The organism is uncultured Algoriphagus sp. (assembly GCF_963974835.1).
Taxonomy (GTDB): domain Bacteria; phylum Bacteroidota; class Bacteroidia; order Cytophagales; family Cyclobacteriaceae; genus Algoriphagus.
On record NZ_CAXBET010000004.1, the window covers coordinates 173,014 to 230,684 of the forward strand.

The 57,671-nt window shown below is 36.8% G+C and carries 41 protein-coding genes (2 of these 41 only partly in view); 21 read left to right on the top strand and 20 right to left on the bottom strand.

Features of this window, described 5'->3' with window-relative positions; translation table 11 throughout:
• The 5 genes in view from AACZ73_RS10695 to AACZ73_RS10715 are tightly spaced (each overlapping or abutting the next) and all read left to right on the top strand, a layout consistent with a single transcriptional unit that may run on beyond the window.
• On the top strand, positions 1–549 hold the 3' portion of the coding sequence (locus AACZ73_RS10695; protein WP_339877696.1) for an MBL fold metallo-hydrolase. Its footprint begins 105 nt before the window's first position; 549 of the gene's 654 nt are visible here — the last part of the coding sequence; its start codon lies off the left edge, out of view; it ends in the stop codon at positions 547–549.
• Positions 546–1,238, top strand: coding sequence for a CDP-diacylglycerol--serine O-phosphatidyltransferase (pssA, locus tag AACZ73_RS10700; RefSeq protein ID WP_339877697.1), 693 nt, complete (start codon positions 546–548; stop codon positions 1,236–1,238). Before AACZ73_RS10695 ends, pssA begins: the two co-directional genes overlap by 4 nt.
• Positions 1,235–4,489, top strand: a complete 3,255-nt coding sequence (gene porU / locus AACZ73_RS10705) for a type IX secretion system sortase PorU (RefSeq protein ID WP_339877698.1) — start codon at positions 1,235–1,237, stop codon at positions 4,487–4,489. Before pssA ends, porU begins: the two co-directional genes overlap by 4 nt.
• Positions 4,486–5,706 carry a type IX secretion system outer membrane channel protein PorV gene (gene porV, locus AACZ73_RS10710; RefSeq protein WP_339877699.1) on the top strand — a complete coding sequence of 407 codons (1,221 nt, stop codon included), beginning with the start codon at positions 4,486–4,488 and terminating at the stop codon, positions 5,704–5,706. Before porU ends, porV begins: the two co-directional genes overlap by 4 nt.
• A complete protein-coding gene (locus AACZ73_RS10715) occupies positions 5,706–6,977 on the top strand; it encodes a pitrilysin family protein (protein ID WP_339877701.1) in 1,272 nt (423 codons plus the stop codon). Before porV ends, AACZ73_RS10715 begins: the two co-directional genes overlap by 1 nt.
• Here AACZ73_RS10715 and AACZ73_RS10720 read toward each other — a convergent pair whose 3' ends face one another.
• Genes AACZ73_RS10720 through AACZ73_RS10730 form a run of 3 tightly spaced genes read right to left on the bottom strand, consistent with a single transcriptional unit; the run spans position 6,978 to position 9,256 of the window.
• Positions 6,978–7,928, bottom strand: a complete 951-nt coding sequence (locus tag AACZ73_RS10720) for a glycosyltransferase (protein ID WP_339877702.1) — start codon at positions 7,926–7,928, stop codon at positions 6,978–6,980. It lies immediately after the preceding gene.
• Entirely contained in the window at positions 7,921–8,859 is a 939-nt protein-coding gene (locus AACZ73_RS10725; RefSeq protein ID WP_339877704.1) for a hypothetical protein, read from the bottom strand. The genes AACZ73_RS10720 and AACZ73_RS10725 overlap by 8 nt, the downstream gene beginning before the upstream one ends.
• A complete protein-coding gene (locus AACZ73_RS10730) occupies positions 8,831–9,256 on the bottom strand; it encodes an FdtA/QdtA family cupin domain-containing protein (protein WP_339877705.1) in 426 nt (141 codons plus the stop codon). Before AACZ73_RS10730 ends, AACZ73_RS10725 begins: the two co-directional genes overlap by 29 nt.
• Before the next feature lie 103 nt (positions 9,257–9,359).
• Between AACZ73_RS10730 and AACZ73_RS10735 the strand changes: the two genes are divergently transcribed.
• Positions 9,360–9,986 carry a YigZ family protein gene (locus AACZ73_RS10735; RefSeq protein ID WP_339877706.1) on the top strand — a complete coding sequence of 209 codons (627 nt, stop codon included), beginning with the start codon at positions 9,360–9,362 and terminating at the stop codon, positions 9,984–9,986.
• Here AACZ73_RS10735 and AACZ73_RS10740 read toward each other — a convergent pair.
• From AACZ73_RS10740 to AACZ73_RS10750, 3 genes are read right to left on the bottom strand one after another with little or no spacing between them, the layout of a single operon-like run.
• Positions 9,979–10,578, bottom strand: coding sequence for a 3'-5' exonuclease (locus AACZ73_RS10740; protein ID WP_339877707.1), 600 nt, complete (start codon positions 10,576–10,578; stop codon positions 9,979–9,981). The two genes, AACZ73_RS10735 and AACZ73_RS10740, sit on opposite strands and share 8 nt — an antisense overlap.
• Entirely contained in the window at positions 10,575–12,038 is a 1,464-nt protein-coding gene (gene nhaC, locus AACZ73_RS10745) for a Na+/H+ antiporter NhaC (protein ID WP_339877708.1), read from the bottom strand. Before nhaC ends, AACZ73_RS10740 begins: the two co-directional genes overlap by 4 nt.
• Before the next feature lie 49 nt (positions 12,039–12,087).
• Entirely contained in the window at positions 12,088–13,215 is a 1,128-nt protein-coding gene (locus AACZ73_RS10750) for an FAD-binding oxidoreductase (RefSeq protein WP_339877709.1), read from the bottom strand.
• A gap of 75 nt (positions 13,216–13,290) precedes the next feature.
• Between AACZ73_RS10750 and AACZ73_RS10755 the strand changes: the two genes are divergently transcribed.
• Positions 13,291–13,770 carry an Mpo1-like protein gene (locus AACZ73_RS10755; protein WP_339877711.1) on the top strand — a complete coding sequence of 160 codons (480 nt, stop codon included), beginning with the start codon at positions 13,291–13,293 and terminating at the stop codon, positions 13,768–13,770.
• Here AACZ73_RS10755 and AACZ73_RS10760 read toward each other — a convergent pair.
• Positions 13,764–16,070 (bottom strand): patatin-like phospholipase family protein, encoded by a 2,307-nt coding sequence (locus AACZ73_RS10760; protein ID WP_339877713.1) that lies wholly within the window; start codon positions 16,068–16,070, stop codon positions 13,764–13,766. The genes AACZ73_RS10755 and AACZ73_RS10760 overlap by 7 nt on opposite strands.
• 217 nt (positions 16,071–16,287) lie before the next feature.
• Here AACZ73_RS10760 and AACZ73_RS10765 point away from each other — a divergent pair, with 217 nt between their 5' ends.
• Positions 16,288–16,785 (top strand): DUF4494 domain-containing protein, encoded by a 498-nt coding sequence (locus AACZ73_RS10765; protein WP_339877714.1) that lies wholly within the window; start codon positions 16,288–16,290, stop codon positions 16,783–16,785.
• A 66-nt stretch (positions 16,786–16,851) separates the two neighbouring features.
• Here AACZ73_RS10765 and AACZ73_RS10770 read toward each other — a convergent pair whose 3' ends face one another.
• Complete coding sequence (locus tag AACZ73_RS10770; protein ID WP_339877716.1) at positions 16,852–17,808, bottom strand: DUF6515 family protein; 957 nt, start codon at positions 17,806–17,808, stop codon at positions 16,852–16,854.
• A gap of 18 nt (positions 17,809–17,826) precedes the next feature.
• Positions 17,827–18,558 (bottom strand): DUF2092 domain-containing protein, encoded by a 732-nt coding sequence (locus tag AACZ73_RS10775; protein ID WP_339877718.1) that lies wholly within the window; start codon positions 18,556–18,558, stop codon positions 17,827–17,829.
• A gap of 312 nt (positions 18,559–18,870) precedes the next feature.
• Between AACZ73_RS10775 and AACZ73_RS10780 the strand changes: the two genes are divergently transcribed.
• Entirely contained in the window at positions 18,871–19,938 is a 1,068-nt protein-coding gene (locus AACZ73_RS10780; RefSeq protein WP_339877719.1) for a PAS domain S-box protein, read from the top strand.
• A 74-nt stretch (positions 19,939–20,012) separates the two neighbouring features.
• On the opposite strand, the gene AACZ73_RS10785 is transcribed toward AACZ73_RS10780, so the two are convergent.
• Positions 20,013–20,885, bottom strand: a complete 873-nt coding sequence (locus AACZ73_RS10785) for an SDR family oxidoreductase (RefSeq protein WP_339877721.1) — start codon at positions 20,883–20,885, stop codon at positions 20,013–20,015.
• 98 nt (positions 20,886–20,983) lie between these two features.
• Here AACZ73_RS10785 and AACZ73_RS10790 point away from each other — a divergent pair, with 98 nt between their 5' ends.
• Positions 20,984–21,799 (top strand): hypothetical protein, encoded by an 816-nt coding sequence (locus AACZ73_RS10790; RefSeq protein WP_339877723.1) that lies wholly within the window; start codon positions 20,984–20,986, stop codon positions 21,797–21,799.
• 57 nt (positions 21,800–21,856) lie between these two features.
• Here AACZ73_RS10790 and ahcY read toward each other — a convergent pair whose 3' ends face one another.
• Both ahcY and AACZ73_RS10800 read right to left on the bottom strand, forming a co-directional pair.
• On the bottom strand, positions 21,857–23,176 hold the full coding sequence (gene ahcY, locus AACZ73_RS10795) for an adenosylhomocysteinase (RefSeq protein ID WP_339877725.1): 1,320 nt from the start codon (positions 23,174–23,176) through the stop codon (positions 21,857–21,859).
• 82 nt (positions 23,177–23,258) lie between these two features.
• Positions 23,259–24,017, bottom strand: coding sequence for a biotin--[acetyl-CoA-carboxylase] ligase (locus tag AACZ73_RS10800; protein WP_339877727.1), 759 nt, complete (start codon positions 24,015–24,017; stop codon positions 23,259–23,261).
• Positions 24,018–24,081: 64 nt separating this feature from the next.
• Between AACZ73_RS10800 and rsfS the strand changes: the two genes are divergently transcribed.
• The 4 genes from rsfS (at position 24,082) to AACZ73_RS10820 (ending at position 28,232) form a co-directional block, all read left to right on the top strand.
• Complete coding sequence (rsfS, locus tag AACZ73_RS10805) at positions 24,082–24,429, top strand: ribosome silencing factor (protein WP_339877729.1); 348 nt, start codon at positions 24,082–24,084, stop codon at positions 24,427–24,429.
• A gap of 65 nt (positions 24,430–24,494) precedes the next feature.
• Complete coding sequence (gene ftsH, locus AACZ73_RS10810; protein ID WP_339877730.1) at positions 24,495–26,570, top strand: ATP-dependent zinc metalloprotease FtsH; 2,076 nt, start codon at positions 24,495–24,497, stop codon at positions 26,568–26,570.
• A gap of 61 nt (positions 26,571–26,631) precedes the next feature.
• The gene (locus tag AACZ73_RS10815; RefSeq protein WP_339877731.1) at positions 26,632–27,408 is read left to right on the top strand and encodes a UDP-2,3-diacylglucosamine diphosphatase; all 777 of its coding nucleotides are present in this window, start codon (positions 26,632–26,634) and stop codon (positions 27,406–27,408) included.
• Positions 27,405–28,232 (top strand): hypothetical protein, encoded by an 828-nt coding sequence (locus AACZ73_RS10820; protein WP_339877732.1) that lies wholly within the window; start codon positions 27,405–27,407, stop codon positions 28,230–28,232. The genes AACZ73_RS10815 and AACZ73_RS10820 overlap by 4 nt, the downstream gene beginning before the upstream one ends.
• Before the next feature lie 179 nt (positions 28,233–28,411).
• On the opposite strand, the gene AACZ73_RS10825 is transcribed toward AACZ73_RS10820, so the two are convergent.
• The gene (locus AACZ73_RS10825) at positions 28,412–28,837 is read right to left on the bottom strand and encodes a peptidylprolyl isomerase (protein ID WP_339877733.1); all 426 of its coding nucleotides are present in this window, start codon (positions 28,835–28,837) and stop codon (positions 28,412–28,414) included.
• A gap of 182 nt (positions 28,838–29,019) precedes the next feature.
• Here AACZ73_RS10825 and AACZ73_RS10830 point away from each other — a divergent pair, with 182 nt between their 5' ends.
• Together AACZ73_RS10830 and AACZ73_RS10835 are read left to right on the top strand one after the other, a co-directional pair.
• Entirely contained in the window at positions 29,020–30,402 is a 1,383-nt protein-coding gene (locus AACZ73_RS10830; RefSeq protein WP_339877734.1) for a sigma-54 dependent transcriptional regulator, read from the top strand.
• On the top strand, positions 30,392–31,735 hold the full coding sequence (locus tag AACZ73_RS10835) for an ATP-binding protein (RefSeq protein ID WP_339877735.1): 1,344 nt from the start codon (positions 30,392–30,394) through the stop codon (positions 31,733–31,735). The genes AACZ73_RS10830 and AACZ73_RS10835 overlap by 11 nt, the downstream gene beginning before the upstream one ends.
• Positions 31,736–31,842: 107 nt before the next feature.
• Here AACZ73_RS10835 and AACZ73_RS10840 read toward each other — a convergent pair whose 3' ends face one another.
• The 3 genes from AACZ73_RS10840 to AACZ73_RS10850 form a co-directional block, all read right to left on the bottom strand.
• A complete protein-coding gene (locus AACZ73_RS10840) occupies positions 31,843–32,532 on the bottom strand; it encodes a sugar transferase (protein ID WP_339877736.1) in 690 nt (229 codons plus the stop codon).
• A gap of 459 nt (positions 32,533–32,991) precedes the next feature.
• On the bottom strand, positions 32,992–34,143 hold the full coding sequence (locus tag AACZ73_RS10845; RefSeq protein ID WP_339877737.1) for a glycosyltransferase: 1,152 nt from the start codon (positions 34,141–34,143) through the stop codon (positions 32,992–32,994).
• 508 nt (positions 34,144–34,651) lie between these two features.
• Entirely contained in the window at positions 34,652–35,446 is a 795-nt protein-coding gene (locus AACZ73_RS10850; RefSeq protein ID WP_339877739.1) for a WecB/TagA/CpsF family glycosyltransferase, read from the bottom strand.
• Positions 35,447–36,554: 1,108 nt separating this feature from the next.
• Between AACZ73_RS10850 and AACZ73_RS10855 the strand changes: the two genes are divergently transcribed.
• The 5 genes from AACZ73_RS10855 (at position 36,555) to AACZ73_RS10875 (ending at position 53,249) form a co-directional block, all read left to right on the top strand.
• Entirely contained in the window at positions 36,555–41,132 is a 4,578-nt protein-coding gene (locus AACZ73_RS10855) for an Ig-like domain-containing protein (protein WP_339877741.1), read from the top strand.
• A 1,500-nt stretch (positions 41,133–42,632) separates the two neighbouring features.
• Positions 42,633–48,818 (top strand): Ig-like domain-containing protein, encoded by a 6,186-nt coding sequence (locus tag AACZ73_RS10860; RefSeq protein ID WP_339877742.1) that lies wholly within the window; start codon positions 42,633–42,635, stop codon positions 48,816–48,818.
• A 771-nt stretch (positions 48,819–49,589) separates the two neighbouring features.
• Positions 49,590–50,492, top strand: a complete 903-nt coding sequence (locus AACZ73_RS10865; RefSeq protein WP_339877743.1) for a glycoside hydrolase family 16 protein — start codon at positions 49,590–49,592, stop codon at positions 50,490–50,492.
• A gap of 151 nt (positions 50,493–50,643) precedes the next feature.
• The gene (locus AACZ73_RS10870) at positions 50,644–51,927 is read left to right on the top strand and encodes a hypothetical protein (protein ID WP_339877745.1); all 1,284 of its coding nucleotides are present in this window, start codon (positions 50,644–50,646) and stop codon (positions 51,925–51,927) included.
• Between the two features lie 230 nt (positions 51,928–52,157).
• Positions 52,158–53,249 (top strand): glycosyltransferase, encoded by a 1,092-nt coding sequence (locus AACZ73_RS10875; RefSeq protein ID WP_339877747.1) that lies wholly within the window; start codon positions 52,158–52,160, stop codon positions 53,247–53,249.
• Positions 53,250–53,560: 311 nt separating this feature from the next.
• Here AACZ73_RS10875 and rfbG read toward each other — a convergent pair whose 3' ends face one another.
• From rfbG to AACZ73_RS10895, 4 genes are all read right to left on the bottom strand, one after another.
• Positions 53,561–54,658: a CDP-glucose 4,6-dehydratase gene (rfbG, locus tag AACZ73_RS10880; RefSeq protein WP_339877749.1), complete on the bottom strand. Its 1,098-nt coding sequence runs from the start codon at positions 54,656–54,658 to the stop codon at positions 53,561–53,563.
• Positions 54,659–54,692: 34 nt separating this feature from the next.
• Positions 54,693–55,475: a glucose-1-phosphate cytidylyltransferase gene (gene rfbF / locus AACZ73_RS10885; RefSeq protein ID WP_339877751.1), complete on the bottom strand. Its 783-nt coding sequence runs from the start codon at positions 55,473–55,475 to the stop codon at positions 54,693–54,695.
• Between the two features lie 482 nt (positions 55,476–55,957).
• The gene (locus AACZ73_RS10890) at positions 55,958–56,851 is read right to left on the bottom strand and encodes a glycosyltransferase family 2 protein (protein ID WP_339877752.1); all 894 of its coding nucleotides are present in this window, start codon (positions 56,849–56,851) and stop codon (positions 55,958–55,960) included.
• 38 nt (positions 56,852–56,889) lie between these two features.
• Positions 56,890–57,671 carry the 3' portion of an oligosaccharide flippase family protein gene (locus AACZ73_RS10895; protein ID WP_339877753.1) on the bottom strand. It continues 616 nt past the right edge of the window, so the window shows 782 of its 1,398 coding nt (coding positions 617–1,398); its start codon lies off the right edge, out of view; its stop codon occupies positions 56,890–56,892.

A 57,671-nucleotide genomic window follows, 5' to 3' on the forward strand; every position in this document is an offset into this window, starting at 1 on the left:
CTGGACGAGCGTAAGGAGTTACTTGATTTTGTGACTGAGAAAAATATTAGAGTAACTCAACTAGTCAACACGCATTGTCATATAGATCATGTTTTGGGTAATGCTTGGGCAAAAAAAACATTTGGAATTAAACTCCTTATCCATCAAAAAGAAGTCCCTGTGCTAAAAGCAATTGAAGTCTATGCTCCCAATTATGGTTTTGTAGGATATGAAATCAGCGAAGCGGATGGATTTCTGATAGAAGGTGAGGAAATCAATGTGGGTGATGAGGTATTGAAAATCATCTTTGTTCCTGGACATGCACCTGGACATATGGTATTTTACCATGAGCCTACTCATCAATGCATAGCTGGCGACACGCTTTTCAGGGGAAGTATTGGACGTACTGATTTGCCGGGAGGCGATCATGAATTGCTCTTGAGCAAGATCAAATCAGAACTCTTCACACTTCCTGAGGAAACAGTTATCTATCCAGGCCACGGCCCCGAGACAACTATCGCTTTCGAAAAAATTCATAATCCATTTGTAGGTAAACACGCAAGATCTTGAACTTCAAATCACACATCCCAAATACTATCACGCTCCTCAATTTGCTCTCAGGGGTAATAGGAATTATTTGGGTGCTTAATGGAAACATACTCTCTGGAGCCTACTTCATCATATTAGCAGCAATATTCGACTTCTTCGACGGCTTTGCAGCAAGGCTACTAGGCGTGCAAGGTGAGCTTGGAAAACAGCTGGATTCTCTAGCCGACTTGGTCACTTTCGGAGTATTACCAGGGATGATCCTATTCCAAATGACAAAAGTCGAAGCAGAAATAGAATGGCTGCCTTACTTGACCTTAATCGTCCCTCTCTTGTCTGCCATGCGATTAGCTAAGTTCAACTTGGACACCAGACAAAGTGATAAGTTCATTGGCTTACCTACCCCAGCAAATGCTTTATTTGTCAGCACCTTGCCCTACTTTTTTACTGAGTGGCCTTCAGTAGGCGCTTCGCTTACTTCTCCGTTTTTCTTAATAGGAATAGCTTGGGTATTTGCTATTCTTTTACTCGTGGAACTTCCATTAATCGCCCTGAAATTTAAATCCTACTCCTTAGCCGGAAACAAATTCAGGTATGCTCTGATTGCTATTTCACTTGGACTTATTTTAGCTTTTGGTTTAGCTGGAATACCAATTGTAATTTTGGCGTATTTAGGTTTATCAGTTGTTGAAAATAGTTTCAGTTCGGAATGAGATTCCAAGCCTGCAAGCTTCAATTACTTCTACTTTTCAGCTTATTGTTGATTGCTACCGCTTCTGCTCAAGATTCATTTTATAAATTTAAAATAACCGATGAAGGCATTTATAAAATAAGTGCGAGTCAAGCCAAAAATCTTGGTGTAAATTCCTTGAGTGAAATTGCAGTTTATGGATACCCCGGAATGCTGCCACAGCTTTTGAAAAGTGAAAATCTGGAGTTGCAAGAAATTCCTGGATTGGAAAAAGACGGAAACTTGTATTACTATCTTTCCGCTCCGAGTACTTACGATTTTTCTGTTTCCGGGATAGAATACTTCCCAAATCAATTTTCAGATTCTCTCAGTTTTTTGATTGGCGTTTCTAAGAACCCAAAGCGAATACAAGCTATAAATACACAATCTGGATCAGCAGCCGCCACCATCCTTTATAGTTGGGATTGGTTGAAAGAAAATGAAAACAACATTCTAAACTCCGGAAGATCCTGGTATTCTAAAGCGGTGGCATCTGGAGTAACCCGCGGATATGCCTTTCCCCTTTCGTCAAATTACCTAGCAAAGTGGAAAGTAGCTGCCAAAGTAATGGGTAGGTCAACTTCTAATGCTGAAATCACTTTGGCAGTAGATGAATTAAGCTTTTCAAAAAGTCCGATTCCTGCAACCCCAAACAGTACTTACGGCATAAAAGGTCAAGAGGCAATTATCTCTGCCGATTTCTCACCTGTGAGAAATAAAGTAGAGAGGCTGAGAATATCCTTTCAATCCGCTGATCCAAATGCAAGCGGCTATTTTGAATACATAGGGATAGGCGTGCCCTATTCAAGTGATGCATTGGGGGAAGGAGTTTACAACCTGAACCAAAGCTCAACTTTTAAAATGGCAACGTCAGCGGGTTTGTCCGCTTGGGAAATAAGCGATTTCTATAATCCACAATCCTTAGTCTTAGGTTCTGAGTCTTTAGTAACTGGGAAAAAATTTGTGGTTTTCAATGAAAAAAAAGTCAAGGAATTACCTGCGTTAGATGTTACCAATTTATCCTTGAGAATGCAAACTTCTTGGCCTGAGCTATTAATTATCGCTCCTAGACTTTTGAGCAGCTCTGCTGAAAGGTTGAGTTCTCACAAAATGGGAATGGGAATCTATTCTGAAGTAGCTTATCTGGACGATATCTATGATGCATTTGGCTATGGAAACCCTGATCTCAATGCTATCCGGAATTTTATAGCCTGGCATTTTCACGAAGGTGAAAAGCTTCAGAATGTGCTTATTTTAGGAAAAGGGACTTTTGATTACAAAATGATTTTGGGAGGCAGACCAAACCTTGTCCCAATATATACCAGTCGAACGAGTTTAAATCCACTTACAACTTTTAGTTCGGATGATTATTTCTCCCTACTCCAATTTGGGCAAGGAGAATGGGAAGAAAGTCCCGAAGGTGATGAACAGATGCAAATCGGCGTTGGAAGACTTCCCGTGATCAATGCCCAGGAGGCAAAAATTGTAGTCGACAAAATCATAGCCCATGAAAGCAATCCCAAAGTCGGAGACTGGAAGAAAACAGTTACTTTTTTTGCTGATGATGCTGACAACAACATTCATTTGAGAGATTCTGAAAGCCATTCTGAATTTTTAAGTAAAAACCACAAAGAATTCAAGCAAGTAAAATTATATCTAGACAAGTATCAGCAGGAGAAAAACGGGGATCAACAATCTTCACCGCTGGCCAAAATGGAGCTCGAAGAAACGTTGCAACAAGGAACTTTACTTTTAAACTATATTGGACACGGCAATGAAACTACATTAACTTCAGAAGAAGTGTTCCATATCTCCGACATAGCAAACTGGGCCAATCAAGATCAGCTTGCACTCTGGATGACCGCTACCTGCGAATTTGGAAGGCATGATAGTCCTTTCCTGCGATCAGCTGCAGAAGAACTCCTTATCGCTGCGAATAAAGGTGCAATCGGACTTTTAAGCACAGGTAGACCTGTATTTAGCAGCGTAAACTTCACTTTGAATAAAACCTTTATTGAGGAATTGTTTAGAACCACGAATGGGCAAAGACAGGATCTGGGAAGCATTTTTAAAAACACTAAAAACAAAAGCCAAAATGGTGCATTGAATAGAAACTTTAGCCTTTTGGCAGATCCAAGTATGAAGCTTTCTTCCCCTGAATTTGAGATCAACTTTACGTCGTTTATAAATCCTAAAAATCAAAACTCGCTGGACACTCTTTCAGCTCTACAGGAAGTGGAATTCCAAGCGGAAGTGATCAACCCTAGTTCGGGAGGAATTGCTACAAATTTTAGTGGAAACTATAAAATTGAGCTGTATGACAAACCGGCGACTAGCCAAACAATTGGGGATGAAAGTACTCCTATTGAATTTAAGGAGGAGAAAATCGTTCTATTCAGAGGAACTGGACAAATTGTTTCGGGAATTATCAAAGGAAAGATGATTATTCCAAAGAATATTGATCTGGAATATGGAGAGGGCAAAATCCGGATTGTCGGTGAAGATCAGAATAAATCGTGGGATGCATTTGGTTTTAGCTCACCCATCATTGGCGGCGAATCCGCAGACCCAGCTATTGATACTGAAGGTCCGGAAATAAGTGTGATTTTTGGAAGGAAAGAAAATGAACCATTTACTTCTCCTTCAAAAACTGTAGAAATGCAAGTCTTCTATTCGGATTCAAGTGGCATAAATATTTCCGGTCTACTTCCTTCGGAAAATCTAACAGTTCAAATAAATCAAAATGATCCTATCGCATTAAATGATTATTTCATTTCAGAAAATAACAACTATTCGAAAGGTAAAGTGACTTTTGCGTTAAAGGGATTAAATGAAGGGCTGAACCTAGTAACCTTCCGTGCATGGGATATTTTAGGAAATGGAAGTATTTCCAGTAAAGAAATAATGGTCGAAGGAAGTGAAAAAATTAAAATACTAAATCACAAAACTTACCCAAATCCTGCAATTAGCGAAAGTCACTTTGAACTTGATCACAATCGTCCTGGTGAAAATCTAATTCTTACTATAGCCATTTATAATACAGAAGGCAAGATACTATTTGAGGAAAGTAGGCGTTTAGTCCATGCCAACGCCCATTTAGAGGATGTAATTTGGTTTTTTTTACAAGACCAAACCACATATCCAGTAAAAGGGACTTATATTTACAAATTAATGCTTCAATCAGAATTGGACAATTCTAAGGATTCAGTAAGCGGACAAATCGTTATTCAATGAAAAAATTAGCCATCAAAAATAGGAAAAACATACTTATAGCAGTTTTTACCCTGGCTACTTTATCTGCATATGCGCAGAACAGCACTATTATTTCTGGTCAAGATCCTAATCGGAGAGTTATCACCACAGCAGTTCCATTTTTAAATTTTGCTCCTGACTCCAGACATTCTGCCATGGGCGATGTTGGCGTTGCTCTATCCCCAGATGCAAACTCAGCACATTGGAATGCAGGGCAACTTGCCTTTGTGGAAGATCAAATGGGTTTTTCTCTTTCTTATTCCCCCTGGTTGGGAAAACTTGTCAATGACATGTCTCTAAGTTACTTGACAGGTTATTTCAGAATTGATGAAGTTTCAGCTTTTGGTTTTGACCTGCGATACTTCAACATGGGAGATATCCAATTGACGGATGGTAGAGGCAATCCTTTGGGCGAATTCAACCCACGTGATATCGCTATAGGAGGAACTTATTCTAGAAAACTATCTTCTTACCTTGGCTTAGGTATTTCCGCTAGATTCATCTACTCCAATCTCTCTGGAAATATTTCTTCGGTGGGTGGTAGTGAGGCCAAACCTGGGATTAGTGTAGGAACTGATGTTGGTCTATATTATTCTAAGCCGGTTTTTGCTGGAGCAAAAGATGCCAATTTCTCGTGGGGTGTCAGCTTAACGAATATTGGACCTAAAATCACGTACAACTCCGCAGATGATCTGGACTACATCCCAACAAATCTAAAAGTGGGAGCAGCCTATGCCATCGACTTAGATCCACTAAATACAATTACTTTTGCGTTGGATCTCAATAAATTACTTGTTCCAACACCTCCTATCTATGCAACGACTGAGGATGGTACTTTAGAGACAGACGAAAATGGAGATCTTATAATTGAACCAGGAAATGGTAAAGATCCGAATCGCCCTTTGATTTCCGGAATGTTCGGTTCTTTTACAGATGCCCCTGGAGGATTTTCTGAAGAAATGCAGGAGATTATGATTTCTTTTGGTGTGGAATATAACTATGATGACAAGTTTGCGCTTCGCACAGGATATTTTTATGAGAACCCGAATAAGGGTGGTAGAAAATATTTCACTATGGGTGTAGGATTTGATCTGAAAAGACTCGGATTCGACTTTTCTTACTTAGTCCCACAAAAACAAAACAACCCGCTGGCTGAGACATTAAGATTTACCTTGATGTACGATATCCCGAACCAATAATGATTTTAGACAGGTCGAAAGCTCCGGAATTTAAAGTTCCGGAGGACTTTGAACTATTGCCTCCTGCTGAGTATCAACTTTCCAATGGAGCAAAGTTCTTTTATATACCTACTCCCGGCTTAGACGCCGTAAAAATTGAAGTTGTAGGAAAAGGTCATCGAGCTTCCTTGCCACTTGATCTGACACTAATATCTTCCTTTACACTTCAGATGATACAGGAAGGTACTAAGGATAAAAGCGCAGGGGAAATCGCAGATTTTTTTGATTTCTATGCATCTGAAATCCATCCGATTTCAACCTTCTCACATGAGGGAATGGGGCTTTTAACTACGAAAAAACACCTCTTTGCAGTCACGGAAATATTTATCTCTCTGTTTAACGAAGCTGCTTTTCCGCAGGATATGCTTGAAAAAAGACAGTCTCAGAGAAAACTAAGTATTCGATTAGAAAAGGAAAAAACAGCTTCACGGGCTAATCAGGTTTTTAGAAAATGTCTCTTCGGAGCAATGCACCCTTACGGAGTAGAAATTGAAGAAAGCCACGTAGACAATATCACAAGGGATCTTTTGATTTCTTACTACGAAAAAAATCTTTGGCAGGAAATTGAAGTTTTTGTAACAGGTGACTTTGACTCTAGCGAACTCGAAAGATTATGCTCGCTTTTAGGTCAGCTACCTAACCGAGCTCCTATAGAGGCAGAAATTTTACCAGGTATCAATACACTTTTGGCAGTAACAGAGCCAAAGGAAAAATCTGTCCAAAGCAGTATTCGAATTGGCAACTGGTCAATTCCAAAAACACATCCAGACTTTATTGCTCTATCTGTTTTCAACACCATTCTTGGAGGCTATTTTGGCTCAAGGCTTATCAAAAACATTCGGGAAGATAAGGGACATACTTATGGGATTTATTCTTCCATTACTGAAATTGGAGAGTCAAACTATTGGGTTATATCCGCAGATGTTCAGAAAGCTTTTTATCCGGAAGTAATCAAGGAGATCTATCATGAGATCAAAGTTTTAACTGAAGTAGAAATTGATCCGAATGAATTGGAGGTAGTTCGAAACTACATGATTGGTCAGATGCTGAAGCAATTCAGTACCTCATTTGATTTGATAGACAGGTTTAAAGCTGTGCATCAATCAGGGATGGATTTTGATTATTATGTCCGCAAATTGGCGTATTTGAAAGAATTCACAGCAAAAGACATTATTGCAGTAGGACAAAAGTATTATTCAAATCCACCATTTATTGAAGTGGTAGTGGGTTGATCAGGTTAGCTTGACATAAAGCCAAGAAATATCAATTCGAAATTTTAGCCAAAGCTTAAACAAGCTAAATCTCAACTCTTTTACTTTCAGCTCCTCAGCTAGATTTACAAATCCCCTTGCAACTTGAAAATTAGCTGACCACATCGAATGTTTCAGTTCAAATAACACCCTTTCTCTGAGCGCTTCGTCTTCACTGGAAGTTCTATTCATTTCTTTGATTTTTTGACAAACACGAAGAGTGCTCGGAAGCATATCTGATTGATATCGGCGATATTGATTAGCAGATAGGGATTTGCTATGTTTCCTTTTCAGCACACCAATATGGCCAGAAAAAGCCAATGGATAATCTCTAGCTAATCTCAGATGAATATCAAAATCTTCATAAGTAAGATAAGCGTCATAACCTCCTACTTTTTTGAGAATGAGAGAATCAAAGACCACTGTGGGGGAAGAAATATAGCTTCGGCAGATGAGCGTTTCATACATTTCATTAGACTGAAGTTTCTCTTCTATTTCCTTGTAGTCTTTGCTATTATAGAATGCAATTTGATCACCATTCTCATCTAAAATAGTTGCATCAGAAAATACAAATGCTGCTCCAGGGGTCTGTTCTAATCTAATTACCGATAATGAAAGATGGTTTTCGTATAGAAAGTCATCCCCGGATAAATCTATTACAAAAGGACTTTCCACTTTATCCAAAACCTTATTGAATAATTGGCAATAGGGAATTGATTCTTTTTGGTAAATCGCGGTGATAGGCATTTTTTCGGAGTTGCTTTCCACCCAAGTCCGGATGATGGATGCTGTACCATCTGAACTCCCATTATCTACTACGATTAATTTCTTATCCTCATGATCTTGCAAAAGCACACTAACTAGCGCTTTTTCAATCCATTTTTCATGGTTGAACGCAATACATATCACAGTCACTTCAGCTTTTTTAGCCATTATTGATCTTCTTCATCCAGGTGATTTTGTTGCTGATGTCATTGGAGAATCTAGACTTGAAAAACATCAAACTATGGTTAGCCCCATCTTCTAAGTCCGACGAACCTAAATCTATAAAATTCACCTTTTGCTCTACCGCTAACTGAAAATGCTCATTGAGAATTAATTCGCCGCCGTTTTTTAAAGGAATCTTGGGATTAGTTGCTGAGAGAAAATAATATAGCGAATCACTGGTTAATTTCACTCCAAGTGAATAACCTATCGCCTCACCATTTTTACTGACTGTAATCAAAAAATACCTGTCCGGATATTCCGAGACCTGCTGCACAATCCTATTTTCGTCTATAATTACTTCGTAGCCCTTTTGTGCATTCCAGGAGCGGATTTCTTTCAAAAAACCAAAATTGGAAATAGGACTATGTTTTACATTTACACCTGAATTTGAACCCTTAGAATTAAGCTTTGCTGATTCTTTTTGAGCGTGTTTCTTGATTTTCTTTTTTCCTATAAAAAATTGATGGCTCAATACCTTCTGCTGCTCAAAGCCACTCTTGAATAACAGGTAATTAATCAAATCAAACTGCTCTTCGTAGGGTTTGGGCGCTTGAGTTAGAGAAATGGTATGAATACCTCGGTATTTCAATTCTTCGATAACGGATAAAATAAAAGCTTCCAGAGATGCTGAACTCAGGCCCTCATATATCCAAAATCCTCCAAAGGGAGATTGGGGAAGTGAAATAGCTTCTCCTTTTTTTGAAATGGCGAAAGTGATAGAGCCTTTGGATTTATGATTTTTTTCCCAGATAAAATCTAGTTGTTCCTGAAAGAATTCACTTTGAAAATGGCAAAGAAAATAATCCTTGCGCTCCTTAGAGGCAGAAACTACCCGAAGTTGGTGGGAATCAATAATTTCTCTCTTGAAGCTTTCCAAAATAATCTAGGTCTCTGATGTAGTCATCTTCTGAAAAAGCCCGATCCGACAATCCCAACAAAACTGAGCCAGGAGTGAATCTCGCTATCAACCAATTCAAGGGAGGAATAAAAACCGCCTGCTTGGGTGAATCTAGCATAAAATGAAAAATCTCACCTTTTGCTGAACGGATTTCTAACCGGATGGTACCGGCAACTGCCACGATCACCTGAGCCTCTTCCCAATGAGCATGATTTCCCCTGGTCTCACCTTCCTTCACATTGGAAATCCAGAAACATCTCTGAATTCCTTTTGGAAAAAGCTCTAGATTCTCCCAGAAGTGTAGACTTCCCGTTTCATTTGAAAATCCAGGGAGTGTAAAAGTATAAGGGGCTTGCGAGATATATGGTTCTGGCATTTCTAAGAATTTCCTCTAGCTAAAATTAAGATAATTCGAATGGATAAACGGTTACCCATTTGTTAATTTTCTAAATTCGCTGCTCATCAACCTGAACAAATCCATGTCCGACTTCGGCGACGAGTCAACATTCGAAGATACATTTTTTACTGTTTCCCATACCAGTGAAGGCCTTTATAAAGATAGGAGCAGCAAGTTTTTCTATTTTTCTTTTCCTGTAAAAGATGAAGAGGAGATCAAAAACCATTTGGCCGATCTAAGAAAAAAATATTATGATGCAAGACATCATTGTTTTGCATGGACGCTTGGAAAAGATGGAGATCAATACAGAGCCAATGATGATGGAGAGCCAAATCACTCTGCAGGAGACCCCATATTAGGTCAAATTAGATCTAACAATCTGACAAATATTCTGATTGTAGTGGTTCGTTATTTTGGAGGAACCAAGCTAGGAATGAGCGGCTTGATACAAGCGTATAAAACCTCAGCCGCTCTGGCAATCGAGGAAAATGAAATCAAAGAGGAAAGGGTAAAAGCCTCCGTTTCAATCCAGTTTCCATATCCTGTAATGAACGACGTGATGAAACTCATCAAAACTCACGACCTTCAGATTCTATCTCAGGAAATGACATTGGATTGCCGGATGCAATTAGAATTCCGAAAAGGATTGGAGGAACTTATCGTAAGCTCACTGGAGGAAATTGATGGATTAGAAATCAGCCTTACTTAAATAGCGCATCCAAATACCCTTCAGCATTTAGTTTTTTGAATATCTCCAGGCACCCCCAGGCATCCGTAGCAGCATAGCGTTGCTGCTTAGTTGTAAGAGTTTCTGCTTCCCAATTCGAAACCTGTTCAGACTTAGAAATACGTATTCCCAGCACCATAGCGCATAGATTCCGAACTCCAATATTGATAAAACCTACTCTTTTCAGCTCATCATTCAGATCGAAAAAAGAATTCGGATAGAAAGAGTCTGTAAGCTTTGCCAATCCTTTGATATCATCATGAACAGCTGCTCCTACTTTCACAATACTCTCTTTTTCGAGAATATTCCGAATGGATTCAGGAAACCCAATTGCATTTAATCTAAAAAGAAATGCCTGGGTGGAAGTAGATAACTGAAGCAAGGAAACCTGGTTTACCACTCCCTTTTGAAAGGCAGGTTTGGTCTCAGTATCAAAGCCAATCACCTTTTGCTGAGCAAGAAATTCTGCGACCTCTTCTACATCTTCCTCTTTATCTATCAAAAACATTTCGCCCTCAAACTGTCCCAGCGGAAGAGCGTTTACCTCATCTTTTGTAATCTTAAATGGAATCATACCAACTTTTCTTCTTCTACGTCATCGTAATAGGTGATCCCAATTTTGAAATAGCCATATAGAATGGTCATAAAGGGACTAATAATATTAAAAAAGCAATAAGGTGCGTAAGCCAAAGTAGCCACACCCAGCACCGAAGCTTGAGTAGCTCCGCACGTGTTCCAAGGTACCAAAACAGAAGTAACTGTACCAGAATCCTCCAAAGTTCTACTTAGATTCTCTGGAGCCATACCTCTTTTTTTGTACACATCCGCATACATTCTTCCAGGTACCAAGATTGCTAAATACTGATCTGAAGTTGTGATGTTGAAGAACACGCAGGTAGCCACAGTGGATGCGATCAAAGATCCCACACTATGGACTTTCTGGATTATCGCCTCAGCCAGAACTCTTAGCATTCCGCTTTCTTCCATGATTCCTCCAAATACCATCGCTGAAATTATCAACCAAATAGTGTACATCATTCCAGCCATTCCGCTAGTAACAAGTAATTCGTTCACTACATCATTTTTAGTAGAAATGCTGATTTCTCCATAGAGAGACATCATCACTGCCTTAAAACTTTGGTAAGCATACGAAGCGTTTTCATTGGCAATCAGTTGAATGATTTCCGGCTGGAAAATCACTGCGAAAACTCCCCCCAAAAGTGCACCTGTAAGCAAAGCTGGAATAGCTGGCACCTTTTTCACTATCATCACTATCACCAATACCGGGACTATAAATAGCCAACCAGTTACATTAAATTTCTGTGAAATCACATCTGAAATAGTCTGCACGTCATTCACAGTTCCATTTGCCTCATAGTTCAAACCTATCACTACAAAAATAATTAAGGTGATAGAAATGGAAGGGATTGTAGTTTTCGCCATATATCGGATATGGGTAAATAAATCCGTACCTGCCATCGCAGGAGCTAGGTTAGTTGTATCGGAAAGTGGGGACATTTTATCACCAAAATACGCTCCTGAAATAATCGAACCAGCGATAATCCCTTCTTCAAAACCAAGTGCTTTGCCTATCCCTAAAAGCGCAACACCTACTGTAGCTACTGTAGTCCAACTACTTCCCGTAGCCACGGAAACTATGGAACTTACAATACATGCGGCCACCAAGAATATCGCAGGGCTAAGAATCTGAAGTCCGTAATAAATCATCGCCGGGACAATTCCGCTTAGCAGCCAAGTACCCGCCAGTGCTCCAATTAGAAAAAGAATAAGAATACTGGACATCGCCGCGCTGATGCTTTTAATAACACCGTCCTGAAGCGTTTCCCAATTATATCCTAGACGGAATATCGCTACCAAAGCAGCAACCATGGAAGAAAGAATAAGTACGATTTGATTGGAACCAGAAAGTCCATCCGTTCCGAAAACTTGAATATTTAATACCAAAAGAATGATCAAAAAAACCAGGGGTATTAGAGCGTCAAAAACTTTGGGAGTGCGGGTTAAACCTTGCATTAAATAGGGTTGGGTGAGTTAAGAGTCTGAATCTAAGAAAAAAAATTTATTACATCTTGGAGATAAGTACAGAAAGCTCCTTCCCCGCCTGCCAACCGATGGCCACCCCCATTCCGCCAAGTCTCACTGCAGCTGCAGTTTTGAGCCCAACTTGCTGGATAATTGGAGACTTTATTTTGCCAAAAGCCATAATTCCAGTCCATTCTGTGTCCCATTGAATATTTTTCGCAGGAAAAATCACTTCCGTCGCCAATTTTTCTAAATGCGATTTTATTTTTGGATTCACAGTAAAATCGGTACTGCTCTCACCCTCAAAGTCCTTATTTCTAGCTCCGCCTAGAAGAAGCCTTCCGTCAATTTGCCTAAAATACACATAGCCTTTATCCATATGAAATGTTCCCTTCCAAGGAAGCTTAAAATCCAATGGTTCGGATAGCAGTATCAAACCCCTTCCAGGATTGATGTCAGATTCCGGCCAAAGCTTTTTGGTAAAAGCATTCGTACAAATGGCGATTTTACTTCCTTTGAATTCTAAATTCGTTTTACCAGATCCATCTTCACCTAATACTATCCCTTCATCTTTATTGATTTCGTACACTGAAATACCTGTTAAAATTCGGATTCCTTCCCGTTGGGCTAAATTCCAAAGTGAACTCATATACTTACCTGGATCTAATTCCCCTTCGAATTTATTTTTGACAATTGCTTTGATCTGCCCTGAAAACCCCATTTTACCGGGATTTTTTACTAGAGAAAAAACATCCTCTTTGAAAATTGGCTTGAGCAATTTATTCACCCCAGCCATTTGTTCAATTACTTTCAACTGGCTCTCATCCAAAAGTTCGTAACCATTCACGTGAGAATAGCCTAAATTTTTATCTCCAAATTGTTTCCTTATCGAGTTTAGTCCTTTATACCTTCGCTCCACCAATGCCAGAACTTCGTCCTGACTCATCGACCAAAAATCGTCCAAAATCTCAGTCAAACTACCAAAACAAGCGAAGCCTGCATTTTTTGTACTTGCTCCCGTAGGGAAAATTCCTCTCTCCATCACGAGAACCTTAGCTTTTGGATGCTTCTTTTTAAAATGGATGGCTGTAGAAAGGCCTACAAAGCCGGATCCAATGACTATAAGATCAAATTTAAAAAAGTGTTTATTCTCCCAATAACTGAACATTTCGATTTTTTGAAAAAGGAATTAAAATAGATTTAGTATTTTAATTAAATCTAAGCCATATAATCCCAAAATACCATGAGAAAAATAGATTCGTTATTCCTCGAATACGGGCTAAGTCATCAAAACATGACAAATAAGCTCATACATTGGTTTTGTGTGCCCGCTATTTTCTTCAGTATAGTTGGGCTAATTTTTAGCATACCTACAGGCCCACTTCCGAGTTTACTTCCGTTCTTAGGCCATTTCGCAAATTGGGCCACGGTGGTATTAATCTTAGTTCTGATCTATTACCTTATGCTTTCCATTCCTTTGACTTTAGGTATGTTCCTATTCTCAGCAGTATGTTTGGCGGTGGCAAATTTCATAGATTTAAATTTCCCTGGTAAACTTTGGATGATCAGTATTGGGATTTTTATACTTGCATGGTTCATGCAATTTTATGGGCACAAGATCGAGGGCAAGAAGCCTACATTTCTGAAAGATCTTCAATTCCTACTGATAGGACCCGCATGGCTGATGCACTTTTTATATAAAAAGTGGGGACTTGCTTATTGAGGGCTTGCTGTTCCGATCAAAACGCTATCTTCAACCACAGGTTGATCTTTAGTAAAGAGCTCTTCTAACCGCCGCAAAGAACTTTGATTTTTGAGCGTATACACACTTTCCAGAATTGATTTTTTCTCCCGGGCAGTCAATCGCCAATTCAGAGAAGCACGCTGCATGGTCTCCTGGCTCTCTGTCAATTCCTCAGCTTGCACTTTCTCAGGTGCATATTCAAACTCAATTCTTTCCAAATCAAAAGGCATAGATTCCGCCATATAATTAAATAATACTTCATTTTGGATTGTTTGCACATTATCCCAATTGGCATAGATGTTTTTCAGTGGCGTAAAGACCTTTTGAAAAATCCGGGGAGGATAGCTGGGTGCTATTTCAGTCACTTTTTCAGAATCACGGATTGTGATTAGTACTACACCATCCGTGTTTTCATTGATCCAAGATTGAAAAACATACATAAAACGTAAAGCATCCTGAATTCCAAAATTATCCGACAACCCAGTATCCATGGTTTCCATGACCGGATCAGAAGGAAGTTCGATATTTGGGGTCACAAAGGGAAAAGTAGCACTCATTCTAAGAGCGGAAAGGAATCTAAGATTTTTGGAATCATGAGATTCGAAGAATCTTAGAAAATCTATCGTTTGTTTTTTCTCATCATCTCCAAACTTCCCTAGCATAGAAGTTCCAAAAAATGACATTGAGTTAGGAGAAATCACCAATTTTCTACCATCATTGGTGATCAACGTAGTAACTGGAAGTAGCGGAATGCTTGCCGAAAATTCTGGTTTCTTATATTCAGAAATCGGCTTATCCAAGATTCCTTCAGTGTTTTGGTTAAGCTGATTTTCAAAAGCATAACCTCGATCCTTAAGATACTTACGTCCATTGTAATGGAAATTTTGATTTCTGATCAGCAGATCGTTCACCAGTAATGTGAAAATAATAGGATTGAGATTATCAGCGGAGATTTGATCTAGGTACTTTTTGTCCATAGGATTCACCGAAGTATCAGATAAAGATCTGAGGTAAATCTCTCTAAAAAAGGCTTCACCGAGTACCCCACCTGAAGCTCCAGTGAGGAGTTCCGTGTGCTTCATCACCTCTCCTTTTTCTATCGCATAGATACTTTGAAGAATATTGACAGTCCATAGGGCAGCCCTCTGCCCTCCTCCACTGGCGGTAATCATCACTAGCTTTGGCTTAGACTCATCAGGAAACTTTGCTTTCCAATTGTCCAAAATCTTTAGCACATTGTCCCGGTCCTTTTTGACCAGTTCTGGAGTCAAGAGAGAGTCCATACGAGCCAAACTATAGTTAGCTGGCGGAATCGAATAATCCAAGCCATATGCTTCATGTGGGCGATTCAGAAAATTAAAATTGCTGAAATAATTCGCAAGAATCAGAAATGCAAAGACAGTAAAGGTAGACCATCTTCTCAACCAAAAACTTACAGCTCCTACCAGCATAATTAATATAGCAAACAGTAACGTCGCACTCATCGCTGCTGGCAATTGTAAAAAAGGATTCTCCTTGAAAAATCCCAAAAACAGAATAAATAGGATTAATACTATTTGAATGATAAACAGATTTAAGTGATTCTGATCAAACACTCTAAGCAACTTGGTCCCTTCAAAACGGGAAATATCAGGTCTGACTTTTTGAGGCTTAAGGTTGATATCCAAGTAATAAAGCACCTTGTATTTTTGCGATTTTAGATCTTTGTATTGACTAAGCACATTGGCTCTGGTCAGTCTCACTTTACGCAGCCTTTTATCAACAGTCCCCGCAAAGAGGATAAAAAAATCCTTGTTTGTAAAAGAGAAATAACCAAAAATAACAGAGAAAGTAATTACACTTCCGCCCAAAAATCCCAAAAAATAAAATAACACTAGCCAGTCATTTGGCAAGTCGTTTCCAAGTTGGAAACTTATGAATCTCACAATGTAGGTCAAGTAAAAAATCAATGGAATTACACCATTATTAATACAATAATGGATAAATGGTTTGCTCTCAATCGCCAAAAAAGGAAAATGGCGTCCATCCATAATGTAAGTAGACATGTGGAATGCCATAGTTAGCGTGGCAAAGCCTATACCCATCAAAAAAAAGCTGATCCAGGATACCTGGTGTAAATATTCAGGATCGAGAAAGAGAAAGGGAATACCTAGCATGACACCAAAATATTCTAAAATAACCCCAATGAGAACTATCCAAATGAGAAGAAGCCCTAGGTTTTTTCTCAGATGAAGTAAAAATAATTGTACCGGAAAGCTGTACCAGATTTTGTCCCGCATGTAGTAGGTTTTGCGATAATTTACTGTTTTTCTTTAACTCCCCACAATTCAAGATGCTTTCAAGCAATTTGGAATTTTTACTTTTCACATAATTAAATAAATCAAATTGACGGTCAGTCACTTACTTCAATGCGTGATGGACTATGGATTTCTTACAATAAAAATTGCCTTGTCCTTCTAAGGATATATTTTACCTTCGAAATTCAAATAGAAAGATATGAGAACCTGGTTTTTGTGCAAAGTCAAGTACGCTAAAGAAAATGAACAAGGATTGCTGAAGAATATATCAGAGCAATACCTAGTGGATGCAGTATCCTTCACCGAGTCCGAAGCAATTCTATACGATAGACTAGCTTCCCAGATCAGGGGAGATTTTCAGGTGACTGGGATCAGCAAGAGTAATATTGTGGATGTTTTCTTTTACGAGGATGCAGACATATGGCACAAGTGCAAAATCTCCTACATGGTAGCAGATGGAGAGAGTGGCAAAGAAAAGAAAGTAACTCAATATATGATCGTCACAGCAAATGACGTCAAAGAAGCATATGACAGGATTCAGGAAAGTTTAGGGAATATGCTAGTTAGCTTTAGAGTTCCAGACATTGTAGAAAGTCCAATTGTAGAGGTATTTCCATATGAACGTGACGAAGTAGCGGAACAATTACCTGAAGGCAATTTCAGACCTGTATCTGAAATCAACCAAGATGAAGAGTAATTTCTCTCCGACATTAAAATTAAAAAGGCCGCAATTGCGGCCTTTTTAATTAATCTGAATACATCTTTACTTTGCTTCTTCTACTTGGGCGATTTCGTAGACATCCCTTCCATCTACCTGAACTGGTAAATAGTAAGTGTCCCCATATTTAACATAAGTTTCATCCCCTATCTTCACTTCCTCCGCACCTTCAGGAAGTTGGTCAACAATAGCACCTGCAGGAGGCGGAACTACAGTGTATTCTCCATTTTCCTTTTCATAATAAGTGCCTCCGTAATAATAATTATTAACTGTAGGGCTTACTTCTACGATCTGTGCATCATTTGGAATTACTTTGACTGTTGCGCCCTGAGGAGCTTCCACTACTACATACCCTCCGTCGGATTCCTCATAAAATACCCCTTGATCATAATGATACTTTTGGTTTTCTACTGATACAATAATAGCTGTAGTCGCTAGAGTAGCGATGAAGAAACCCCAAGGATGCCACATAGGACCCCAATAGAACGGAGTGAATGGATGATAATAATATGGTCTAAAACATGAAAACCCAAAACCTCCCCATATGACAGGCGGTCGGGGGTATGGACGGTAAGGTGGACGATACGCCACGTTTCGATTATTTCTTACGTTCACATTGACATTTTTACTATTGTCTATATTGACTCTATTGCCGATGTTGTTTCCGGAGTTATTACCAATTTTATTATCCTTGATATTGGCAACTTTACTATTGTTGTTCACTTTATTAGTAACCCTGCTAGACCCTCCATTAAGTGTAGGTCTAGAGCTGGAATTTGACGCTTTATTGACTGTGGGGCGACTGGCAGTCCTCGTAGTAGCCGGACGGGACGGAGATCTACTAGTCGTACGTGAAGGTGCTTGACGGGTAGTGGTTGGCCTTGCTGCACCGCGGCCAGCTGCAGCTCCTCTCATCCGCTGTGCTTCTGCCATATCTGGCAAAGCCAGCATTGCGAATATCCCAAAGGTTATTGCAACTATTTTTATATTATATGTTTTCATGTCGATCAGTTTTAAATTTTAATCCTTTTTGATCCAGGTAATCTGCTTCGCTTTTGGAGGTGGCAAAAATTCAAACATGGATTCAGGATAAACATTGTTTAGCTCCCAGTCAGAAAAATCAGTCTCATGCTGATGAGATTGAAGCCCATCCAGATAAGTGATTACCGTTTTCAACGGTAAGTAATAGCCATCATCAGAAATCCAAAGCTGAATTGTTGCGTGCTGATTTGAAGCCCCAATATGAAATGCCCGTGAGTCATTGATGTGAGTAACTCCCAAAAATTCGATGTAATCCATTTCATCTGCAAAATCCTTTGAAAAACTAGGATAGAACAGATCAGCTGTGGTCAATTCCACTCCAAAATCATAGTAAAGCCAATCAATGGTCTCAATTAAATTATCCGGAGCATCAGCTACTGTGTAAAGATTATTGGCAAAGGAATAGTAGATCACCTGGGATCCGTTATAAGAATACAAGTCTTCTCTTTTCTCTCCTGTAACACGAGCGTAGAATTTATTCGGACCAGCAAATCTCACTACGCTTGATCCGAATTCCTTGATGAAAAAATCTTCAGAATAAGCTACATCTTTAGAAACTTTGGAGGTGAATCCTACGGAGCTCAAATCGCCGAACATACCACTCATCTTATCTAGAATCATCAAGGCTGTGGTATCCATTTTTTTATCTTGGGCTTGCGCAAAATGACCCATAAGGATCCACAATAGCCCGAAACAAATTTTCTTTATCATAAATCCTGTTTAAAGTTTGATTAAAAAACAACAAATAAATATAACAAAATCCCTCTAAATGATTAACAATCAGAAACTTTGATAAGCTCAAAGAATATCATTTCAGTTATTTAAATGAGTAGTAAACTGATTTTTAAATCATAGACACCGTAGGAAAAAATGGTGTTAATTTAAATCGTGGAAAGCATTTTTAGAGCTCAGAATGAAAAATCGAAGCAACGCCTAATTAAGTTTTAAATATAATTTTATGCTTTTTGAATAAAATTATATGTTCTTTAATTTTTGAACGATCAAATAGCCTAATATTGTAATATGAACGATTGGGAAGCGATTAAACCTTTGAGCAACTTAGCCTTAGTTTCTGAGTATTTTCTTCAGATTACTTTAGACAAGACAGGTAAGGTTATAAAGGCCGGCTCCAAACTTGGAACTACGACCCCTTCCTTCGATCTACATGAAAATCCAAGTTATTTTAAAGATTATTTTTTAGTATCAAATTGGGCTCATTATGATAGCCAAAGACTAAAAGCAAAAAGTAATTTGCACAGATCATTTTTAGTCAATCTGGATAAAATCATTCACTCGGAAAGCAGGACAATCGCTACCAAATGGGAGTTTTTCTTTATTTCAGAAGACTTTGATGTTTGCCTAGGAATTGGGCATCCTGTCCTTGAAAGCAAGGTATCCGATCCTAGTTTGGGAGATTTATTCGATAGTTCAATTTCTGGAAACAAAGAATTGTTTGACAGTTTGCTCGAAGATAAGCTTTTGGGTTTTTGGGAATTTGATCTTCAAAGCAAAACAGACTACATCAGCCAAGGACTTGGACAAATGCTTGGTTATTCTCAGAAAGAACTGGAAAACTCCAACGCAATTTCCTGGCAGCAACATGTACATCCGGAAGATTATTCAAGTCTTGTAAAAGATCTTACTTATCATTTTCAGATCAAAGGAAGTGTTCCATTTAAAAAAGAATTTAGGATCAATTCGAAAACTGGCCAAACAATCTGGGTTTTGGGTTTTGGAAAGACAATACAATGGTCTGGTATAGGCCATCCTATAAAAGTATTGGGTTGCTTAGTTGACATCTCTGAGCGAAAAAAACAGGAAATCTCTTTAAAAGAGCATCACGAATTTTTACAGGAACTGGCATTCGAACAATCTCATTCGTTACGAGCCAGAGTGGCAAATATTTTAGGTATTTTGGAAATCATGGATGCGGAACCACAAAACAGTGAAGCCAAAAGACTTGTACAGATGATTAAAAATGAAGCCAAAATATTGGATCAATCCCTTATGAAAAGTATTAAGGAATCTGTTTCTCAACGCAAAGCTATTGAAGGAGCAATTCCTCAGGAGACATCTTTTCCTAATAAATAAGATACTACCGCAACTGACTCACATATTTCTGATTTTCCATTTTGCTTTCAGATAGCCCCAAATCACTTTAGGGCTCATTGCTTTTTTCCGCGTGAAGCTTCCATTATGTCCCACATTTCTTCTGGAATCTGATCTAAATTATTGAATTCCCCTGCTCCTTTTAGCCATTCACCACCGTCAATTGTCATTACCTCTCCATTAACATAACTGGAATAATCAGACACCAAATAGGCTGCAAGATTAGCTAGCTCCTGATGCTCTCCTACCCTGCCTACTGGTACCTTCTTGGCAGGATCAAATTTCTTCACTAATTCTCCAGGCAATAAGCGACTCCAGGCTCCTTCTGTAGGAAATGGTCCAGGAGCAATCGCATTTGATCGAATGCCATATTTAGCCCATTCCACAGCCAAAGACCTAGTTAAAGCCAGTACACCTGCTTTTGCTGCGGCAGAAGGTACCACGTATCCAGAGCCTGTCCATGCATAGGTAGTGACTATATTTAGAAATGTGCCTGCTTGGTTATTAGCAATCCAGTCTTTCCCAGCAGTCAGCGTGACTTGTGAGGTTCCTTTCAACACAATATCCAATACGGTATTAAAAGCATTTGTAGAAAGTCTCTCTGTAGGACTGATAAAATTCCCAGCCGCATTGTTTAACACAACATGAATTTGGCCCAATTGATTAGTAGCTTCTTTCCACATTTTTTTAACCTGATCAATCTCCCTTACATCACACGCTAATGGGATAACTTTGCCTCCCTTCTCAGCCATCATTTCTTTAGCCGTTTCTAAAAGGACATCCATTTTCCTGGAAGTGATAACTAGATTTGCTCCTAGCTCTAAAAAGTACTCTCCCATAGACCTGCCAAGACCAGTGCCGCCTCCTGTGACAAGTATATTTTTCCCTTTCAGAGCCCCTTCTTTAAGCATACCTTCTGCTAAAATCATAAATTTGTGGTTTATCGTCGATTTCGAAGATAGTTATTTCGGCTTGGTAATTGAAGAAGGAAAAACAAACCAACTCTGATATTTTCAAAATTCACAACATGAGAAAAATACTTTTCGGACTAATTGTCTTATTGCCAATATTGATGAGCTGTAAAGAAGAGGAGGATAAAGTAATTCAGACGGATTTGCCAACTGAGGCAAATGACCTGTTCAGAATATCAAAAGCCTGGAACGAAAGTCTATATTTTGCAATGATTTCTTGGGAGGAGTATCAACAGATAGATTCACTTAAATTACCTAACGACCCAATAGTGCATATTAATCAGCAATCCAAAGAAGTCACTTTGGAATTCATCGCGGATAGCGTCAGCATCAAGGCTAACAAAAATTACCGACTTGGTAAACTGATTATATCATATGACACCACAGTGCTAAGTCCAAATCGAAAATGGAGTATGGAATTCGAAGATTACTTTTTTCGAACAGATGCAATTTATGGCAAAAGAAATTTCTCCAGTGACGACAGCCTAGTTTTTTCAGAAGAATTCACGGATATAATTGTAAAAACTGAAAAAGAACTAAGCACCACTTTTTCAGGTAATTTCGTACATGCGGAAAGTTATGCTGAAGATTCCACACGTAGTATTTCCTCTATAGGAAGGATGACGGGCGTCAATCCAGTAGGCCGGAATTTTGAGATCATTTTAGATAGTCCTACCACTCATTCTGTTTTTTGCTATCAGCAAAACGAAATTATTCCCAAAACAGGAAAAGAAACATGGATTGTATCCCGGGCAGGAAATTCCATAGTAAATTACACCACAACGTATGACCCTTTGCAGGACACTTGTAGAGTAGCTGTCAATACAATTTTACCGGATGGAAGAAAATTGCTTATGAATCCAATTCAATAAAAAAGAGGCTGTCCCTAAGTGTGGAACGGCCTCCTTTTCAATTTAATTAGTTGACTTTTAATATCTGTAATAATCAGGCTTGAACGGGCCCTCTACAGTTACACCTATGTATTCTGCCTGTTCTTGGGAAAGCTCTTCCAGATCAACTCCCAATTTAGCTAAGTGCAAAGCTGCTACTTTTTCATCCAAGTGTTTTGGCAAAACATAAACCCCAGGCTGATATTGGTCTGTGTTATTCCACAACTCAAGTTGAGCTAAAGTTTGATTTGTAAATGAATTCGACATCACGAAAGATGGGTGACCAGTGGCACAACCCAGGTTTACTAAACGACCTTCAGCCAACAAAATGATTTCATTTCCATCTACATTGTATAAATCTACTTGAGGTTTAATTTCAACTTTTGTATTTCCGTAAGTTTTGTTCAACCAAGCCATGTCGATTTCATTATCGAAATGACCAATATTACAAACGATAGTTTTATCTCTCATTAATCTGAAATGCTCTTCAGTAATAATATTTTTATTACCCGTAGCAGTCACAACTATATCTGCTTCCTTCACTGCGTCAACCATTTTCTTAACGGCAAAACCATCCATAGCAGCTTGAAGTGCACATATTGGATCAATTTCTGTGACAATAACTCTAGCACCAGCACCTCTCAAAGAAGCTGCAGAACCTTTCCCAACATCACCGTATCCACCTACCACAGCTACTTTTCCAGCCATCATCACGTCAGTTGCTCTTCTAATTGCATCTACCAATGATTCTTTACAACCATATTTGTTATCAAATTTAGATTTAGTGACGGAATCATTTACGTTGATAGCGGGCATAGGAAGCGTGCCATTCTTCATTCTTTCATAGAGTCTATGAACTCCTGTAGTAGTTTCTTCAGAAAGACCTTTGATACCTGCAACAAGCTCAGGATATTGGTCTAATACCATGTTGGTTAAATCACCACCATCATCCAAAATCATATTTAAAGGCTGACGATCTTCTCCGAAGAATAATGTCTGTTCTATACACCAATCGAAATCCTTCTCATTCAAACCTTTCCATGCATACACCGAGATACCAGCAGCAGCTATTGCAGCAGCAGCGTGATCCTGAGTAGAAAAAATATTGCACGATGACCAAGTAACTTCAGCCCCGAGAGCAACCAATGTCTCAATCAAAACTGCAGTTTGAATGGTCATATGGAGACATCCTGCTATTCTTGCACCTTTCAATGGCTGAGAGGCTCCGTATTCTTCTCTGAGTGACATCAAACCCGGCATTTCAGCTTCTGCCAATTTGATTTCTTTTCTTCCCCACTCTGCCAAGGAGATGTCTTTTACCTTGTATTGAACGTACTTTTCAGATTTAGTTTCTGACATAATATTGATAGTTAACGTATTTTTTTGCTTAAAACTTCCACAAAGGTACCGCATAAAATTTGGAATCTAAAATAGAAACTGACTATGCAAAAGTTATCTCCTTTAGTCCAAAAGCTATCTTTTCTCCGCTTTCCAATTCCATTTCAAGTTTACCTTCTTCACAGATACCAACAATTTTTCCCAGAAAATGTTGTCCATTTGCTATATATTTTGCCCACATTTCTCGCCTATACAAATGAATCAGATACTCATCTTTGATTCTATTCCACTTTCCCTTTTTCAATTGTATATAACTTAGCTCAAGTTGGGTGATTAATAGCCGAAACAGTTCCGTTAATTCTATCTCACTACCAGTGATCGAACGGATAGAAGCTGTATTAGATAAATTAAATTCTTGCTGATTGATGTTTAATCCTATTCCAACAATTGCATATTCCCATTCTTTTCCGGAAAAAATGTTTTCGATCAGTATCCCTCCTAACTTTCCGAATTCTGGCACGATCAGATCATTTGGCCATTTCACTTCCAAACTCGGTAGATAATCCTTGAGCACCTTTCTGATACTATTTGAAATAGCCATATTCAGGTAAAATTGCTCGGTGATGTCCATGAAGTCAGGACGTAGCACGATCGAAAAAGTCAAATTTTTTCCGGCTTGAGTTTGCCAACTATTACCACGTTGTCCTTTTCCCTTGGTCTGATGATCACAAATTACAATGGTTCCCTCTATGGCCTGTCTCTTTTTGACCAAATCCAGAGCAATGTCATTTGTAGAGTGACACTCTGGCAGGAAACAGACATCTTTCCCTAAAAAAATCGTATTGGCAAGAATTTTATACATAAATTTTGAATTGGTCGAAAAAGGAAGTTTTTTATCTTCGACATTGTAAAAATAAATGAATAATATGACAGCAGAAGAGCTGAGCAAAGTAATCATCAAAGGAATGGAGGAGAAAAAAGCCTCAGATATTGTTTTGATGGATCTTAGAAATATAAAAAATACAGTAACAGATTTTTTTGTTATTTGCTCTGGCAATTCTGATTCACAACTCGACGCCATCGCAGACTCTATAGAAGAAGAAGTGATCAAAATCGGTCAAGGCACCCCTTATAAAAGTGAAGGAAAAAGTAGCCGGCAGTGGATTCTGGTTGATTATGTGAACGTTGTAGCACATATTTTCCTTAAAGATAAGAGAGCGTTTTATGGATTGGAGGAGCTTTGGGGAGATGCGAAAGTCACCCGAACAGGATAAAAGCATCAAACTTTCATCTTTCTATTCCGTTTTACCTTAAGTTTATAGAATTACCCTAACAAGAAATGAGCGATACTAAGAATAAAACTAAAAAATTCACCCCAAAGACTCCACAAAAACCCAATTTCCAGCTATGGTTAATCATAGCTGCAGTAGCTGTACTACTTGGTCTAACCTATATACAAAACAGGAATTCTGTAGTAGATATAACTCAAAAAAGGTTTGAAGACATGTATTTGGCTGGGGACTTATCCAAAGTAACCATGGTAAAAAATATGGAACGTGTGGATGTCACATTGAAATCTTCTGCTCTAAGTAATGAAAAATATAAAACTGAGCTGGAATCAAATTCAACTTTTTTCAATCCAGCCGGGCCACACTATTCATTTCAGGTAGCCTCTGTAGAGAAGTTTGCAAATGATTTTGATGCACTCAAAGAAGATGTACCGCAGGAAGATCGCATAGAACTGTCAGTAGCCACGGAGGAAAATTGGGGAAGTTACTTCAGCAGCTTTGGCTTCTTAATTTTATTGTTTGTTCTTTTCTGGTTTATGATGAGAAGAATGGCTGGACCTTCAGGGCCAGGCGGACAGATATTCAATGTAGGTAAATCAAAAGCTCAATTGTTTGATGCTGAAAACAAAGTTAAAATCACTTTTGACAATGTGGCAGGATTAGACGAAGCGAAAGAGGAAGTTCAGGAGATTGTAGAATTTCTTAAAAACCCAGGGAAATTCACTAAGCTCGGGGGTAAAATCCCTAAGGGTGCGTTGCTTGTGGGACCTCCAGGTACGGGTAAAACATTGTTGGCTAAAGCTGTAGCTGGTGAAGCTGGTGTTCCATTCTTTACACTTTCAGGTTCTGATTTCGTAGAGATGTTCGTAGGGGTTGGTGCTGCAAGAGTTCGTGATTTATTTAAGCAAGCCAAAGAAAAAGCTCCCTGCATTATCTTCATAGATGAGATCGATGCTATCGGTAGATCTAGAGGGAAAGGTCAGATGCCAGGTTCCAATGACGAAAGAGAGAATACGCTTAACTCACTTTTGGTGGAAATGGATGGATTTGGTACTGACACAGGGGTAATCGTAGTCGCTGCAACCAACAGACCAGACGTATTGGATAGCGCTTTGCTTAGACCAGGCCGTTTTGACAGACAGATCTCTATAGACAAGCCAGATATCAATGGTAGAGAAGCTATTTTCAAAGTCCACTTAAAGCCTATCAAAACAGCTGATGATGTGGATCCTAAAAAATGTGCCGCTCAAACTCCAGGTTTCGCAGGTGCAGAAATAGCGAACGTATGTAATGAGGCCGCCTTGATTGCAGCAAGAAGAAACAAAACCGCTGTAGACATGCAGGATTTTCAGGATGCAGTGGATAGAGTAATTGGCGGACTGGAAAAGAAAAATAAAATCATTTCTCCGGAAGAAAAGAAAATTGTAGCCTTCCACGAAGCAGGTCACGCAGTAGCTGGTTGGTTCTTAGAGCATGCTGATCCATTGGTGAAAGTAAGTATCGTTCCTCGAGGCGTGGCAGCATTGGGCTATGCGCAGTATCTTCCAAAAGAGCAGTTCTTATATCAGACGGAGCAGCTAATGGATGAGATGTGCATGACTCTAGGTGGTCGCGCTGCTGAAGAAATCATCTTTAAAAAAATCTCTACTGGAGCATTAAGCGATTTGGAACGAGTTACCAAACTTGCTTATTCCATAGTATCAGTTTATGGTATGAATGATAAAATCGGAAATGTTTCATTCTATGATTCCAAAGGAGATGGTTATAAAATGACTAAGCCATACTCTGAGACAACAGCTGAAGTGATAGATGAGGAAGTGCGTAAATTGATTCTGTCAGCCTATGATAGAACTAAAGAATTACTTACACACCGCATAAAGGAATTAGAAATATTAGCTAAAGAGCTTTTGGAAAAAGAAATTTTATTCCAAGCTGATTTAGAACGATTAATCGGCAAAAGGCCTTTCGATAAGGAAACAACATATCAAGCTTTCACAAACAAAAAGAATGATTTGAAAGAACCTGATTTGATTTCAAAAGACGGTGAAGGGGAATCTAACCCAGAATCAGCTGATCCTCTTATTGATCCTATTCCGGAGCCAAATTCAGACAATAGAATTTTATAAATAAGAGCCCCGAATTTTTCGGGGCTTTTTCGATTTTGTAATTGTCCATTTATCTTTAGCCATGCAATCAACCCCGCTGGACTTTCCTCTAAATGGAAAAAACCTTTATTTCGCCTCAGATTTTCATCTTGGAGCACCCAATGAAGTTGAAAGTAAAGTGCGTGAAAAACGCATTATAAGATGGCTGGATGTAGTGGCTGAAGATGCTGCCGCAATCTTTTTAGTAGGAGATATTTTTGATTTTTGGTTTGAATATGGACAAGTAATACCTAAGGGTTTCATTCCGTTTATTTCAAAAATACATCAGCTAAGAGAACGTAAAATACCAATCATTTTCTTCACAGGTAACCATGATCTGTGGATGAAAGACTATTTCACTGTTGAACTAGGTATCCCCGTTTATACACATCCCATCGAACTTAAAGTGGAAGGTAAATCTATTCTCGTAGGCCATGGAGATGGATTAGGCCCTGGGGATTATTCATACAAAAGATTAAAAAAGATATTTACAAATTCTGGTTCAAAGTGGCTTTTTAAATGGCTTCATCCTGACATAGGTGTGAAAATAGCCAAAGGTTGGTCGGGCCACAGTCGAATCACGAATAATAAAAAGGATGAAAGCCGTTTTCTAGGAGATGGTGAATGGCTATGGGCATATTGCAAGGAACTGGAATCAAAAAAACATCACGACTTTTACATTTTCGGACACAGGCACTTACCATTAGAACTAGAGGTAGGGAAAAACTCCACGTATTTCAACCTTGGTGAATGGGTGACCCAGAATACATTTTTGACTTTTGATGGCAAAAAAGCCAAGCTTAGCACCTTTGAAGGATGAGGCTACAACTATTTCTGTGGATTTTTCTTGTACCCTTATTTGCTTTGGCACAAAGTCCAGAGAAATTAGGTCTACCAATTGCCCATGTTACACTAGAAGGCCTTGATCTGATTTCATTCGATACCAAAGACCAATTGTTTGCCAGTACAATTTTTGGGGATATTTATTTATTCAGCGACCAAGGCAAGCAACTAAATCTATTTTCACCAGCCAGGCAAGGAAGACTGAACCAGCTAGAGGCTGCATGGACTGTTAATGTTTTTAGTTTCTCTGCAGATCTTCAGGAATACAGAATCCTTGACCGATTTCTTAATCCATTGACAGAAAATGGTTTTTCTTTGGCAGAAATTAATCTGGCTAAGGCATCTTCGCTGGGAAACAATAATGTGATATGGGTATGGGACGAGTCCGATCTTAGACTTATATCCTTAGATTATCGTAGAAACCTAATTGTGCAGGAACAGCCCTTAAATTTAATTCTGGATAGTGATAATCTAGAGGTAGCCGAGATCAGAGAATTCAAAAACCGCCTTTTTATGAATGTCCCTGCTTCAGGGATTTTTATCTTTGACAACCAAGGGAACTTAATGCGTAAAGTCGATGTGAATGGGATTAATAAATTATGCTATTACAACGACCATTTACTTTGGATAGAAGCACTTAACCTAATGGCTTTATCTCTATCAACTAATGAAATTCAGACTTTAGCTCAGCTACCAGATGCAGCATACTATATTCAAATAGGACAAGAAAGGCTTGCTACAGTATCTAAAGATAAAGTCACTCTCTATGTAATTCCTGATTGGATAAAGTCATTGAAGTAACCCCACTTTTTACAGTTAAGTATTCATTCTCAATTTTGCACGCGTTACTTGGAAGCATTCTACTCAGTCCAATCAGCAAAGTTAACGAGCCCGACATTTCATGGCCATATGAAATAATATTAAAAAAGGCCATTTCATTTCTGAAACAGCCTTTTCAAATTCAAGTGAATTGAAATTTATTAGTTGACTTTCACCAACTCAATATCAAAGATCAAATCTTTTCCTGCCAACTGGTGATTAGCATCCAGCGTGATTTTTTCAGCATCAACACCCACAACAGTAACAGGCATCGGCTGGCCATTTCCTCCCTGAAGAGTCAAGGACATTCCTATCTCAGGCTTTATATCCGCAGGGACTTGCGCAATTGGCACATCGATCATCATATCGTCTCTGCGCTCACCGTAAGCCTCAGCTGCTGGTATAGTCACAGTCACTTTGTCTCCTAGGGTCATACCGTCAACAGCCGTATCGAAGCCTTTAATCATATTTCCATCGCCTAAGGTAAATCCTAGCGGCTCACGATTTGCTGAAGTATCAAACACGCTTCCATCTTCTAATTTACCGGTATAATGCACTTGAACTGCATCTCCTTTTTTAGCTTGCATAGTCATTTGTTTTAGTAAAGTACAAAGGTACAAAAATCTCTTTGTGATGAAAACCAAATCAAAGATGTCCGCTTTTAATATAAAACCGTACACTATTGGACACTTTTCTTTCAGAAAGCGGGAATATAGGCTTATATTAGGGTTGGCATCATTTTCCCCTAAAGGATATCAAATAATTAACCATGGAAACTCAAGATTTAGGCAAGATTCTTATCATCGATGATAACGAAGACTTATTATTTGCCGCAAAAATGCTTTTGAAGAAGCACGCCAAAGAAGTGATGATAGAAAAGGATCCACGCAGGATTCCTTTTTTGGTCAATAACAATAACTATGATGTGATTCTCCTAGACATGAACTTCAGAGAGGACACGACGTCCGGCAAGGAAGGTTTTCACTGGCTAAAACAAATTAAAGAAATCGATCCAAAGGCAGTTGTAATACTTATAACAGCTTTTGGTGATGTTGAAATGGCCGTGCAAGCATTGAAAGAAGGGGCAACTGATTTCATATTAAAGCCATGGCAGAATGAGAAGTTGATCGCTACACTCTCTGCAGCTATCCGACTGAAAGAAAGCTACAATGAAGTCGACAAGCTGCAGAAAAAGCAAAAGCAGATGCAGACAGACATGAAGAAACCTTACACTGACATCATCGGTCAAAGTGCTTCTATGAAAAATATCTTTTCTATCATTGACAAAGTAGCCCAGACTGATGCAAACGTTCTGATTTTGGGTGAAAATGGTACAGGTAAAGAATTAATTGCCAGGGCTATCCATGATAGATCACTTCGGAAAGATGAGATTTTCGTTGGAGTAGATATGGGTTCAATTACTGAATCGCTATTTGAATCTGAGCTTTTTGGTCATAAAAAGGGAGCATTTACTGACGCGAAAGATGATCGATCAGGAAGATTTGAAATTGCAGATAAAGGATCTTTGTTTCTGGATGAAATAGGTAATCTTTCTCTTCCTCTTCAGTCAAAACTATTGACAGTTTTACAACGCAGGGAGGTGACCAGAATAGGTACTAATAAGGCCATTCCTGTCGACATCCGTCTTATTTGTGCCACAAACATGCCGATTCACGATAGTATTGCTGATAACTCATTCCGTCAAGACTTACTTTACAGAATCAATACAGTTGAGATTTTCTTACCTCCACTTCGTGAAAGACAAGATGATATTCCTGTACTAGCCAATCATTTCCTTAAGAGCTATAGTCAGAAATACCGTAAAAACTTCACTGGTTTTACCGCTGCTGGAATGGATTTATTGCAGCACTATGCATGGCCTGGAAATATCCGAGAGCTACAGCATGCCATAGAGCGGGCAATCATCATGGCTGAAGGCGATGTGTTGGATTCTAGAGATTTCTTTTTCCTCTCTGCTAAGCCTGCTTCGGATAAAGCACCGACTGCCGTTACCCTGAATCTGGATGACATGGAAAAGACAACCATTCAGCGAGCTATTGACAAAAACGGAGGAAACATCTCAAAAGCAGCTAAGGAGCTCGGACTTACAAGAGCGTCCTTGTACAGAAGGCTGGAAAAATATGGACTATAAAGTTGGGCTACTTGGGAGGATTGCTTTTTTAGCAGCCTCTCTTTTTCTTTTAGCATACGCTATCATAGATAGTTGGGGAGTTTTCATGATTTCCCTTTTTCTTGTATTAGTCGTATTCCAAATAATTTATTTGCTCCGTTACTCCGAAGGATCATTCAAAAAAGTGCGCGTTTTCCTCGATAATATCAAGCAGGACAAATATTCCCAGCTTTATCCAGTCAAGTTTGACGGAACAGAGACAGATGATTTGCATATAGAATTTAATGCGATTCTGGCAAAGCTGAAAGAAGATCAGGCTGAAAAAGAAGCCAACTACCAATATTTCAGATCCGTGTTCAAGCACCTAAGCATAGGCCTAATCACTTTTGGAGAAAACGGTGGAATTCAAATTGTAAACACAGCTGCAAAACGGATCCTCGATGTGGATGAATTAAAAAACATCGGTGATATCGAGAGAATTAATAAGGAGCTTCACTTAGCAATAAATAATCTCAGAACTGGTGGATCTGAACTAATCAAGATCGCTCATCCTGATGGAATCATGCAGATTTCCGTGTACGTGATTGAATTACTTATGCGCGGTGAGAAATTTAAACTCGTATCTCTACAGAATATCCAGTCCGAATTAGAGGAGAAAGAGATGGAAGCTTGGCAAAATCTGGTCAAAATTCTAACTCATGAAATTATGAACTCTATTGCTCCTATCTCCTCTCTCGCTGGAACTATTCAAGGAGAAATGGAAAGCAAAATTGAACATGTGGAGCAAATAACCCCTTCAGAGATGGAAGATTACCTAATGGGAATCAGCACTATTGAAAAGCGTAGTCAGGGGTTAATCAGTTTCGTATCTGACTTTAGAAGTTTGGCACATATTCCAGCTCCAAAATTCAGCAGTATTGCTATTGCAAAACTCTTTCATCAATTGGAAGTTTTACTTCAAAACCAACTTGAAACACACCAGATAGAACTTATCAAAGAAATCAACCCTAAAGAATTAATCCTATTTGGAGATCAAACTCAGATCGAGCAGGTGCTGATCAATCTTACTCAAAATGCAATCCAAGCCGTGGAAGATTCACAAATTAAGCGAATTATACTTCGGGCATTTATAGATGAAGCTGGGAAAATAATTCTCGAAGTAGCTGATACTGGGAAAGGAATCGAAGAAGAGGCGCTTTCGAAAATTTTCATTCCATTCTTTACCACCAAATCCAAAGGATCAGGGATTGGACTTAGTCTATCGAAACAAATCATGCGTCGCCATAAAGGCAATATTCAGGTGAGATCTCTTCAGGGTGAGGGGACTACTTTTAAACTGATATTTAATGGATAATTAATTAGTTAAAATTCAGTTTAGCAATAAATGAAAAATCGTCCTTGCTATAAAAAAAGCTCTTTGGAAATGTTACCAAAGAGCTTTTTTAATAGCTTTCAAAAAGATTAATAAGCATTTTTATTCCTGAAGATCAGGCTATTAAATGTCAATAGAATTATCTTAAGATCGAATAAGAAACTCCAGTTTTTGATATAAAATAAGTCATAGCGCAAACGAGCATTCATGTCTGACAAGTTTAAGATTTCCCCTCTGTATCCCTTAGCTTGAGCTAATCCTGTGATACCTGGTTTAACCATGTGTCTGCACATAAAATTCTCCATTTTTTCAGCAAATTCTTTATTCATTGGTATGGCGTGAGGTCTAGGTCCAACGATTGCCATTTCACCGATTAATACATTTAACAGCTGAGGTAGTTCATCCAAACTACTTTTTCTTAGAAAAGCTCCAACCTTTGTAACTCTTGAGTCACCTTTTGTAGCCTGTTTAAAATTGGTTTCAGGCTCAAATTTCATACTTCTAAATTTAAAACAATAGAAAGGCACATTATTTTGTCCATGTCTAAGTTGCTTGTAAAAAACAGGCCCTTTGGATTCCATCTTTATAAAAAGCGCGATAATTGGAAATAACCAACTTGCAATTAATAAGAGGAAAATGCTAACTGACAAAATCTCAAAAATTCTCTTGGAAATAATCTGAGAGCTATCCAACAGATTTACCGAATACCTATTAAAGATGAAGTCGGAATTAATTGAAAAATTTTCTAGGTTGTTAAGTTTTGAAATTGTTGTAGCCATGACAATATGTATTTTTTATAAAATTATATCAAAAGACTAGAGTTAAATTTCCCGGTCATTTCATTGTGTAAATCTAGGCAATAAAAGATTGATTTCCCAAATGAATTACATTATTTTTTATTTGAAATACATTTTTAATAAATCGTAAAAAAAACTTATGTTTTATTATTGATAATTAATTATGAATTAAATGTGATTATTGACTGCAAAATCAATCGTTTTGAGTGCTAACTAAGATTAGTAAAATTGATTTTTATTGATTTAGATTTACACTATACAAATAAAAACATTTAAAAAATGACTGAAATGGTGAAATATTATTGCGCTCAAATTAGCTAGGCATTTTCGTACACAATGAAAAGCTCACTAGAAAATGATTGCAATTTTAAAAAAGCGACTTCTCACATTTTGTGACTAAACTTTTTGCCAGCAAATTTTTGTTGTGAAAAGTCAAAATAACTAAGCTAGAAAACTAAGAAAATCTCTTTCAGCATTTTCAGTATAGTTTTTGTAAAATTCTAGTTCCTTGTTCTTTAACTGATTGAGAGCATCTTGATTATTTAAAAGGCTCTCAATACGGTTTGCAAATCCATCCGGATCATTAGAAGGTTCTAAAAAATTCAATCCATCATATCCTCTTACAGCAAATTCTGTGGTTACAATAGGAATTCCGTAAGAAAGAGCTTCTAGTACCTTGATATTAATTCCTCCACCTGTAAGAATAGGCACAAAAAAGATATCTGATTTCAAAAAAAACTCTTCCATAGATGGGACATCAGAAAACATTTTTATTCGCTCTGATTCGTATTTCCGAAGAGTATCAGGTATATGCCGTCCAACAATTAAGACATTAATGTTTTTCCCTAGCTTTTCATAAACATTTTCCAGAAACCATTTTACTCCATTCAGGTTAGGATGCCAGTGCATACTTCCACAAAAAAGAATATTTTTCACTTCGGAATTACTGTTTGGGATTGTATACTCTTTGTGATCAAATCGAATCATCAAATTCTTCAAGAACACTGCATTTTTAAAATCCTCGGAATAGTCGAATGAACTAATAAAAATCACCTTCTCTACGTGGGAATAATAGTTATCTCTATATGTCCTTAGCAAACGCATTAAAATAGCGTAAGTGATTTTTACAACAGGATTATATGAAACTTTGCTATTCTGTTCAAAGATTCGAACTTCATCGTTATGCTCAACTAAGTAGGTCTTAATAGTCTTTGGATCCAAATAAATACTAGAACGTAGATGATCAACCAAGGCAAACATCGGTTTTTCTCTCTTTATAATCTCGCTTAGAGATGTTGTTATATGCTCTAAATATTTACTTCTGGTAACAATAGAAGGTTTTCCGGAAGCAAAGGATTTTAATGCCGTAACTCCCTGATTAATATATGTCTCCTTAAAAAAATATATGGAAGAACACAATTCCTTAAGACTATTTCGATTTAAATCTTCGTCATATTCTTCCTCCACGACATTCACGAAGACTACATCAAATTTTTTTGCCAATGTTTTCAATTGATCTAGAGAATAAATCTTATCCCCACTATTGGTTGGAAATAGCGCACTCGAGCATATAACTAAAACTTTGTTATTCATAGAAAATTGAAAATTTGAAATAGTATAGTGGTAATCATTTTTTATGGAAAGAAAAAAGTGAGCATCTTATTTAATTTTTCAACAATTCAACTAAACCCAATTTATCTTGACTTGGATTAGATGGATGGAATAGATTTCACTTGATTATCTTTTTCTGACGTTCAAAGATAACTGTACATTTTCAATCACCAATTTGAATTCAATATTCCTGTGATGAAAAGGATTTGCACTAAGTCAATAATCCAGCGTAAGAAATTGCTCAACCTTTTCTACCAAAGCGAAATCACTCAATTAAACTAAATACGCTTTGCCTATAATTCTTTGCTTATTAGACATGAAAAAAACCGAGGAAGAAATTCAACCTCGGTTAGCTCTAATAATTTTATGAATTATTTTAATTGACAATAAGATATTTTACCTAGTGATTGAGTGGCCACTTTAAAGTCAGCGAATAATAATAATCCTTCCCTAACTAATTGTTGACTTAACACCCACGCTCGAAACGCAATTAACCAACTCTAGATTCTTTCATACTGATGTATCCTGTATCCTCATGCTTTTTAGTCAACTGCTTGCTCAAGAATTCGGAAAAAATGTCTTTTACAAATATAGGACCGTAGTAAGCGTATCTTACCCACATTCTTTTTGGTTCTTTAGCGAATCGAACTAACCACTCTAAGCCTAAATTTACCCAAACTTTATTTGGTCTTTGTACTGTTCCAGCATAAAAATCAAATACAGCACCAATAGAACAAATCACGGAAGCATCAAGAAATTTCTTATTCGCAAATGCCCATTTTTCTTGCTTTGGCGCAGTCATTCCTATAAATAATACGTCAGGCTTAAACTCATTTACAGCGTCAATCATTTGCTGTGTTTCTTCCTCAGTGAAATTAGCTTTGAATGGCGGAGAGTAGTATCCCACCTCAATATTGGAATATTCCTTATTACTTCTAGACTTGATAGCCTCCAAAACATGTTCTGACGACCCCAAATAGAAACATCTTCCGCCTTTTCTATTTAAGCCTTTCAACAAATGCTGATGAATATCTGCACCTGCTATCTTTTTGATATTAGTTCTCCCGATCAATCGATTAGCCAAGACGATTCCAATGCCGTCAGGCAAAAGTACGTCCGCTCCCATAAGAGATGCTTTGAATTCAGGATCCTCCTTAGTCAAACAATATGAATACTGGTTCACAGTTTGAATGAGGATTTTATTTGCCACTGGCAAATTGTTTAATTCCTGGCTAAATACTCTGAAATCGTTGATTTGATTTTTGAGGGCGGATTGTTGTAGCATAACAAGGGAATTTTGAATTATTAACTAGATATTTAAAAATGCTTGACTAATGTCATTTTTGTCGACCATTTCAACAACTGACTTCTTCGACCCTACAAAAATGTGCCTTAAAAGCACATTTGAGCATTTTAGAGAGGAAGAAAATGAGTTAAAATTTTTACGCATGACGTTTTTTTATATTTGAACAGCATTATTGTGACTGTTTATGAAACAAATGTATAAAAATAAATTTTAAATCCTAAGGCCTTTTCAACTAAAAAAAAATTGGGATTAAGTAATTTTTTCGATTTGAACCTTACTTATTAGATAATTCGAAATAAAGAGAGAAAATTAATAAAATATAAAACTATGATTTATAGTTAATTAATATAATGAGATTAAACCTAGATATAATATTAGTTGATGAATTTTTCAAAAAAATATTTTTCAAAAAAAACTATTCAAAACGTAAAAAAATGTATGTAAATTTTTCTTAAAAGATTAGGTATGGACTACTCATTCAGATTTCTTTTAATAAAAACCTTTTGAAAAAGCTCCATTTGCTGGGACCAAAACTAGAATCTTCCTAAGACACTTAATAACTTAAACTTTAAAATGAAATACATTTTTATGGCATTTTCCTACAGTTTGTTGAGAAAAGGGGCAATATGTGAGCATAAATTTTCCCACAATTTTAGTTTGTTTTGATTCAAAAAGCGTTTTTAAGTATTACAATTTCATTTTTTAGCATGCGAATTTTTAAATTCTAAACTGGCATAGTGCGGCACGGTCATAGGAAGAAGGTGCGAGTCGGTCAGAATTGGATTGACAGCCACCGTTTTTATTAGTTCTAGTAAATATGGAATCAGCACTTTATTGTTGTTCTGTTTAAAAAGTGGCTTAGGATATTTGCCCAAAATATCTGAGAATCTAAAAGAGTTTTTGAAGTAAAATCACATATATAATGTGGGGCAAAAGAGATCAAATAACTGATTTTCAATTATATACAGTATTAAATTTTATGATTTCTGCTAATAGTTATCACCCAGTATTAAAACGATTTAAGTACCATATAAAAATTATTACTCTGATTACTTCTTAACCACCAAACCTGTTCAAATCCCCCTTTATGAAAAAATTATTTACTAACCTAACAAGGATGGTATTATATACCGTCGTGTTACTCTCATGCAGTTTTTCCTATGCCACCACCTATTATTTCTCTTCAAGTAGCGGTGACGATAATCGCAGTAGCGGCGAAGCACAAAATCAATACACACCCTGGAGAAGTATTCAAAAACTAAACTCTATCATAAGTTCACTTCAACCTGGGGATAATATCCTTTTTAAAAGTGGGGATACTTTCCAAGGAACGATTATAATGACCAAATCGGGTAACTCAGGTGCACCCATTACATTTGGAAGTTATGGTTCCGGTGAAAAGCCAATTATCACCTCGCTTCTTAGAGTTACTAATTGGACTTCAAAAGGTGGGAACATTTATGAAGCCTATGTTGGAGTAGAGAGCGATTTGAACATCGTTCTTATGGACGGAAAAGCTCAAGCTATGGGTCGATATCCAAATGCGGATGCAAACAAATCAGGATACTTAACTATTAATTCCTATGGATGGGGATATGTAAGCAGTAGTGAAATGCAAGCTCCAAGTAACTTTTCAGGTGGAGAAGTTGTGATTAGAAAAAACAACTGGATTATTGACAGACACTCTATTAATTATCATTCCGGTACAAGCATAGGTTACAATCCTCTCGGAAGTAATTATAGCCCAAATGCAGGATACGGATTTTTTATTCAAAATCACCCAGGAACGCTAGATCAAAACGGAGAGTGGTATTACAATAAACAGAACAAAATGGTTCAAGTTTATTATAATAGGGGTAATCCTTCTTCCGGTAATATTCAGGTCTCCTTAAGTGATAAAGTTATTGATCTAAGAGGCGCAAGCAACATTACTTTTTCAAACTTAGCCATTCAAGGTGCTAATGAAGACATAGTCAAAATTACCAGTGGCTCAAACATTACATTTAATTCTACTGAAATAAAATTTGCAGGTCACAACGGTATAGACGCAATCACTACAACAAACTTTACCCTTCAAAATTCTCTAGTCGAAGACACATATAACAGTGGTATACACTTTCAGTGGCAAGATGTCAATTTGAAAATCATCAACAATACCTTTAATAGAAACTACATTTTTGCCGGAATGGGTAGAAATGGAGATATGAATGGAAATACCATTTATATGAGTGCAACCTCAAACAACGCTCTTGTAGAGGGCAATAAAGTTTTAAACTCTGGATACCAGGGCATAAATTTCGATGGAAACAACACGGTAGTTAAAAATAATTTAGTTGATACTTTTTGCTTTGTAAAAGATGATGGAGCTGGGATTTACACCCACACAGGTTATCCAAATACTACTTTTACTAATAGAAAAGTGACCAATAATATTGTCATCAACGGTGTTGGTGCTGTAGATGGCACAAAACCTTTTGGACCAAATGATTTTCCCTATGTGAAAGGTATTTACATGGATGATAATACTTCAGGAGTTGAAATAAAGGGAAATACAGTTGCACATGTGGGATGGAGTGGTATTTACATTCACAATTCCAGAAGCTTGGAAATCAATGACAACAACGTCTACGATGTTGGAAACTCCATATTATTCGTCCATGATAATCTAGGTGATCCTAATAGGAATATCACGATGAAGAATAATAACTTTTTGGCGAAAACAAGTGGTCAAGGACATGTTTTCGTAAGATCTAAATACAATGATGCAAATCAGATGGGTACTTTTGATCAAAATGTGTACTCAAAACCTCTCAATGAAAACAACACATTTACTCTTGATCTTCCATCAAAAAAAGGGTTGATTAATTTTCAATCCTGGAAAGATAGCTATTGGATGGATCGAAATTCTTCCTCAAGTCCAGTGGCTTTCGATGAGAGTAAAATGGATATTGATGACTTTATCCTATTTGAATACAATTACTCAAGTAGTTCAAGATCTGTCGGTTTATCAGGAACGTATGTTGATTTAAGGGGCAGAGAATATTCAGGATCTGTTAGCATTCCTGCTTATTCATCTATCATGCTACTTAAAACCAAGGCGGGCGCTGCAAATGCAGCACCTAGTGTAAGTATTACATCTCCAAGCTCAAAATCTCAATTTGCTAAAGGCAATAGCATAAATATCACTGCTAATGCTACAGATCCTGACGGGACAATTACAAAAGTCGAATTCTATAATGGAAACAATCTATTAGGAACTGACACAACTTCCCCTTACAGTTTCACTTGGTCTGGTGCATCTACAGGGAATTTCACTTTAACTGCAAAAGTTACCGACGATAAAGGAAAACAAACCGTTTCAGAATCAATTGATGTAAATGTGGTAGAAGCAGAGACTACTTTATCAAATGTCAGCATCACTTCGCCTGTACCAAACTCACAGTTTTCAAAAGGAGATGAGGTAACAATCACAGCTCAAACTGAAGGATCAATATCAAAAGTTGAGTTTTATAATGGAAACAATTTATTAGGAACTGACACTTCCTCTCCTTACAGCATGCAGTGGACTAGTTCTTCTGTTGGAAGTTTTAACATAACTGTAAAAGCTACTGATAGCAAAGGCTCTGTAACTACTTCCACTCCTGTAGCAATCAAAATAGCTCAAAAATCAGCGCAGTCTCCTTACGGAGGAACACCAGCTGTAATTCCAGGAACTGTAGAAGCAGAAAATTATGATTTGGGTGGAGAAGGTGTAGCTTACCATGATACTGATGCAGGAAATAATGGTGGTGCATACCGTAAAGATGATGTGGATATTGGAGCAGCAAGCGAAGGTGGTTACACCTTAGGATGGATGAATAAAAACGAGTGGCTCGAATATACTGTGAATATAAAATCCGCAGGAGCTTATCATCTTAATGTACGTTTAGCTTCTCCAGCTTCCGGAGGAAAATTCCATATCGAAGTTGATGGTGTGGATGTAACAGGCCCACTAACTGTTTCTTCCACAGGTGGATGGAGCAATTGGGGATCTGTAACCAAGTCTGATGTAAATCTACCTGCCGGTCAGCATGTTTTACGATTTGTGTTAGACAGCCACGGAGCAAATGGATACTTCGGCAATTTAAATTCCATGAGTTTTACCAAATCAAACGAATCTCAATTAGTAGGCAATACATCTCCTGCTTCAGGATCGGGATTATTAGATGGTCTGGTTTCATTCTATGAAATGAACACAAATTCATCCGGAGTACTAAGAGACTCCCATGGACAAAACCATGGCGTTAATTCACAAATCAACCATACTAACGGTTTCATTCAGAATGGAAATAAATATGATGGACAGGCTTCTATTTCAAGCGTGCCACATAGCAACAGCCTGAATCTTACTACCGAATTTTCCTTAATGGCCGATATCTACAGAGAAGGCGATGCTCAGTCAAAAGGAACTGTAATAGTTGGTAAAACATTGTCGTCTGCTTGGACAGAGAACCAGTCTTACTCAATAGGCTTGACTTGGGACAATAGAATAAGAATTCGTACAAATATCCCTTATCTAAAAAATTGGGAATCTACTGCTGTAGTTCCTAAAGGTAAGTGGGTAAGAGTTATCGCAACATATAAGTCAGGTGAAGGATACAGTCTGTATTTGGATTCCACAAATCCTGAACAATCTGGTGCATTCTCCGGATCTATTACAAAATCTGATATGGAATTGACCATTGGATCAGCCACTCTTCAGAACAATTCAGCACATCAAAGAAGATTTGAAGGAATTTTGGACAACGTAGGAATCTGGAATAGAAAACTCTCTAAATCTGAAATAGAAAGCCTGATTACTACTAAAATCACTTACCCTGATTTTGCGGGAAGCAATAACTACAGAGTCAATGTATCATCTACCATAGAAGACACACTTGGGGAAGTAAGAACTTCAATAGAATCAACTGAAGCTGAAGCTGGTGAACAACTAATATTCACTGTCGAGGATAAAGAAAATGCGGTATTTGAGCATTGGAGCATTGATGGTGTTAAACAGGGAAATCAAAATCTTTTAGATCTTGAAATGCCAAATAATGACATCACCCTTACCAAACACTTCAGAGCCTTCATCGCACCTGAAATAAAAATTGGTTTGCCTGATGACAAGTCTGAATTTGAAGCATCTAGTGACGTCCAGATTGATCTACAGCTAAAAAGTAATGATGCCGTAATTGAAAAAGTAGAGCTCTTTAATAAAGAGGAGCTAATAGGCGAAATAACTAATGACTCAACTGGACTATCCTGGAAGAACATTCCGCAAGGAAATCACGAACTGGTAGCTAGAGTTACTGATTCTCGTGGCAAGTCATATATTTCTGATCCAGTGATACTTAAAGCGGTTGATTCAAAATCAAAAGATTTTAGGGATGTCTTGCTGGATTATAAAATAGGTCCAAATCCGACAACTGATTATCTGAATGTAATATTCACCAATCTGGATGGAGTTTATGATTTCGAATTTAAAGTAGTCTCCATGACAGGGATAGTTCTTAAGACTTTTGCAGCAAGACCTGAGGAGTCCACGGTGACTGTAGATGTCGCGGATTTGAAAAACGGAGTATATGTTTTACAATTGACTTCAAATGGTAAAAACATTTCAAGTAAGAAGTTCATAAAAAAATAAATTAATTATCTGCAATATTCACAGTTAAGAAAATTACTTTGGCCACCCGCATTGAGGTTTCAGTACGGGTGGCCAAAATCTTTTAAACAAATCCAATGATTCTTTAAATTTTATTAGTATAAAAGTAGTTTTGAAAAAAAGAAAGAGCACCCAATAATATTGGGTGCTCTTTCTTTTTTATTTGATGGCAAAAAGCCTTTGAAATTTTTATAGTATTTAAAAAGCTTTTTCCACTATATAAATTACTAAACACTTCTACTGGATTTACTTCTCAGAAATCGATTCTCAAATAAAGCCTAAAAACATCATAGGGTTTTCATAAAAAAGTTTAACAAGGAACAACTCACTAATCTTCATTTATGGACAACATTAATTACTAATCAAGATATAATTGTTTTTGCTTTTCATAAATAAAGAATAGCATTTGCACCTAATTTAAACCTTAGACAGTCTCCATTATATTATATATCACACAATTTCATTACTAATTAAAATAGTGGATTGATTGTCAAATACTCTTAAGTCTATACCCTACTTTTTTTAAATACGATGAGCATATTAACTAATATAAATTACTATAATACTTATATAAATCACTAGATAGAGGAATTTTGAGCTGATCAAAATCTTTTTACTTGATAAGTAAAAAGATCCTACTGCTTGTCTGAAATATTTTCCACCCTCCTTTTCATCTGAATTGGCATTTGGCGATAAAACCAAAAGAGGTCTCTAACTATCTAATAAATGCATTTGATTTAAGCTGATTAACTTTACTTTTTCAATTGTCATTAGACAGATTGTGCCTTTATTCAGAGAAAAAGGCATTTTTTATGTCAGAAATCCTCAAATCATGGTTAAGTCAATTTATTTTTCTCAACGCGAGATCCTATTATTCTGCCTACCGAATTGTGACAGAAAAAGAATAGCTCAGTCTCGCTTTAACCCTAATTGACATCCTTTTCAGAAACAAACATATCAAATGACACAATTATGATGATTTAAAACTTTTTTATGTATAGCACTTAAATATGTTTGATAGAATATGTTTTTTCTTATATGCTGAAAGTTAAATAATTAAATATTTTCTGAATTGAGATTAAATAAAAGCACACACATGCAACCTAATTATTTAATTTATATCACAACCGGATGTTGGCTGCTTCGCTTAAAATTTTTTAATTTTTTTTCATTTTTTTTCAAAAAAATTTTCCGGTTGGCTTTAGAGCATTTTATACATTTTTAAACTTTTGAAAATCATATTTATAATTTCAAAAGAAATTAAAAAATAACTAACTTTTTATTATATATATATTCTTGTGTCTTAAATCAAGAATTGAACTTTTAATGATTTGTTCCTTAATTATTTTATTTCAATTATTAGAGAGCAAACAGTATTATATAGAATCCCAAATAACCCGGTTTGTAATTCAATATATATTATTCAAAAACACAAAAAACAATTAATCACCCACGATTAACTGTTTTAATAACACAAATATTATGGATAAAATATTTACCTATTTAGGTAGGGCGATAGCCTTTACCTTGATGTTACTCGTATGCTCTTTTGTTAGCGCATCTACCTATTATATATCATCTTCTGTTGGTGATGATAGTCGTAGTAGTATACAGGCACAAAATGAGAACACACCATGGAAGAGTATTCAAAAGCTGAATTCCATTTTCAGTACGCTACAGCCGGGAGATAAAATTCTATTTAAAAACGGTGATACTTTCCACGGAACGATTACCATAACTAAATCTGGAACCGAAGGAGCACCTATTACCTTCGGAAGCTATGGCTCCGGAGAGAAGCCTGTAATTACCTCTTTAATGAATGTAACAAATTGGACTTCTAAAGGAAGTAACATTTATGAAGCCAATGTTAATGTTGCAGAAGCCCTGAATATCGTAGTGCTAGATGGGAAAGCACAGGCGATGGGTAGATTTCCAAATGCAGACTCATCCAAAAAAGGTTTTTTGACCATAAGCTCATACAATTCAGGAAATATTAGCAGCAGTGAATTGCAAGCACCGACAAATTTTACTGGCGGGGAAATCGTCATCAGAAAAAACAACTGGATAATTGACAGACATTATATCAACTACCATTCTGGGACAAGCATTAATTACAATACTACCGGTAGCTATTATTATCCTTATGTCGGATTCGGTTTTTTCATTCAAAACCACCCTGGAACCTTAGATCAGAACGGCGAATGGTATTTCAACAAGCAAAATAAGACCATACAGATCTACTATAATAAAGGCAATCCATCCTCTGCGAATATTCAAGTAGCTTTGGCAAATCAAGTGATTGACATTAAGGCGGGAATAAGCAATATCACTTTTTCAAACCTTTCCATTACGGGGGCTAACGAAAACCTAATCACATTATCAAGCTCCTCAAACATAACTTTTGACTCAAGCGAATTAAAATTTGCAGGTAAAAATGGAGTTCAGGGTTTGGCCACGACAAATTTCACCATCCAAAATTCTCTGGTAGAAGACACATATAATAGTGCACTTTTCTTCCAGTGGTCGGATGTTAATATGAAAATTCACAATAATACATTTAATCGTAATTACGTATTTCCTGGAATGGGAAGAAATGGAGACCTTAACGGAAATACCATTTATATGAGCGAAACTTCCGGCAGTGGAAGTATTCAATATAATAAAATCCACAATTCAGGATACCAAGGCATTAATTTCAACGGAAACAGCACCGTTGTAAAATACAACCTCGTTGATACGTTTTGCTTCGTAAAAGATGATGGGGCGGGTATATACACTTATACCGGATCCTCTAACAAAACTCTTTCCAACAGGCAAGTAATGAATAACATAGTAATCAATGGTATAGGGGCAGTTGATGGTACTAAACCTTATGGCCCAACCGATTTGCCTTATGTGGAAGGAATTTACATGGATGATAATTCCTCGGGAGTTGAAATCAGCGGCAATACAATCGCGAATATTGCTTCCAGCGGGATTTACATCCACAATTCAAGAGCGCTCAATATTTCTCAAAACAATATTTATAATGTTGGAAATTCAATTCGTTTTGTTCACGATAACCTTGGAGATCCTAACCGGAATATTGTTTTGAAGAACAACAACTTTTTGGCAAAAAACTCAGGCCAAGCACATGTCTTCGTTCGGTCAAAAATTGATGATGTGAATCAGATGGGATCGTTTGATAATAATGTTCACGCTAGACCTGTTAATGAAAATAATACGATTACTATCCAAACACCATCTAAAAACGGAATTGTTGATCTTAAGACCTGGAACAGCAATTATGGGTTGGATATGAATACTACCAAAAGTCCAGTTGCTTTTGATAATAGTAAAATGGAAATCGAAGAATTCATATTATTCGAATATAATTATTCCAATAGAGCTAAATCATTAGGTTTGTCAGGTACTTATGTGGATTTAAAAGGTAAAACTTATACTGGTTCCGTTTCAATTCCCGCATATTCATCCGTAATATTATTAAAAACTAAAGCAGGGGAAACTAACCTTGCTCCTACTGTTAGTATTACCTCTCCAAATACCAACGCCCAAATTACTCAGGGCGAAAACATCAATATTACTGCTTCTGCTACAGATACAGACGGATCGATCGCAAAAGTGGAATACTATGATGGAAATACTTTAATAGGAACCGACACTTCTGCCCCATTCAGTTTTACATGGGCAAGTGTACCAGTTGGAACATATAGTTTGACAGCTAAAGCAACAGATAATGGTGGTTTATCTACCGTCTCTGATGCAGTTACAGTAAAAGTAATAGCTAAATCTAATGTGGCTCCAAGCGTAGCTATTACAGCACCAAGTGCAGAAGCAATCTTTAATGAAGGAGAAAACATTAGTATCACTGCTAACGCTGCTGACGCCGACGGAACGATCTCCAAAGTGGAATTCTACAATGGAAGTGCCTTGTTGGGAGTTGATACTTCTTCTCCTTACAGCTTTTCGTGGAGCAATGTTCCTGTTGGAAAGTTCTCTATTACCACTAAGGCAATTGACAATACAGGTGCGGTAACTGTTTCTGCTCCAGTAGCAATCACCGTTCTTCAAAAAATAGTTAAATCTCCTTTTGGTGGAAATGCCGCTACCATTCCTGGTATTGTTGAAGCTGAAAATTATGATCTTGGTGGTGAAGGAATTTCCTATCATGATTCAGATAATGGAAACAATGGCCAAGTTTATCGTCAGGATGATATTGATATTGGAGCTGCTAGCGAAGGTAGTTATACGCTGGGTTGGATGGAAGTCAGCGAATGGATGGAATACACGGTCAATATCACTAGTGCAGGTGCATACAACCTTGATGTCCGTGTTGCGTCTCCGGCAGTGGGTGGGACTTTCCACCTAGAATGTGACGGAAAAGATGTCACCGGTCCACTTACGGTTCCTGCCACGGGTGGATGGAATACATGGGCTTCTGTTGAAAAGACCGGAGTAAACCTACCTGCAGGTAAGCATGTGCTGCGATATGTGGTCGATTCCCACGGAGCCAGCGGCTACTTCGGTAACTTTAACTCCATGATCTTTACCATGCCAAACACAGCTCCAAGCGTAAGTATCACCGCTCCGGCATCGAAAGCAATCTTTACCCAAGGGGAAAATATCAGTATCACTGCTAACGCTGCTGACGCTGACGGAACGATCTCCAAAGTGGAATTCTACAATGGAAGTACCTTGTTGGGAGCTGATATCACTTCTCCTTATAGCTTCTCTTGGACTAATCTTCCTGTTGGAGCATTCTCTCTGACTGCTAAAGCAACGGACAATCTAGGTGCAGTGACTGTTTCTGCGCCTATTGCAATAACAGTAGCTGAAAAAGCTAACATCGCTCCAAGCGTAAGCATCACCGCTCCTGCCACTAAAGCAATTTTTACCGAAGGTGAAAATATCAGTATCACAGCAAATGCTACTGACTCCGATGGAACTATCTCTAAAGTGGAATTCTACAATGGAAGTACCTTATTAGGAGCTGATACCTCTTCTCCTTACAGCATTTCCTGGACTAATCTTCCTGTAGGATCATTCTCTCTAACTGCAAAAGCAATTGATAACAAAGGTGCAATAAGTGTTTCTGCGCCTATTGCAATAACAGTAGCTGAAAAAGCTAACATTGCTCCAAGCGTAGCTATTACAGCACCAAGTGCAGAAGCAATCTTTAATGAAGGAGAAAACATTAGTATCACTGCTAACGCTGCTGACGCCGACGGAACGATCTCCAAAGTGGAATTCTACAATGGAAGTGCCTTGTTGGGAGTTGATACTTCTTCTCCTTACAGCTTTTCGTGGAGCAATGTTCCTGTTGGAAAGTTCTCTATTACCACTAAGGCAATTGACAATACAGGTGCGGTAACTGTTTCTGCTCCAGTAGCAATCACCGTTCTTCAAAAAATAGTTAAATCTCCTTTTGGTGGAAATGCCGCTACCATTCCTGGTATTGTTGAAGCTGAAAATTATGATCTTGGTGGTGAAGGAATTTCCTATCATGATTCAGATAATGGAAACAATGGCCAAGTTTATCGTCAGGATGATATTGATATTGGAGCTGCTAGCGAAGGTAGTTATACGCTGGGTTGGATGGAAGTCAGCGAATGGATGGAATACACGGTCAATATCACTAGTGCAGGTGCATACAACCTTGATGTCCGTGTTGCGTCTCCGGCAGTGGGTGGGACTTTCCACCTAGAATGTGACGGAAAAGATGTCACCGGTCCACTTACGGTTCCTGCCACGGGTGGATGGAATACATGGGCTTCTGTTGAAAAGACCGGAGTAAACCTACCTGCAGGTAAGCATGTGCTGCGATATGTGGTCGATTCCCACGGAGCCAGCGGCTACTTCGGTAACTTTAACTCCATGATCTTTACCATGCCAAACACAGCTCCAAGCGTAAGTATCACCGCTCCGGCATCGAAAGCAATCTTTACCCAAGGAGAAAATATCAGTATCACTGCTAACGCTGCTGACGCCGACGGAACGATCTCCAAAGTAGAATTCTACAATGGAAGTACCTTGTTGGGAGCTGACATCACTTATCCTTACAGTTTCTCTTGGACTAATCTTCCAGTCGGAGCATTCTCTCTGACTGCTAAAGCAACGGACAATCTAGGTGCAGTGACTTTTTCCGCCCCTATTGCAATTACAGTAGCTGAAAAAGTTATTGAAAATCCGATTGGCAATGGTTTACTAAATGGCTTGGTCGCATTTTACGAAATGAACACTAATCAATCTAATGTATTAAGGGATTCCCACGGTCAAAACCATGGAACAAATACTTCAATCAGCCATCAAAATGGCTTTATTGAAAAAGGAAATAGTTACGATGGTAAATCCTCAATTTCAAGCGTCCCTCATAGTAATAGTTTAAATCTGACAACTGAGTTTACTTTAATGGCAGATATCTACCGGGAAGGAAATGGACAAGTAAAGGGAACAGTGATTGTAGGAAAAACATTGTCTTCCTCTTGGACTGAAAACCAGTCTTATTCTATGGGACTTACGAGAGACAATAAAATAAAAATCCGAACAAATATCCCTTATCTAAATGATTGGGTTTCCAGCCAGACAGTTCCATTAGGAAAATGGGTTAGAGTAATTGCTACTTACAAATCCGGCGAAGGATACAGTCTATATATGGATTCTACTAAGCCTGAGCAATCAGGTAGGTTTTCAGGATCCATCTCACAGTCAAATCTTGAGTTGACAATTGGAGCCGCTACATTAACAAATAATTCAGCAAATCTCCGAAGATTCGAGGGAGTTCTTGACAATGTTGGAATTTGGAATAGAAAACTTTCGACAGATGAAATATCTAGTCTGATAACGAATAAAATAACATATCCAGATTTCAAAGGTAACAACTTGTACAGAGTTAAAATATCCTCCAACCTGGAAGAGATATCAGGAAAAGAAAATCAGTCTGAAATCACTACTGAAGCTGAAGAAGGTGAAAAACTAATATTTGTAGTTGAAGATGAAGACAATGCAATATTTGATTTCTGGAGTATAAACGGTGTGCCTGCTGGAGATCAGTCGCTGCTGGAATTTGAAATGCCAAGTAGAGACATCATCTTAACCAAACATTTCAGAGAATTCCTAGCACCGGAAATCAAGATAAGTCTGACAAATCAAAATACGGAAATTGAAGCAATGAGCGAGGTTAATATACACCTTGAAGTAAAAAGCAATGATGCAATAATAGAGAAAATAGAACTCTTTAGTGGTGATAAATTGATCGGTGAATTTGATCAGAGCTCTTCTGATGGCATAAACTGGAAAAATATTCCTGCTGGAACCCACGCACTGACGGCGAAACTTACTGATGCAACTGGAAAATCATATTTCTCAGAGCAAATGATTCTAAAAGCAGTTGATTATTCAAAAGACATTCAGAACGTCTTATTGGATTACAAAATTGGGCCTAATCCTACAACTGACTATTTGAATATCTTCTTTGAGAATCTCGATGGAATATATGATTTTGAATTCAGAGTTGTTTCGATGAATGGTGTTGTCCAAAAAACATTTAAAGCTACACCTGAGGAATCATCAGTAACCATTGATGTGTCTGATTTAATAAATGGAGTTTATGTTTTGAACTTAACTTCAAATGGAAAAAATATATCAAGTAAGAAGTTTATAAAAAAATGAATCTTATATAATTGAAAATGCTATTTAAGTTAAATTAAAGTTGTTTAACAAATAAGCAAAATACATTATTAGTGAATAATAGCTTATTTAAGCAAAGTCTAAAAAAGGCTCCCTAGTCAATAGGGAGCCTTTTTTATTTAATCAAACAATCCTACATATATCTATTATTCAATTAAAATTTTAAAACTATATAAGTATAATCAAAATGAGAAAATAATTCCCCAATATTTCCTATTTAAACTACTCTAACAAACTGATCTTCAACTTTAAAATATATTGGAATAAAAATTGAAAAACGATTTTTCCACTTTAAAGCATCACCCATTAAAAATGTAGAACGATTGAGTAAAAAAAAACACCGCATTAATAGCCGGGAAAACAATAGTCAACATACTGATAACCAACATACTAGTATTAAACAAAAAACTAAATTGTTCCTCTCAAGAAAAATATTAACAATTTTAATTAAACATTTGAAAATCCAATTAGATTTGCATCTGCGTAAATTTATTAACTTTGAAAAATATTTGAAACGCCCAGTCTTTCTTTCAAAGTTTAAGTTCACAAGTACATCATAAACTAACCTAATTAATTAGACCAATTCAGAAGATAATTCATTAATTAAGATAAAAGAACGTTGAAACCTGAACCTAAATTTAAATTTGAGTATTTCCATTAACAAATTATTCAATATTAATTAACCTAATTCTAAATTCAATCTGTTCAAAAAACATAGACTACAAGCCCAAATAACCATTAATTCTACAAACCATGAAAAGCAAAATGATTAACCAGAATATTTCAAACGACAAAAAATTAATGAGGATTTTCAAGATATTACTGTACCCTATCATTGTTGCTTCGGTTAGTTCGTGTATAGAAAATGCAGAGATAGCTGTGGAATGCGATCCTTGTACTAGCCCCTTATCTTATGACGGATACACCACCATATTTTCAGATGAATTCAATTCTACAACATTAAGTGAAAACTGGAACTACATAGAAGGCGATGGATGTCCCGATGAATGTGGCTGGGGAGTAAGTGAAGAGCTAGAATTCTACACCACGGAAAATATTGAACTAAGGGAGGGTAACATGATAATTACAGCAAAAAAAGAAAATAAAGGACAAAGCCAATACACTTCAGGAAACATTAACACCTTAGATAAATTTTCTTTCACATATGGAAGGGTAGATATCAGGGCTAAACTACCTAAAGGTCAGGGAATTTGGCCATCTTTTTATTTATTGGGTGATAATATTAATGAGGCGAAGTGGCCTATTCCTGGACACATTAGTGTTTCAGAAATGAAAGGCGGTGATGGAAAAGGTGGTGATAATTCAATCGTTGGAAAATTAATTTGGGGGACACCTACTAAAGTAGAATCTGCCACGGAAATTGCCACACTAAAAGATGGTATTTTAAACGACAAGTTTCATGTCTTCTCAGTAATCTGGGAGCCAACCAGAATTCAATGGCTTCTTAACGATAAAGTCTACTTCGAACAGAAAACAGATGCTGGAATGAATGGAACTTTCAACAAATTATTTCACCTGAATATGAAACTAGCAGTCGGCGGAAATTTTCCTGGAAATCCTGACGGTAACACTGTATTCCCTCAGCAAATGTTCGTTGACTATGTTAGAGTATTTCAAAAAGAATTAGCACCTTGATATATTTGGATATATATAATTAACAGAAAATAATAAAATCCATTAGGCATACTACGCTTAATGGATTTTGTTAATTTCAGCGGTTGATTTAATTTTCTTTGAAATGAACATCCTGTTTGATAATTAAACTAAAATCAACGAAAATTTAATAATGGAAAAAAGTAAACCGGATTATTTTTTAACACTATTTTTTTTAATTATTTCAGCCAAAACAACATTTTTGTATGCGTATGATATGTTTTGGTTTCTGTATTCATTTATATGCCTAGGTTATGGGATGTATAAAAAAAGAATATATTTAAGTGATCTTTACGTATTTGTTGTTTTCGCTACTATTTATGTTGGATATATTATCTTAAGAGATGTCCTTTTTAATAAACTAGGCGCCTCCTATTTATTAAGTGATGTCTTTTTTTTATTGAAATATATATTTCTAACATTCTCCTTTTGTGTTGTAGTTAGAGAAAATGCCACTAGTCTTATCTCGGAAGTAGTTATTATACTAGCAAAAATCTCATTGGTATTTTATGTTTTTCAATTAGCCGGAGGAGGAGAAATACTTTTCACGATGGGAAAAATTTTCTATAATAGCACACTACCATTTGATGTTAGTAGCACTTATTCGAACTTCTTTATATTCACTTACGACAAAGTCCACACGATAAGAAACTGCGGTTTTGTTTGGGAACCAGGAGCTTACGGATGTTTCCTTATCACAGCATTGTTATTTCACTTTATGAATAACAATTTTAAATTTGATAGAAATGCAATAATAATTCTAATCTCAATTGTCACAACATTATCAACCACCGCATACCTAGCGGTTGCTATCTTAATGATACTATATTATCGTTATCATGGAGGAGTTTTTGATATTAAAATTATTGTTGCTATGGTACTGGGTGTAGTATTATTTACTTCTCTACCTTTCCTTGGTGATAAAATTGGAGATACCTATGAGGGCGACGTCAAAATGCTTGATGATTATGAAGATATTAATAATCAACTTGAGTTTTATTCCGAATATGGAGGCGAAGTAAAGTTAAATAGATTTTCTAGTGTAATTTTTTTATATCGAAACTTTGGTTCCCAGTTAATATTTGGCGTTAGTAATGCATATGTCAAGTTGAAGAGCCAAAAATACGGCGTAGAAATTAGTAATTTTGGAATTTCGAACGGAATTATAGACTTCATCGTAAAATTTGGCCTAATTGGATTTATTTTTTCACTTTTTCGTATTGGAAAATTTATTTATATCCACTATTTTAGGGTAGAATATTCAATTTACATAGTTGTAATGGTATTGATAATGAATTTTGGTTCTCCAATTTTCATACTTCCAATCACTTTGATGTACCTATTTTTACCTAGATTTTCAGAAATTGACGATATCGATGAAGAAGATAAAGAAAATGAAATATTGAGTGTGCAATAATTAAAATTCAAACATTTTTAAAGGTATATTTACTATTCATATACCTAACAGTCAAAATTGATTCAGGTGAGCAGTTCGAATTTTGTTAAATTGAAATCTGATAGGAAAATATTGGAATTCAGCAGAATGCGATTAATTTTTATACCCAAAATCACATTAACTAATTTCGCATTAGTTAAATTTGTTTTTTTTAATGAACCTATCAAAATCTTATTGAAAACTAAGAGATTATGAAAATTTTAATGGTAAATGACTATCCATTAGATAGTTATTATACTAAATGGAAAGAAGGATTAGTTGCTAGTCAGCAATTATGGGGAAAAGTAGAGTTAGACAAAGAAGAAGGATTTGAACTAATTATTTTACCGCATCAGAAGTATAGCTTTTTGGATAAAATAGGAGACAGGATGCGTATTGAACATTTTGATCAACAGATCAGGGCATTGCTGGTAAAAAATGATATTGATATAATTTATGCACCATTTGCTGCTGCCACAACAAAATTTTTATTAATTCTAAAGTTTCTTGGAATAATCAATACTCCTATCGTTGCAATGATCCACTATCCTCTCTTGGGTAGCAATTCAAACAATAAGCTTGTAAAAAAAATGGGCAAGAGATTGATGAAGGGATTTGATCGCATGCTTTTTATCAGTCAAAGCATTCAATTAGATAATATTAATGCATTTTCGCTAACTCCTGAAGAATATGAAAAGAGATTTGTACACTTAAATTGGGGGGCCGAGACTTCATTTTATGCTACTACAAACCCTTCAAATCATGTTGAGGGTGAGAAATATTTTATTAGTTCAGGACAAACGGATCGTGATTTCGACACCTTAATCGAGGCTTTTAGACATCTGGATTGTAAATTGAAAATCTACGCTAAGGAAAACTATAAGCCTAAGACAAAAGATATCCCTAAAAATGTGGAGATCCATACCACAGTTAATAGCTCTAAAGAGATAATTGACTTATATAAGAATTCTATTGCCGTATTGATTTGTTATAAGATTAGGCAAAAATCAACTTTGGGCCTGACAGTACTATTAGATTCAATGGCAATTGGAAAACCTGTTATAATGACAGAAAATTCTTTTATCGATATTGATATTGAAAAGGAAGGTATGGGATACTGGGTAGCAGAGGGAGATGTACAAGGCTGGGTTTCTAGAATCAAACAACTAATTGAAAGCCCGGAAAAGTGTGAAGAAATGGGCAAAAAAGCTTTTCAACTTCATAAAAATAAATACAATATGGATATTTTCGGAAGTTCTTTAAAAAGTGTTTTCCAAGATCTTTCTGAGGAAATTAAAAAATAGATCAAAGTAGGCCCTTAAATATTTATCGCTTTCGTAATCCTAAAATAACTGAATCTGCATCATTAAAGTATATTAAGATTCAAAATCTGATTGTGTTTTATCTTTCAAAAACTTAAATCATTACAATAAAAAGGAAGGTCTGGTAAAATTTACCAGACCTTCCTTTTTAAGAATTGACAAAGTTTTAAAAGAATTCTCCACTAAGGAATTTTACCGGTCTTATAAATCAAATTGACGGCTAAAATAAATTATTACAAGAGTAGAAAAAGTTTTAAGAATGATAATTAGCTAGCTACTTTACTTTTTTAGTTCTATTTAATTGCCCAACTGATTTTCTTATCTGCAGCTTTTTTCTCGTAATCGGAAATTTGTTGCTTTGTAAATGAAACTACATTCTTTGGATCATTGTAAAACATATAATACCAATCTCCAGTAAATTGAATCAATTCAGAAATATTAAGAGTAGGTTGCCATTTAAAATCAAATAAGGCTTTATCGCAATTAAGTTTTAACAATCCAGCCTCGGAGAACTTCAGTTCACCTGTCTGAGTATAAATATCTTCTGCTCTATGTAAGTTCCAGCTTTTACCTAATTTTTCAAGCAGTTCCATTACTGTAATACTATTTTCAGAAGGCGGGCCAAAGTTATAACTCTCACCATTAAAGTCTCCCTCATTCCACAGCTCAGCCGCAATATTAAGATAACCACTCAATGGTTCCAACACGTGCTGCCAAGGCCGGGTAGCACCAGGATTTCTTATATTTACCTTTTCATTTTGGCTCCATGACCTCATGCAATCTGGAACTATTCGGTCTGCAGCCCAATCTCCCCCTCCTATCACATTGCCTGCTCTCACAGATGCCATTTTTATATTAGGCATTTTCTTTATGAAAGAATGATAGTAAGAGTGAATGACAATTTCAGCAGCAGCTTTTGATGCGCTATAAATATCCTTACCACCAAGCATGTCTGTTTCCTTATATCCCCAAACCCACTCAACGTTTTCATAACATTTGTCTGAAGTAATAAAGATTGACACACATTTATTCTCCAACTCCCTAATTGCTTCAAGCACATTAGCGGTTCCTATCGCATTGGTAGTAAATGTACCTAATGGATCAGAATATGATAAAGAGACAATAGGTTGAGCTGCCATATGAAAAATAAAATCTGGAGATATCCTTTTAACCTCTGACTTAAGTCTATCAAGATCTCTTATATCCAAAAAGATATGTTCCATTTGATTTTGAAGTTCCAATGCTTCATACAAAGAAGGCTGGGTAGGAATATCTAAAGATATACCATAAAGAATTGCCCCCTTTTGCTTTAACCATAAAGATAACCATGAACCTTTAAAGCCTGTGTGCCCAGTAATGAGGACTTTTTTACCTGAAAAAACTTCTAACATAGGTTGATTAAATAAAATTTATAGCATTCAATTTTTACCAAATTTTCCACGGCGCTTTTCCTTGATCCCAAAGCTCTTCAAGCATATGCTTATCTCGAAGAGTATCCATAGGCTGCCAAAAACCTGTGTGCTTAAAAGCTGATAATTGATCATTTTTAGCTAGTTCCTCTAATGGTTCTCTCTCCCAGATCGTGTTGTCATCTACGATATAATTTAGTGCTTCTGGCTCAACAATAAAAAAGCCTCCATTAATCCAAGCATTATTCATCACATCACCGGTAGGCTTTTCTCTGAAACTTTGAACTTTGGTGTCTTCTTGATCCAATATAAAAGCACCAAACCTCCCTGGTTGTAGTACAGCCGCAAGTGTCACAATAGACTTTTGGGATTTATGAAAAGCAATCGATTCAGTAATATCTAAATCACTAACTCCATCACCGTAGGTAAGACAAAAAGCTTCGTCTTTAATATGCTCCGCAACTCTCTTGATCCTTCCACCGGTCATTACGTTTTCACCTGTATCAATTAAAGTAACCTTCCATGGTTCGGAGTTCCTGCGATGAACTTCCATAGAGTTATTTACAAGATCAAAAGTCACATCTGACCTGTGAAGAAAATAATTGGAAAAATATTCTTTGATCATATGACCTTTATATCCACAGCAAATCACAAAATCATTAATCCCGTGAGCGGAATATATCTTCATGATGTGCCAAAGTATGGGTTTCCCACCGATTTCTACCATGGGTTTAGGTCTTACACCACTTTCTTCACTAATTCGGGTACCGAAGCCGCCCGCTAAAATTACTGCTTTCATTGTTATAATTATTAAAAGGTTATGCGCATAGAAAATATAATACAATTAACTGTATACAAAAATGCAATGAAGCGAATTTAAATAAAATATGTCGAGACAAAAATTTAATTTTTGAAATAAATGACGAATATTAATTATCGCAACTCTTAAAATTATTTTGAGTGAAAATTAGTTCCTGAAACTGCTTCTTGCTTAAAAAATCCCTCTGTTTTTAGCACGATTGAATTAATAATTTCTATAGAGTTAAATTAAAACGCTTTGACGAGTTTCAAAATCAATGAGCCGTTCGAATAACAGCTGAATGCTTCCAGAAATTCTTATTCTCAATTTGAGGAATTTTTTCTACTCATCAAAGAACGGAGTTCATTATCTATTTACAAATTTCCATACAACGCTGTCTAGTTAAGATTAGCTGTATAACTGAATTAAGTATTAACCGATTCTCAGGATAATTTTTTCAGCTCGACTCGTAGTACAGACATTCAAGATTGCTGTTCTATTTGAACCTCTTTTCTCTCTACTTTAAATTTATCGTAGACCAAAGGAAATAAGGTCTTAACCCAAAATTTAACAAACATTGCCGGTACCTCCTTAGGAAAGTGCGTTTTCAGAAAATACATGTATTCTTTATATTCGAGTCCTTTAGGGCTATACAAGAATTCAATCCTATCAGAAAGCTTAGAATCCATAGATTTCCAAGTCCTAACTTGGTCATAAGTACAGTGTCCTAAAACTCCTGGTGCAACCCACACATCGAAATTAGCTTTCTTCGCACGTAATGTATAGTCAAAATCAGCAATACCATGAACAAATCGATCAGCTAAAGCTCCAATAGTATCTGATACTTCCTTTGGAACAAGCATGATATTAGCACATCCAAAGTCGCACGCCAATTCCTGAGTCTGACTATTTACTAGAGTATGCTTTAGTTTTTCTGGAGAATAAAGTTTGAATCCACCATAGGTGAATTTTCCGCTTATAAAATCAGTGGTTGTTCCAATCGTCACATTTGACTTATTATTTTTGAGCTTCATTGACTGATTACTTTTCACCAACTTTTCCAACGTGTCTTCAAAAATTACAGTGTCGTCATTCAAAAGCAAATAATAATCGAATTCAATATCAGAATTAATTGCCGCTCTCCAGGAATTTCTCATTCCTCCTGCCCAAAACAAAGAGCCATTTCCTATTAAAATATTAACTTCCGGAAACTTTTCCTTTACTGCGTTTGCTGTGCCATCCTTGGAATTATCGTCTGTCAAAAACACATGAATTCCATATTTATCAATGTTGTTTTGGGAGAATAAATTTTCCAAACATTTTAAAGTTTTTTCCTTTCTGTTAAAACATGTAAGTAATACAGCAATTTTCATCATCTATACTTATTTCGAATTATAACTTCTATAACGAATTTTTATTTGTCCCAAAACCCAAAAGCCTTTTTATCAACTATCTTCTGAACTTGGAGGTAAGTAATTAGCCCAAGGAAAGTAAACACGATAATATTAGAGTAAATAATTCCAGGCAGTCCAAATATACCTCCTAAGTAGATAGAGAGCGGTATATTAACTAACGCTGACAATACTACAGATACAACTTGGACATATAATTTCCCTACACCAAAAATAAATGTTGCATGAATATTATACCAAAAGAAAGCAATAAAATAAACTCCCAAAGACCAGGTAACAGTAAATGGTATCGTCAAAGAATCCCCAAGCCAAATTCTAAATACAAAAGGCGAAATTACAACACAAAGAGCATTTAGTACGAAAAATAAATAAAACATTCTCCTTAATTTACTTAAACTCTTTTTCATCCAAACATAATCCTTCAATTCATACGCATCTGCAAATGCACTCCAATACGGATTCAAAATAACCGAAATGATCATGAACAATGCAGTGAAGTACTTATACACAACATTATAAACAGAAACATCCTCAAGATTTAAAATATTTGCAATGATTAGATTACTTGTTTGATATAAAACCAAATTACCAAGCTGAATAATAAAAAATAGCCATCCCACACCAAAAAGGTCCTTAGACTTTTTAAAGTCAATTTTTCTAAAATCAGGTTTAAATACACTTAACTCACGGAAGTAATAATAAAATGTATAAATAAACATGGAGAGAACAATAGAAAAAGCTAGTACTAAAACCAAATATATAAGATTAGGCTCAGTAAAATACG

What these genes read in the sequence shown, in the direction of transcription:
- AACZ73_RS10835 (WP_339877735.1), top strand. Translation starts at nt 30,392, where the DNA reads ATGGACTATAAAGTTGGGCTACTTGGGAGGATTGCTTTTTTAGCAGCC.
- rfbF (WP_339877751.1), bottom strand. Translation starts at nt 55,475, where the DNA reads ATGAAAGCAGTAATTTTAGCGGGCGGCTTCGGTACCCGAATTAGTGAA.
- AACZ73_RS10850 (WP_339877739.1), bottom strand. Translation starts at nt 35,446, where the DNA reads ATGCTACAACAATCCGCCCTCAAAAATCAAATCAACGATTTCAGAGTA.
- AACZ73_RS10865 (WP_339877743.1), top strand. Translation starts at nt 49,590, where the DNA reads ATGAAAAGCAAAATGATTAACCAGAATATTTCAAACGACAAAAAATTA.
- AACZ73_RS10760 (WP_339877713.1), bottom strand. Translation starts at nt 16,070, where the DNA reads ATGCGGGACAAAATCTGGTACAGCTTTCCGGTACAATTATTTTTACTT.
- AACZ73_RS10800 (WP_339877727.1), bottom strand. Translation starts at nt 24,017, where the DNA reads ATGTATAAAATTCTTGCCAATACGATTTTTTTAGGGAAAGATGTCTGT.
- AACZ73_RS10775 (WP_339877718.1), bottom strand. Translation starts at nt 18,558, where the DNA reads ATGATAAAGAAAATTTGTTTCGGGCTATTGTGGATCCTTATGGGTCAT.
- AACZ73_RS10875 (WP_339877747.1), top strand. Translation starts at nt 52,158, where the DNA reads ATGAAAATTTTAATGGTAAATGACTATCCATTAGATAGTTATTATACT.
- AACZ73_RS10720 (WP_339877702.1), bottom strand. Translation starts at nt 7,928, where the DNA reads ATGGCTAAAAAAGCTGAAGTGACTGTGATATGTATTGCGTTCAACCAT.
- AACZ73_RS10755 (WP_339877711.1), top strand. Translation starts at nt 13,291, where the DNA reads ATGAGAAAAATAGATTCGTTATTCCTCGAATACGGGCTAAGTCATCAA.
- AACZ73_RS10730 (WP_339877705.1), bottom strand. Translation starts at nt 9,256, where the DNA reads ATGCCAGAACCATATATCTCGCAAGCCCCTTATACTTTTACACTCCCT.
- AACZ73_RS10845 (WP_339877737.1), bottom strand. Translation starts at nt 34,143, where the DNA reads ATGAATAACAAAGTTTTAGTTATATGCTCGAGTGCGCTATTTCCAACC.
- rfbG (WP_339877749.1), bottom strand. Translation starts at nt 54,658, where the DNA reads ATGTTAGAAGTTTTTTCAGGTAAAAAAGTCCTCATTACTGGGCACACA.
- nhaC (WP_339877708.1), bottom strand. Translation starts at nt 12,038, where the DNA reads ATGCAAGGTTTAACCCGCACTCCCAAAGTTTTTGACGCTCTAATACCC.
- rsfS (WP_339877729.1), top strand. Translation starts at nt 24,082, where the DNA reads ATGACAGCAGAAGAGCTGAGCAAAGTAATCATCAAAGGAATGGAGGAG.
- AACZ73_RS10830 (WP_339877734.1), top strand. Translation starts at nt 29,020, where the DNA reads ATGGAAACTCAAGATTTAGGCAAGATTCTTATCATCGATGATAACGAA.
- AACZ73_RS10820 (WP_339877732.1), top strand. Translation starts at nt 27,405, where the DNA reads ATGAGGCTACAACTATTTCTGTGGATTTTTCTTGTACCCTTATTTGCT.
- AACZ73_RS10785 (WP_339877721.1), bottom strand. Translation starts at nt 20,885, where the DNA reads ATGATTTTAGCAGAAGGTATGCTTAAAGAAGGGGCTCTGAAAGGGAAA.
- AACZ73_RS10780 (WP_339877719.1), top strand. Translation starts at nt 18,871, where the DNA reads ATGAACGATTGGGAAGCGATTAAACCTTTGAGCAACTTAGCCTTAGTT.
- AACZ73_RS10860 (WP_339877742.1), top strand. Translation starts at nt 42,633, where the DNA reads ATGGATAAAATATTTACCTATTTAGGTAGGGCGATAGCCTTTACCTTG.
- AACZ73_RS10735 (WP_339877706.1), top strand. Translation starts at nt 9,360, where the DNA reads ATGTCCGACTTCGGCGACGAGTCAACATTCGAAGATACATTTTTTACT.
- ftsH (WP_339877730.1), top strand. Translation starts at nt 24,495, where the DNA reads ATGAGCGATACTAAGAATAAAACTAAAAAATTCACCCCAAAGACTCCA.
- AACZ73_RS10770 (WP_339877716.1), bottom strand. Translation starts at nt 17,808, where the DNA reads ATGAAAACATATAATATAAAAATAGTTGCAATAACCTTTGGGATATTC.
- ahcY (WP_339877725.1), bottom strand. Translation starts at nt 23,176, where the DNA reads ATGTCAGAAACTAAATCTGAAAAGTACGTTCAATACAAGGTAAAAGAC.
- porU (WP_339877698.1), top strand. Translation starts at nt 1,235, where the DNA reads ATGAGATTCCAAGCCTGCAAGCTTCAATTACTTCTACTTTTCAGCTTA.
- AACZ73_RS10840 (WP_339877736.1), bottom strand. Translation starts at nt 32,532, where the DNA reads ATGGCTACAACAATTTCAAAACTTAACAACCTAGAAAATTTTTCAATT.
- porV (WP_339877699.1), top strand. Translation starts at nt 4,486, where the DNA reads ATGAAAAAATTAGCCATCAAAAATAGGAAAAACATACTTATAGCAGTT.
- AACZ73_RS10790 (WP_339877723.1), top strand. Translation starts at nt 20,984, where the DNA reads ATGAGAAAAATACTTTTCGGACTAATTGTCTTATTGCCAATATTGATG.
- AACZ73_RS10825 (WP_339877733.1), bottom strand. Translation starts at nt 28,837, where the DNA reads ATGCAAGCTAAAAAAGGAGATGCAGTTCAAGTGCATTATACCGGTAAA.
- AACZ73_RS10855 (WP_339877741.1), top strand. Translation starts at nt 36,555, where the DNA reads ATGAAAAAATTATTTACTAACCTAACAAGGATGGTATTATATACCGTC.
- AACZ73_RS10765 (WP_339877714.1), top strand. Translation starts at nt 16,288, where the DNA reads ATGAGAACCTGGTTTTTGTGCAAAGTCAAGTACGCTAAAGAAAATGAA.
- AACZ73_RS10815 (WP_339877731.1), top strand. Translation starts at nt 26,632, where the DNA reads ATGCAATCAACCCCGCTGGACTTTCCTCTAAATGGAAAAAACCTTTAT.
- AACZ73_RS10740 (WP_339877707.1), bottom strand. Translation starts at nt 10,578, where the DNA reads ATGATTCCATTTAAGATTACAAAAGATGAGGTAAACGCTCTTCCGCTG.
- AACZ73_RS10750 (WP_339877709.1), bottom strand. Translation starts at nt 13,215, where the DNA reads ATGTTCAGTTATTGGGAGAATAAACACTTTTTTAAATTTGATCTTATA.
- AACZ73_RS10890 (WP_339877752.1), bottom strand. Translation starts at nt 56,851, where the DNA reads ATGATGAAAATTGCTGTATTACTTACATGTTTTAACAGAAAGGAAAAA.
- AACZ73_RS10870 (WP_339877745.1), top strand. Translation starts at nt 50,644, where the DNA reads ATGGAAAAAAGTAAACCGGATTATTTTTTAACACTATTTTTTTTAATT.
- AACZ73_RS10715 (WP_339877701.1), top strand. Translation starts at nt 5,706, where the DNA reads ATGATTTTAGACAGGTCGAAAGCTCCGGAATTTAAAGTTCCGGAGGAC.